This window comes from Ruminococcus sporogenes (assembly GCF_054655175.1).
In genome coordinates this window covers 1-57,671 of sequence record NZ_BAAHOA010000005.1, presented here as the reverse complement: position 1 = coordinate 57,671, position 57,671 = coordinate 1, and the positions used below count along the sequence as shown (strand labels likewise).

General features: G+C 39.4%; 54 protein-coding genes (1 of these 54 running past the window's edge). 32 read left to right on the top strand and 22 right to left on the bottom strand.

What is annotated here, in order from left to right; genetic code table 11:
* From ACYQ0N_RS14410 to ACYQ0N_RS14395, 4 genes are all read right to left on the bottom strand, one after another.
* On the bottom strand, positions 1–1,496 hold the 5' portion of the coding sequence (locus ACYQ0N_RS14410; RefSeq protein WP_177533476.1) for a cellulase family glycosylhydrolase. 223 nt of this gene lie to the left of the window's left edge; only the first 1,496 of its 1,719 coding nucleotides appear in the window; it begins with the start codon at positions 1,494–1,496; the stop codon falls past the left edge of the window.
* Positions 1,497–1,650: 154 nt separating this feature from the next.
* Positions 1,651–2,994: a penicillin-binding transpeptidase domain-containing protein gene (locus ACYQ0N_RS14405; RefSeq protein WP_460163074.1), complete on the bottom strand. Its 1,344-nt coding sequence runs from the start codon at positions 2,992–2,994 to the stop codon at positions 1,651–1,653.
* Complete coding sequence (locus ACYQ0N_RS14400; RefSeq protein ID WP_460163073.1) at positions 2,991–4,274, bottom strand: FtsW/RodA/SpoVE family cell cycle protein; 1,284 nt, start codon at positions 4,272–4,274, stop codon at positions 2,991–2,993. The genes ACYQ0N_RS14405 and ACYQ0N_RS14400 overlap by 4 nt, the downstream gene beginning before the upstream one ends.
* On the bottom strand, positions 4,267–4,731 hold the full coding sequence (locus tag ACYQ0N_RS14395) for an FHA domain-containing protein (protein ID WP_177533225.1): 465 nt from the start codon (positions 4,729–4,731) through the stop codon (positions 4,267–4,269). Before ACYQ0N_RS14395 ends, ACYQ0N_RS14400 begins: the two co-directional genes overlap by 8 nt.
* A gap of 270 nt (positions 4,732–5,001) precedes the next feature.
* Between ACYQ0N_RS14395 and lon the strand changes: the two genes are divergently transcribed.
* From lon to ACYQ0N_RS14355, 8 genes are all read left to right on the top strand, one after another.
* Positions 5,002–7,395, top strand: a complete 2,394-nt coding sequence (gene lon, locus ACYQ0N_RS14390) for an endopeptidase La (protein ID WP_460163093.1) — start codon at positions 5,002–5,004, stop codon at positions 7,393–7,395.
* A 13-nt stretch (positions 7,396–7,408) separates the two neighbouring features.
* Positions 7,409–8,014: a ribosome biogenesis GTP-binding protein YihA/YsxC gene (yihA, locus tag ACYQ0N_RS14385; protein ID WP_177533226.1), complete on the top strand. Its 606-nt coding sequence runs from the start codon at positions 7,409–7,411 to the stop codon at positions 8,012–8,014.
* Between the two features lie 19 nt (positions 8,015–8,033).
* Positions 8,034–9,332 carry a diaminopimelate decarboxylase gene (gene lysA / locus ACYQ0N_RS14380; RefSeq protein WP_177533227.1) on the top strand — a complete coding sequence of 433 codons (1,299 nt, stop codon included), beginning with the start codon at positions 8,034–8,036 and terminating at the stop codon, positions 9,330–9,332.
* A 153-nt stretch (positions 9,333–9,485) separates the two neighbouring features.
* Complete coding sequence (locus ACYQ0N_RS14375) at positions 9,486–11,306, top strand: hypothetical protein (protein WP_177533228.1); 1,821 nt, start codon at positions 9,486–9,488, stop codon at positions 11,304–11,306.
* Between the two features lie 110 nt (positions 11,307–11,416).
* A complete protein-coding gene (locus tag ACYQ0N_RS14370) occupies positions 11,417–12,727 on the top strand; it encodes an SPFH domain-containing protein (RefSeq protein WP_460163072.1) in 1,311 nt (436 codons plus the stop codon).
* 24 nt (positions 12,728–12,751) lie between these two features.
* A complete protein-coding gene (locus ACYQ0N_RS14365) occupies positions 12,752–13,825 on the top strand; it encodes a TFIIB-type zinc ribbon-containing protein (protein ID WP_460163071.1) in 1,074 nt (357 codons plus the stop codon).
* A gap of 12 nt (positions 13,826–13,837) precedes the next feature.
* The gene (locus ACYQ0N_RS14360; protein ID WP_177533231.1) at positions 13,838–14,626 is read left to right on the top strand and encodes a TPM domain-containing protein; all 789 of its coding nucleotides are present in this window, start codon (positions 13,838–13,840) and stop codon (positions 14,624–14,626) included.
* A 472-nt stretch (positions 14,627–15,098) separates the two neighbouring features.
* Positions 15,099–15,734, top strand: coding sequence for a dockerin type I repeat-containing protein (locus ACYQ0N_RS14355; RefSeq protein ID WP_460163070.1), 636 nt, complete (start codon positions 15,099–15,101; stop codon positions 15,732–15,734).
* A gap of 371 nt (positions 15,735–16,105) precedes the next feature.
* Here ACYQ0N_RS14355 and ACYQ0N_RS14350 read toward each other — a convergent pair whose 3' ends face one another.
* The 7 genes from ACYQ0N_RS14350 to ACYQ0N_RS14320 form a co-directional block, all read right to left on the bottom strand.
* A complete protein-coding gene (locus ACYQ0N_RS14350; protein ID WP_460163069.1) occupies positions 16,106–16,519 on the bottom strand; it encodes an EamA family transporter in 414 nt (137 codons plus the stop codon).
* Positions 16,520–16,735: 216 nt separating this feature from the next.
* Entirely contained in the window at positions 16,736–17,278 is a 543-nt protein-coding gene (locus ACYQ0N_RS14345; RefSeq protein ID WP_460163068.1) for a phosphatase PAP2 family protein, read from the bottom strand.
* A complete protein-coding gene (locus ACYQ0N_RS14340; protein ID WP_460163067.1) occupies positions 17,271–17,771 on the bottom strand; it encodes a hypothetical protein in 501 nt (166 codons plus the stop codon). The genes ACYQ0N_RS14345 and ACYQ0N_RS14340 overlap by 8 nt, the downstream gene beginning before the upstream one ends.
* A 67-nt stretch (positions 17,772–17,838) precedes the next feature.
* Positions 17,839–18,999, bottom strand: coding sequence for a glycosyltransferase family 4 protein (locus tag ACYQ0N_RS14335; protein WP_460163066.1), 1,161 nt, complete (start codon positions 18,997–18,999; stop codon positions 17,839–17,841).
* Positions 18,999–19,556, bottom strand: a complete 558-nt coding sequence (locus tag ACYQ0N_RS14330; protein ID WP_460163065.1) for a zinc dependent phospholipase C family protein — start codon at positions 19,554–19,556, stop codon at positions 18,999–19,001. The genes ACYQ0N_RS14335 and ACYQ0N_RS14330 overlap by 1 nt, the downstream gene beginning before the upstream one ends.
* A gap of 122 nt (positions 19,557–19,678) precedes the next feature.
* Positions 19,679–20,365: a response regulator transcription factor gene (locus tag ACYQ0N_RS14325; RefSeq protein ID WP_460163064.1), complete on the bottom strand. Its 687-nt coding sequence runs from the start codon at positions 20,363–20,365 to the stop codon at positions 19,679–19,681.
* Entirely contained in the window at positions 20,362–21,543 is a 1,182-nt protein-coding gene (locus tag ACYQ0N_RS14320; RefSeq protein WP_177533239.1) for a sensor histidine kinase, read from the bottom strand. Before ACYQ0N_RS14320 ends, ACYQ0N_RS14325 begins: the two co-directional genes overlap by 4 nt.
* Before the next feature lie 236 nt (positions 21,544–21,779).
* On the opposite strand from ACYQ0N_RS14320, the gene ACYQ0N_RS14315 reads away from it, so the two are divergent.
* From ACYQ0N_RS14315 to ACYQ0N_RS14255, 13 genes are read left to right on the top strand one after another with little or no spacing between them, the layout of a single operon-like run.
* Positions 21,780–22,874, top strand: coding sequence for a PhnD/SsuA/transferrin family substrate-binding protein (locus tag ACYQ0N_RS14315; protein WP_460163063.1), 1,095 nt, complete (start codon positions 21,780–21,782; stop codon positions 22,872–22,874).
* Positions 22,875–22,888: 14 nt separating this feature from the next.
* The gene (phnC, locus tag ACYQ0N_RS14310) at positions 22,889–23,665 is read left to right on the top strand and encodes a phosphonate ABC transporter ATP-binding protein (protein WP_177533241.1); all 777 of its coding nucleotides are present in this window, start codon (positions 22,889–22,891) and stop codon (positions 23,663–23,665) included.
* 1 nt (position 23,666) lies between these two features.
* On the top strand, positions 23,667–24,461 hold the full coding sequence (locus ACYQ0N_RS14305) for a PhnE/PtxC family ABC transporter permease (RefSeq protein WP_177533242.1): 795 nt from the start codon (positions 23,667–23,669) through the stop codon (positions 24,459–24,461).
* Positions 24,461–25,321 (top strand): PhnE/PtxC family ABC transporter permease, encoded by an 861-nt coding sequence (locus ACYQ0N_RS14300; RefSeq protein WP_177533243.1) that lies wholly within the window; start codon positions 24,461–24,463, stop codon positions 25,319–25,321. The genes ACYQ0N_RS14305 and ACYQ0N_RS14300 overlap by 1 nt, the downstream gene beginning before the upstream one ends.
* 11 nt (positions 25,322–25,332) lie before the next feature.
* On the top strand, positions 25,333–25,758 hold the full coding sequence (locus ACYQ0N_RS14295) for a phosphonate C-P lyase system protein PhnG (RefSeq protein ID WP_460163062.1): 426 nt from the start codon (positions 25,333–25,335) through the stop codon (positions 25,756–25,758).
* Positions 25,755–26,330, top strand: a complete 576-nt coding sequence (phnH, locus tag ACYQ0N_RS14290) for a phosphonate C-P lyase system protein PhnH (protein ID WP_177533245.1) — start codon at positions 25,755–25,757, stop codon at positions 26,328–26,330. Before ACYQ0N_RS14295 ends, phnH begins: the two co-directional genes overlap by 4 nt.
* On the top strand, positions 26,330–27,403 hold the full coding sequence (locus ACYQ0N_RS14285; protein WP_460163061.1) for a carbon-phosphorus lyase complex subunit PhnI: 1,074 nt from the start codon (positions 26,330–26,332) through the stop codon (positions 27,401–27,403). Before phnH ends, ACYQ0N_RS14285 begins: the two co-directional genes overlap by 1 nt.
* Positions 27,390–28,235 (top strand): alpha-D-ribose 1-methylphosphonate 5-phosphate C-P-lyase PhnJ, encoded by an 846-nt coding sequence (locus ACYQ0N_RS14280; protein WP_177533247.1) that lies wholly within the window; start codon positions 27,390–27,392, stop codon positions 28,233–28,235. Before ACYQ0N_RS14285 ends, ACYQ0N_RS14280 begins: the two co-directional genes overlap by 14 nt.
* Complete coding sequence (locus tag ACYQ0N_RS14275) at positions 28,225–29,058, top strand: ATP-binding cassette domain-containing protein (protein WP_460163060.1); 834 nt, start codon at positions 28,225–28,227, stop codon at positions 29,056–29,058. The genes ACYQ0N_RS14280 and ACYQ0N_RS14275 overlap by 11 nt, the downstream gene beginning before the upstream one ends.
* Before the next feature lie 16 nt (positions 29,059–29,074).
* Positions 29,075–30,253 carry a phosphonate metabolism protein PhnM gene (gene phnM / locus ACYQ0N_RS14270; protein WP_460163059.1) on the top strand — a complete coding sequence of 393 codons (1,179 nt, stop codon included), beginning with the start codon at positions 29,075–29,077 and terminating at the stop codon, positions 30,251–30,253.
* Positions 30,250–30,942 (top strand): phosphonate C-P lyase system protein PhnL, encoded by a 693-nt coding sequence (locus ACYQ0N_RS14265; RefSeq protein WP_177533250.1) that lies wholly within the window; start codon positions 30,250–30,252, stop codon positions 30,940–30,942. The genes phnM and ACYQ0N_RS14265 overlap by 4 nt, the downstream gene beginning before the upstream one ends.
* A complete protein-coding gene (locus tag ACYQ0N_RS14260; RefSeq protein ID WP_177533251.1) occupies positions 30,939–31,757 on the top strand; it encodes a PHP domain-containing protein in 819 nt (272 codons plus the stop codon). Before ACYQ0N_RS14265 ends, ACYQ0N_RS14260 begins: the two co-directional genes overlap by 4 nt.
* A gap of 1 nt (position 31,758) precedes the next feature.
* Positions 31,759–32,187: a GNAT family N-acetyltransferase gene (locus ACYQ0N_RS14255; RefSeq protein WP_177533252.1), complete on the top strand. Its 429-nt coding sequence runs from the start codon at positions 31,759–31,761 to the stop codon at positions 32,185–32,187.
* A 306-nt stretch (positions 32,188–32,493) separates the two neighbouring features.
* On the opposite strand, the gene ACYQ0N_RS14250 is transcribed toward ACYQ0N_RS14255, so the two are convergent.
* Positions 32,494–33,621 (bottom strand): DUF4317 domain-containing protein, encoded by a 1,128-nt coding sequence (locus ACYQ0N_RS14250; protein ID WP_177533253.1) that lies wholly within the window; start codon positions 33,619–33,621, stop codon positions 32,494–32,496.
* Between the two features lie 137 nt (positions 33,622–33,758).
* Between ACYQ0N_RS14250 and ACYQ0N_RS14245 the strand changes: the two genes are divergently transcribed.
* Genes ACYQ0N_RS14245 through ACYQ0N_RS14235 form a run of 3 tightly spaced genes read left to right on the top strand, consistent with a single transcriptional unit; the run spans position 33,759 to position 37,918 of the window.
* Positions 33,759–35,477: a DEAD/DEAH box helicase gene (locus ACYQ0N_RS14245; protein ID WP_460163058.1), complete on the top strand. Its 1,719-nt coding sequence runs from the start codon at positions 33,759–33,761 to the stop codon at positions 35,475–35,477.
* Positions 35,478–35,491: 14 nt separating this feature from the next.
* On the top strand, positions 35,492–36,166 hold the full coding sequence (locus ACYQ0N_RS14240) for a response regulator transcription factor (RefSeq protein ID WP_177533254.1): 675 nt from the start codon (positions 35,492–35,494) through the stop codon (positions 36,164–36,166).
* Positions 36,167–37,918 carry a sensor histidine kinase gene (locus tag ACYQ0N_RS14235; protein WP_177533255.1) on the top strand — a complete coding sequence of 584 codons (1,752 nt, stop codon included), beginning with the start codon at positions 36,167–36,169 and terminating at the stop codon, positions 37,916–37,918.
* Positions 37,919–37,944: 26 nt separating this feature from the next.
* Here the strand turns inward: ACYQ0N_RS14235 and ACYQ0N_RS14230 are convergent, their stop codons facing one another.
* From ACYQ0N_RS14230 to ACYQ0N_RS14210, 5 genes are read right to left on the bottom strand one after another with little or no spacing between them, the layout of a single operon-like run.
* On the bottom strand, positions 37,945–38,670 hold the full coding sequence (locus ACYQ0N_RS14230) for a GltB/FmdC/FwdC-like GXGXG domain-containing protein (RefSeq protein WP_460163057.1): 726 nt from the start codon (positions 38,668–38,670) through the stop codon (positions 37,945–37,947).
* Positions 38,670–39,899 carry an NAD(P)/FAD-dependent oxidoreductase gene (locus tag ACYQ0N_RS14225; RefSeq protein WP_460163056.1) on the bottom strand — a complete coding sequence of 410 codons (1,230 nt, stop codon included), beginning with the start codon at positions 39,897–39,899 and terminating at the stop codon, positions 38,670–38,672. The genes ACYQ0N_RS14230 and ACYQ0N_RS14225 overlap by 1 nt, the downstream gene beginning before the upstream one ends.
* A 16-nt stretch (positions 39,900–39,915) precedes the next feature.
* Positions 39,916–40,365 (bottom strand): 4Fe-4S dicluster domain-containing protein, encoded by a 450-nt coding sequence (locus ACYQ0N_RS14220; protein ID WP_177533258.1) that lies wholly within the window; start codon positions 40,363–40,365, stop codon positions 39,916–39,918.
* A 14-nt stretch (positions 40,366–40,379) separates the two neighbouring features.
* The gene (locus tag ACYQ0N_RS14215; protein ID WP_177533259.1) at positions 40,380–41,879 is read right to left on the bottom strand and encodes a glutamate synthase-related protein; all 1,500 of its coding nucleotides are present in this window, start codon (positions 41,877–41,879) and stop codon (positions 40,380–40,382) included.
* Complete coding sequence (locus ACYQ0N_RS14210) at positions 41,879–42,970, bottom strand: class II glutamine amidotransferase (RefSeq protein WP_177533260.1); 1,092 nt, start codon at positions 42,968–42,970, stop codon at positions 41,879–41,881. Before ACYQ0N_RS14210 ends, ACYQ0N_RS14215 begins: the two co-directional genes overlap by 1 nt.
* 494 nt (positions 42,971–43,464) lie before the next feature.
* Here ACYQ0N_RS14210 and ACYQ0N_RS14205 point away from each other — a divergent pair, with 494 nt between their 5' ends.
* From ACYQ0N_RS14205 to ACYQ0N_RS14185, 5 genes are all read left to right on the top strand, one after another.
* Complete coding sequence (locus ACYQ0N_RS14205; protein ID WP_177533261.1) at positions 43,465–45,204, top strand: ammonium transporter; 1,740 nt, start codon at positions 43,465–43,467, stop codon at positions 45,202–45,204.
* Positions 45,205–45,408: 204 nt separating this feature from the next.
* Positions 45,409–48,120, top strand: coding sequence for a glycoside hydrolase family 9 protein (locus ACYQ0N_RS14200; RefSeq protein WP_460163055.1), 2,712 nt, complete (start codon positions 45,409–45,411; stop codon positions 48,118–48,120).
* A 149-nt stretch (positions 48,121–48,269) separates the two neighbouring features.
* On the top strand, positions 48,270–48,686 hold the full coding sequence (locus tag ACYQ0N_RS14195; protein ID WP_177533263.1) for a Fur family transcriptional regulator: 417 nt from the start codon (positions 48,270–48,272) through the stop codon (positions 48,684–48,686).
* Positions 48,667–49,611: a metal ABC transporter substrate-binding protein gene (locus ACYQ0N_RS14190; RefSeq protein ID WP_460163054.1), complete on the top strand. Its 945-nt coding sequence runs from the start codon at positions 48,667–48,669 to the stop codon at positions 49,609–49,611. The genes ACYQ0N_RS14195 and ACYQ0N_RS14190 overlap by 20 nt, the downstream gene beginning before the upstream one ends.
* Positions 49,612–49,613: 2 nt before the next feature.
* A complete protein-coding gene (locus tag ACYQ0N_RS14185) occupies positions 49,614–50,447 on the top strand; it encodes a metal ABC transporter permease (protein WP_177533264.1) in 834 nt (277 codons plus the stop codon).
* 18 nt (positions 50,448–50,465) lie between these two features.
* Here ACYQ0N_RS14185 and ACYQ0N_RS14180 read toward each other — a convergent pair whose 3' ends face one another.
* Positions 50,466–50,639, bottom strand: coding sequence for a hypothetical protein (locus ACYQ0N_RS14180; protein ID WP_177533265.1), 174 nt, complete (start codon positions 50,637–50,639; stop codon positions 50,466–50,468).
* Between the two features lie 314 nt (positions 50,640–50,953).
* On the opposite strand from ACYQ0N_RS14180, the gene ACYQ0N_RS14175 reads away from it, so the two are divergent.
* Positions 50,954–51,271 carry a hypothetical protein gene (locus tag ACYQ0N_RS14175; protein ID WP_460163053.1) on the top strand — a complete coding sequence of 106 codons (318 nt, stop codon included), beginning with the start codon at positions 50,954–50,956 and terminating at the stop codon, positions 51,269–51,271.
* A 137-nt stretch (positions 51,272–51,408) separates the two neighbouring features.
* On the opposite strand, the gene ACYQ0N_RS14170 is transcribed toward ACYQ0N_RS14175, so the two are convergent.
* The 4 genes from ACYQ0N_RS14170 to ACYQ0N_RS14155 form a co-directional block, all read right to left on the bottom strand.
* The gene (locus tag ACYQ0N_RS14170; RefSeq protein ID WP_177533267.1) at positions 51,409–52,605 is read right to left on the bottom strand and encodes a sodium ion-translocating decarboxylase subunit beta; all 1,197 of its coding nucleotides are present in this window, start codon (positions 52,603–52,605) and stop codon (positions 51,409–51,411) included.
* A 33-nt stretch (positions 52,606–52,638) separates the two neighbouring features.
* On the bottom strand, positions 52,639–53,055 hold the full coding sequence (locus ACYQ0N_RS14165; protein ID WP_177533268.1) for an OadG family protein: 417 nt from the start codon (positions 53,053–53,055) through the stop codon (positions 52,639–52,641).
* Positions 53,056–53,190: 135 nt separating this feature from the next.
* Positions 53,191–54,084, bottom strand: coding sequence for a metallophosphoesterase (locus ACYQ0N_RS14160; protein ID WP_460163052.1), 894 nt, complete (start codon positions 54,082–54,084; stop codon positions 53,191–53,193).
* 4 nt (positions 54,085–54,088) lie between these two features.
* Complete coding sequence (locus ACYQ0N_RS14155) at positions 54,089–55,024, bottom strand: mechanosensitive ion channel family protein (protein WP_460163051.1); 936 nt, start codon at positions 55,022–55,024, stop codon at positions 54,089–54,091.
* Between the two features lie 257 nt (positions 55,025–55,281).
* Between ACYQ0N_RS14155 and ACYQ0N_RS14150 the strand changes: the two genes are divergently transcribed.
* Both ACYQ0N_RS14150 and ACYQ0N_RS14145 read left to right on the top strand, forming a co-directional pair.
* Positions 55,282–56,100, top strand: a complete 819-nt coding sequence (locus ACYQ0N_RS14150; RefSeq protein WP_460163050.1) for a helix-hairpin-helix domain-containing protein — start codon at positions 55,282–55,284, stop codon at positions 56,098–56,100.
* Positions 56,101–56,455: 355 nt separating this feature from the next.
* Positions 56,456–57,466 carry a LacI family DNA-binding transcriptional regulator gene (locus tag ACYQ0N_RS14145; RefSeq protein WP_177533272.1) on the top strand — a complete coding sequence of 337 codons (1,011 nt, stop codon included), beginning with the start codon at positions 56,456–56,458 and terminating at the stop codon, positions 57,464–57,466.
* Positions 57,467–57,671: the final 205 nt, after the last annotated feature.

Below are 57,671 nucleotides of genomic sequence, written 5' to 3'. Positions count from 1 at the left end.
ACTTCGTCAGAAGGCTTTGATGTTGCAGATGAAGCTTCGGTTACAGTTGTAGAAGCTTCAGTTTCCGCCTGTGAAGGCTCTGTTGTTTCCTCTGTCGGCTTCGGATTGACTGAACCGTCTGAATCGAGATTGCTTCCTTCAGAATCGGCGTATTTTTCGTAATATTCTGTAACAGTCATTCCGGTTCCGTTTTCGCCTAACGGTATTTTGTGATCAAGTCCTATATACTTTCCCGAAACATTTGTTTGCCAGAGAGATTTTTCAAATAGACCGTATTTTTCCTCATCCCATGTCATGAAATCATAGCTTAAAAGTCCGCCCGTATCGCCCGAATTCGGATTAAGACACCAGAATGTATGATTAATATGATTGTCTATCATGTAATCGCGCAGTAATTCCATCCATTTTTGATTTTCTGCGCCGTCCATATGACCGCCCCATTCACCGATAAGCAGCGGCGCGATATCCTGATCATTTATATATGCCCATGTGTCGTACCAGTAATCGTCAAGCAGAGACTGTGTTGTAAAATCCTTCTGAAACCATGACTGAGGCCACACCGACGGACCGTAATCGTGCGGAGAATAAACAATCTGGCTGTTTCTTTCAGCAGATCCCAATTCTATAGGATAATCCTTAACTCCTCTGAGATTGCCTCCCCACCATCCTGCATAATAAGGCGGATTTGATTCGGAATCAGGCTGTCCCCATGTAAAGCTGCTGCTTCTTAAATGCTGTTCAACGCCTTCTATTAGTATAAGCGCGTTTGGATTGACGTCGAGTATAGCATTGGCGCATTTGGTCGCCGCATATGCCCAGTTATTCTCATCAGTTGAATCGTCCCATTTTGCGGCGCTGCTTCCTTCCTGACCTTTACCGTGCGGCTCGTTCTTTAAATCATAGGCAACGATCGTATCATCGTTTTTGTATTTATCGGCAAGGTAAACAAGCGTGTCTATCCATATGTCTGTAGTTATAAGAGTACCGTCCTTTGTCTCCTTACCATACCATAAATTATAGTTATGTCCGGAATTGTCGGAATGGGGGCTGTGAATGTCAATGAGCGCTTTAATACCGTATTTTTTGCATTTCTGCATAATTATATCAAATATTTCTTCACTGTTTTTAAGAGTTTTTCCGTCCTCAAGAACAAAGTCTCTGTTTATGTCTACATACGGCGGATCATATCCTGCCTGAACACTCTGCACCGGATTCGGAGTTCCCTTCATCCATGAATAAATCAGCTCTGTGGAAATAGGAAACCGTATAATATTAATTCCTTTATCGGCAACATTAGATAAAAATTTGTCACAGTCGGCGGCGTAAAGTCCGTGGGGAACATTTTCCGAACAGTTGAATCCGAACCAGTTGGCTCCGGTCAGCCATACTTCGTTGCCGTTCATGTCATAAAGCCTGCTGCCCGACGCATGCAGCCAGTCGTCGTTGCAGTCGTCAGTTTCCGCTGAAGACGTAATGCCTGTAAAAGCGGAGGTCATGCACGACGCTGCCACAGCAAAAAGAGCTGCGCAGGAAATAAGCAACTTTTTGATTTTCAATTGTAATCCTCCTCAAATAGTTAATAAAATTCCATCAATCTTCTCTTATTATATTATACACAATTAATAAAAAAAGTCAAGTAAAATGAAAGTTTTAATCAAGATTTGATAAAATTTCGTAAACAATAGAATCGGTTGATATATCAGAGGACTGTCGGTTTTCTATTAAAACGGCAAAGGCAATCGGAAAGCTTTCATCATCTACAAAACCGGTAAGCAGCGAATTTTCTTCTTCACCGTTTTTGACCTGCGCGGTACCGCTTTTGATACCAAGATTGTAACCGGGTATGGAGCCGGTATAATTCAGTCCGTTTTCCAGCATTATTTTTTTGACTTCTGATGCGGTAGATGATGAAAATAGCTGATCTGAATATGAAACTGACGATGATTCGACTGTTCTGCCGTTTACGTTTGTTACATGGTCTATCAGATAGGGCATAGTTGATTTGCCGGATTCATTAGCGATTGCGCTTTGCCACATCATCATCTGGCAGGGACTTACAATACTCATGCCCTGACCGATACAGCTCCACTGAGTGTTGAATTCATATTTATCCGTTAGCTCCGTTGAAGCAGTCTGAGAAATTATTCCGTTAATGTCTATGGAACCTGACGCGGATCCGTTCACCGAAAATCCAAGTCTCCTGTATATTTTTTCAATATCGCTCAGATTCCAGTCGGAATCCTCTACAAGCTGTGCAAAAAACGGATTGCAGCTATTCTGAAAGGCTTCGGTTATATTTTGCGTTCCGTGACCGTAAAGGTTATGACAATTGATTACTTCTCCCGTACGGTTTGTATAGCTGCCTTCGCAGACGAATGATTTTTCGCTCAGCTTATCAATACCCATAGTTTCTACAGCGGCTATGAGAGTTGAAATTTTCTGAGTTGAACCGGGAACGGTTTTGTAAAACGCTTTGCAGAGAAGACTTCCTTCCTCAAGGTCCTCGTAGCCCTTCAGAGGATCTACGTTCGGTTTGCTGACGCATATCAATATTTCTCCGGTTTTGTAGTTATATGCTATAGCGCAGCCGTTTTTACTGCCGAACGCAGAATATACCCTCTCATTTGCTCTGTGGTCAAGCGTAGTGTAAATAGCCGCCTTTCCGCCTTTTCTTGTAATGCCTTTAGTAAAGCTGTAGTTGCTGAGTCTTTCAAGGTTGTTTGCGACTAACGTATTAGTCATCTGACCGCTGGCGTCGCCTATGAGATTGCCGACGTCTTTGAAATAACCGTCCGGATAATCTCCCTCTTGAGCTTCGTCGTCAAAAATTATGTCGCCGTTGCAGTCATAAACATAGCCAAGATCTCGTGAACCTGAATTGCTTATATAAAACGACGCCTCCATCTGAATTTTAACTATCAGCATAATTATTCCGGCAAGGAATACCAGCATCATAAATGTTATCAGATTTTTTCCTCTTTTTAAGCTTTTCATACTGCTCTCCTGTTTATTTTAGGTTGCGACGGTCTTATCGGAACAGGGAAAACCGTCGCCTGTCCGGCCTTTAGGAAACCGATCATAAAGCCGCATGCCAGCATGGAGCTTCCTCCCTGTGAAATAAACGGTATTGTTACTCCTGTAAACGGTATCATATTACATGAACCGAATATATTAAGCGCCATCTGTGCAATGAAAGCGGCGCATACTCCTACCGTCAGAGTAGTGTGGAAATATGAGCGCGGTATATTTATCAGCGCTGTTGCAAGGAGCAATATAATCATAAATACTGCCAGCAGCGCCATAAGCATTCCCCATTCCTCGCAGATAGAAGAAAAAACTATGTCAGTGTCTGCCGCCGGAACCTTGTAAAGCGCTCCGTGACCCGGTCCTTTTCCAAACCATCCGCCCTCTGCTATGGCTATAAGCGCCTGACACTGCTGCCATCCGTTGCCTGTTGGATCGCTCCATATATCAACGTTAAGTCTATCCTGAACATATGACGGAGCGAATTTTAAAGCGATTATTATTACAACAAGTCCGACGGCGCTGAGGCTTATTATAAGCTTTTTAGACAGCTTTGCCTTAGGATAGCAGATTCGCATAAGAAAGCCGCATCCGGCAACTGCGGCGAAGGTCGGCAGACTTCCGAGATCCCGGCACCACCACTGAAGAAGCATAATGATTCCTGTTAAAGCAAGAAGCGCCATATTGTCGTAAACTACTCTTACAAACAATACCTTTTTCTTTTTCTGCTGCTGTGCGATTGAAGTGGCGAATACAAGAACGAAGAAAACCTTAAGAAATTCGGAAGGCTGGATAGTTATGAATCCCAAATCTATCCACATTCCTCTGCTTCCGGTAAAAAGCAGGATAGAAACTATGAGTACGCCGCAAATTCCGTAGAATATATATTTATATTTTTCTATAAAATGATAATTTTGTGCAAGCTTGAAGCCAACCTGACAGCATATGAGAGCCAGTATGGAAAAAATGAAATGCTTTAATGCAAATCCCACGCCTCCGAAGCATGATTGGAAAATAACGCTCATATTTAAAAGAGTTATGAGAAGTATATCTAATGTGTATGTGTTTTGCTTTAGGAATTTAAGTATAAAGAAATAAAGTATATCCGAAACAAGAACGGCTGATGAAAGAATTATCGGAGAAATTATAGTTTCGTAGTCGCCCTTTACAAATACAACCGTAAGGAGGGATATGTGCGTCAGCAGGGACAGCAGCGTTATTCCTCCGTATGAAAGACCGTTTTTATACATTTTGCGGTTTTACCCTCCTTATATAAAGAGTTTTTTTCCCGATTCTTATTTCGTCGTTGTTTCTCAGCCGCTGCTGCTTTATTTTCATGCCGTTAACATAGGTTCCTGATTTTGATTCCAAATCGGTCAGCGTCCAGACGCCGTCCTCCAGACTTAAAAGAGCGTGATATCTTGAAACCGACAAATCGGGAAATCTTAGGTCAGCGGAAATATGCCTTCCCATAAGTATTTCCTGTGAATTCAGTGTGAATGTGAAACCGCCTTCCGTATCTGTTAGTATCATATGTCTGGCGGCTCTGTTCCATTGCTGCTGCACCGCTTTTTTTTCCTTTGAGCAGAAAGCGATTATAACCAGAGCGCATACATCTATCAATATAAGAGCTGACGCTGCGATAATATCTTCAAATCCGGAAAGCTTGCCTGTAAGCTCGCCGAGAAATTCAGTAAATGCATCCATTATTGTAAAGCCTTCCCTTCTATTTTCTATTTTAACATTATAATACATTTTCTGTAAATTATCAAGCGGTAATACAAAATATGAAAATTCTACAAAAAATCGGAAATAAAATATTTTTTCTAATGCTTGCAAAAAGATATAAAATAAGATATAATAAGGTGTATCATTATGTATAAAAAGAGCATTAATGATAATACGCTGTCGTAAATATATGAAAGGAGAGCATATCCATTAATCGTTTATGGATATCAGTATTACGCTATGGAAGAAATGTTGAAAGATAATGTATATATGCCGGCAGTAGCTATGAGAGGACTTGTCTGCTTTCCGAGACTTGTCATGCATTTTGATATTGCGCGGGAATTATCCGTTAAAGCGGTAGAAGAATCCCTGAAAAATGACAGATTGGTTTTTCTGACAGCGCAGAAGGACGTTTACATTGAGCGTCCCGGCGAAGAGGATTTATATAAAACCGGCGTCGTAGCCGAAATCAGGCAGACGCTGAAAACCCCTGATAATGTAATGAGAGTTCTTGTCGAGGGCGTTTACAGAGCAAGGACAGTAAAATTCAAAGAAGAAAACGGCATGATAAAATGCGCGGTAAAAAAACTTAACGATTACAGCAGGTATAAGCCTGATCCGGTTGAGCAGACCGCCATATCTCGTTCGCTCAAGGATATTTTTGAACGCTATGCCGAGTTTGTTCCAAGAATGCCTAAGGAACTGGTAGCTTCTATAATGTGTCAGGACGACATATATAAGCTTTTTGAAAATATAGCGTACAATATAAATCTTGATTTTTATGATAAGCAGGCGCTGCTTGAGGAATCGAACATAATGAAGCGTCTCGGAATGCTTTACGGCTGTCTTGTTAAGGAAGTCGAGGTTTTGGAGCTTGAAAAGGAAATACAGGACGAAGTAAAGGAAAATATAGATCAGAATCAAAGAGAATATTATTTAAGAGAGCAGATGAGGGTAATTGCAGGTCAGCTTGGAGAAGATGAGGGTCAGGACGAGGCTTACGATTACATAGACAGAATTTATGAGCTTAAACTTTCGGAGGAAAATACCGAAAAGCTTATAAAGGAAGCCGAAAGACTTTCAAAAATGCCGTCCTCGTCTCAGGAGGCGTTTGTAATCAGAAATTATCTTGACACTGTTCTTGAACTTCCGTGGAATAAGTCGACAAAAATAAAGCTGGATATTAACAAAGCAGCAAAAATACTTGACAAAGATCATTACGGTATGAAAAAGGTAAAGGAAAGAATACTTGAAAGTATAGCCGTTCACGGTCTTATGCCAGAGGTAACAGGGCAGATCATATGCCTTGTGGGTCCTCCCGGAGTCGGAAAAACATCAATTGGACGTTCCATTGCAAAAGCGCTTGGGAGAGAATATGCGCGAGTATCTTTGGGCGGCGTAAGGGACGAATCGGACATAAGGGGACACAGAAAAACCTATGTGGGCGCAATGCCGGGACGTATTATGAATGCGATGAAAATCGCCGGAACTAACAATCCTCTTATATTATTTGATGAAATAGATAAGATGGGAAACGATTTCAGGGGAGATCCGGCGTCAGCTATGCTGGAGGTACTTGACAGCGAGCAGAATAAGGAATTCAGGGATCATTATATAGAGCTTCCGTTTGACCTCAGCCGTGTTTTATTTGTTACAACGGCGAATACTACCGATACTATACCGGCTCCTTTGCTTGACAGAATGGAGCTGATAGAGCTTACAAGCTATACAAGGGAAGAGAAGTTTCATATTGCAAAGGAGCATCTTATTCCTAAGCAGATAAAAAAGCATGGTCTGAAGGGTACTCAGATAAAAATTAATGACGATGTAATTTATATGTTAATTGACTTTTATACCAAGGAGGCAGGCGTAAGAAGTCTTGAGAGAGTTATAGCTTCTCTTTGCAGAAAAGCCGCTAAGGCCGTCGTTTCAGGCGAAGTGAAAAGAATAAGCTTTACACGCAAAAATCTGAAAGCTTATCTGGGCGCGGAGAAATATCTGCCGGATGAAAAACTAAGCAGCGACGAAATAGGAGTTGTGAACGGTCTTGCCTGGACGTCAGTCGGAGGCGTTTTAATGCCGCTTGAGGTTCTTATCCTGGAAGGCAAGGGAAATATTGAAACAACCGGCTCTCTTGGCGACGTTATGAAGGAAAGCGCAAGGCTGGCGGTAAGCTATGTAAGAAGTATAGCCCGTAAATATAATATCCCTGAGGATTTTTATAAGACAAAAGATATTCATATTCACGCGCCCGAGGGCGCCGTTCCAAAGGACGGCCCTTCGGCGGGCGTAACAATGGTAACCGCACTCGTCTCAGCATTATCCGGAATACCTGTAAAATGCGATGTAGCCATGACGGGTGAAATAACCCTGCATGGTAAAGTTCTTCCGATCGGAGGTCTTCGTGAAAAAACAATGGCTGCTTTTAAGGTCGGGTTAAAGACTGTTATAGTTCCGGAAGCAAATCGCGGGGATATTGACGAAATCGACGAGGTGGTAAGAGCTTCTCTTAATTTTGTATATGCTTCAAGGCTTGAAACCGTCTTAGAAACCGCTTTGCGTTTTGAAAGCAAGGCTGACAAAAGCCTGATGATAGTCCGCGATGATTCAAATCAAGGGCAGAACGCTTCGGTTACCTCATAAGGGGGGAGAAAGTATGAATTATAATAAAGCGGAATTCAGCGCTTCATACGGAACCTTTTCTCAGATACCGCCGTGCGAACGCATAGAAATAGCCTTTGCCGGCAGATCTAACGTAGGGAAATCCACTCTTATAAATAAGGTATTTAACAGAAAAAACCTTGCAAGAGTTAGCTCTGTGCCGGGAAAGACCGCCACTATAAACTTTTATGGACTGGAAAACGTATATTTTGTTGATCTTCCCGGATACGGTTATGCAAAGGTTGCAAAGTCGGAAAAGAATCGCTGGGCCGACCTTATTGAGGGCTATCTGAATTCTGACAGGGATATAAGACTGGTTTTTCTTCTGATTGATATGCGCCATGCTCCGTCGGCCGACGATCTGCATATGATTAATTATCTTGTTGACTCGGGACTTCCGTTTGTTATTATACTTACAAAGGCGGACAAGCTTAAAAAGACTCGGAGACTTGAACGTATGAAATCATTTGAAACGGAGATTCCGTATTTTGAAGATATTCATATTATTCCGTTTTCTTCGCAGACCTTTGAAGGAGTCGATGAAGTAAGAAATATAATTGAGGAAATTTCCGGGGAGGACGAAGATACCCCTATGCAGTAAAAAGAAAGGAATGTTTTTAATGTTTGTATCCGAAAATCTCAGTGTGAATGAAAAAGGACATCTTACGGCAGGCGGAGCGGATACCGTAGAGCTTGCGGAGCGTTACGGCACTCCTCTTTATGTTATGGACGAGGCTCTTATAAGAAAACACTGTAAGAGCTTTAAGGAAAGCATTGATAAATTTTACGGCGGCGGAGGACTTGTCTGCTATGCAAGTAAGGCGTTTTGCTGTCTTGAAATGTGCAGAATCATGAAGGAAGAGGGAATAGGCTTGGACGTTGTGTCGATCGGCGAGCTTTATACGGCGGTCAAATCCGGCGCCGATTGCGAAAAAATTTGTTTCCATGGAAATAATAAAACTGATGAAGAGCTTGAATATGCCGTTGAAATGAAGGTAGGCAGGATTATTGTAGATAATGTTTATGAGCTGGAGAGACTTGATAAGATTGCAGAAAAAAAGCGTGTCAAAGCTGGTATAATGTTCAGAATAAAGCCAGGCATAGACGCTCACACCCATGATTTTATCAGAACAGGTCAGATTGACAGTAAATTCGGTTTTGCTCTGGAAACCGGAGAGGCTATGGAAGCTGTTAAAAAGGCTCTTTCCTGTGAAAATATAAATTTAAAAGGTCTGCACTGTCATATAGGCTCTCAGATATTTGATATTGATCCCTTTACAGAAGCCGCTAAGGTTATGCTTACGTTCATATCCGATATAAAAAATGAAACCGGACATGAGATTATTGAATTGAATCTCGGCGGCGGATTTGGAATAAAATATACTGAGGAAAATGATCCTGTTCCATACGAATCTTATATGGAGAAAGTATCTGAAGTCGTTAAAGATAGCTGCAAGAAGCTCGGAATAAAGCTGCCTTTTATAATTATTGAACCGGGGCGTTCGATGTCAGGTCCGGCAGGTATTACGCTCTATACATGCGGAGGAGTGAAGGATATTCCCAATGTCAGAACTTATGTTTCAATTGACGGAGGCATGACTGATAATCCAAGATATGCCCTCTATCAGTCAGAATATGAGGCGATTGTTGCCAATAAAGCCTCTGAGACTAAGGATACGATAGTGACGCTTGCAGGAAAGTGCTGTGAAAGCGGCGATTTAATCGGAGAGGGAATGCCGCTCCAGAAAGCTGAACCGGGGGATATTATTGCCGTATGCGCAACAGGAGCCTATAATTATTCCATGGCCTCAAATTATAACAGAATTCAAAAGCCGGCGGTTGTTATGGTTAATAACGGGGATTCGAGAATTATTGTTAAAAGGGAAACACTTGATGATATTATAAGAAATGATATATAAGTTTATTAATATTTGAAATTCCTTATTAATATATTATAATGCTTTAAGGCAAACTGATACCTGTAATACGGTATCAGTTTTTTTATTTATGATTGACATGATTCGACAAAAATGGTAAAATAATATTATTATACAGAAAGGGTTCGAATCATTATGAAGCAAAAAATACCGTTTATCATATTATTTTTATTATCATTTATAGGAGTTAATTCGGAATTTATAGTTTTTTCAAATGAATCCGGTAATGAACCGATTTGCGAGAACGGCGTCTATCAGATTAAAACAGCCGATGAACTGAAATGGTTTTCTGATTACGTAAACAGCGGCTTTTCAGATGCGAACGCATTTATATGCAACGATATAGACTTATCGGAGATCTGCTCGGAAAATACGGAAAGCTGGATTCCTATCGGCAGGGATTATTCTGTTTCCTTTACGGGTAGATTTGACGGCGGTAATCATACCGTATCAGGTCTTTATATCGACGGCGGCGAGCTGTTCAACGGGCTATTCGGTTATTTAAGCGGAACAGTTGAAAGGGTGTCGGTAACCGGAATTATAATAAACAACAATGATCAGGGATATTGCGGCGGTATCGCGGGCTATAATTACTGCGGTATAATACGCGGCTGCAGTTTCAACGGCGATATAAGCTTAAAATCCTTGTCCTGCGGAGGCCTGACCGCTTACTGCGATCTTGACGGCAGAGTAACAAACAGCTTTTCAGTTCTCAAAGATAAAAATGCAGCGGCATGCGGTGAAAATGTCGGTATTGTAAAGTATTGTTATTATTTATCGGATTCAAGAGAAACAAAAGGCGATTGTAAGGGGGTCACTGAGGAGGATTTTATAAGCGGTGAAATATGCAGTCTGATGAATACAAACCAAAGCGAGGATATATGGAAGCAAAAGCTTGGAATAGACAATTTTCCGGTGCTTAATGGTAACGATTTTGTATTTGAAACTCATAGATGCAGCTCTGACGACGTAATAATGTATCGTAATTATAATACTCCGGTGCATAATTTTTCAGAAAATACATGTATTGATTGCGGTATAAAGCGCGTTGAGACCATTGGGGCGAGTCTTGTTCTTGACAGAGCCGTCGGTTTGAAATATTATATAAGGCTCAATGATATGGAAATAGATAATTCCGTTATTACCCTGAAATATTACGACGGCGGCAGAAGCGGTGAAATGCAGTGTGATTATGAGGGAAATAATATTTACAGTGCGGTAATACCTAAATATTTAAATGAGCTTTATGGAAATATTATAACCAATGTTAAATGTTTATCTGATGAAACGGTAGTTTGCTGTGAACCGGAGGTTAATTATTCAGTACTGACATATATAGATTCGTTGGTTTCAGGAGATTCGGAAGAATGTCGTTCTCTGCTTTTGTCTTTACTTGAATTAAGCGGCTCCGCCGAAAAATATTCAGTCGGAAGCGATAATCTTTCGGAAATTCTGTCACAAAGTCCTTGGTCTGATTATTTTAAGCTTTACAAGCCTGAAAAGTATAATGCACGGTATCAGGATTTATCTGGATATAAAAACAGCGTTGAATCTCCGTCAGCTAAAATTACGCATGCTTACATATCCGTTGATACTCAGATAAATATGAATTTTTATATTGAAACGTCGGAAACCGATCTTTATCTTAATTATAAAAATATTCAGAAGAATGAAGAATCATCTGTACCGCTTATCTGGGATAATGAAAAGCAGAAATATAAGGCGGCGATAGACGGCATAGACGCTGAAAATCTAAAGGACGATTACGTGTTGAAAATAACTGATAAGTACGGTAATGATAAAAGCGATACTATAGGATATAATCTTGAAAAATATATTTATACGGTTTTAAACACAGGAGCAGACTATGACGCGGAAACTATATCGGTTTGCGAGGCGCTGATGAATTATGCTTATTATGCAGAAATTTACGCTGATAGCTCAAGAAATCAGTAATTAAGTATTGCAATTGCGAAAATCTAATGATATAATTATATAAATAAAAATGCTAATATTATTTTTTATATAATTTACGCTGCTTCAACAGCGGCAGAATGGAGTTCTATATGGGTCTTATAAAAGCTGCAATCAGTTCTGTTGGCGGAACCTTTGCCGATCAATGGAAAGAATTTATTTACTGCGATTCTATTCCTAATGATGTTTTGGCTGTCAGAGGACGAAAAAAGACCTCCGGGCGTTCTTCAAATACCAAAGGCAATGATAATATAATAACCAGCGGGAGCGGTATAGCGGTAGCTGACGGACAGTGCATGATAATTGTTGAACAGGGACGTATAGCCGAAATATGCGCCGAACCGGGAGAGTTTACCTTTGACGCTTCAACGGAACCCAGTCTTTTCTGCGGAAGTCTCGGAAAAGGATTGCTGAATACATTCCGAACTATAGGTAAAAGATTTACATACGGCGGAGACGCCGGTAAGGATCAGCGCGTATACTACTTTAATACAAAAGAGCTTGTTGATAATAAATTCGGTACGCCGAATCCTGTTCCTTTCAGGGTGGTAGACGCCAATATAGGACTTGATGTGGATATATCCGTCCGCTGTAACGGCGTATATTCTTATAAAATAATCGATCCCCTGTTGTTCTATACTAACGTATGCGGAAACGTTCAGCAGGAATATACTCGTGAAAATATAGACCGTCAGCTTAAAACTGAATTTCTTAACGCTCTTCAGCCGGCGTTTGCCAGAATATCCGGTTTGGGAATAAGGTACAGCGCTTTGCCGGGTCATACTGCCGAGCTATGCGAGGCTATGAATAATGAGCTGAATGCAAAATGGCAGAAGCTAAGGGGCCTTGAAATTGTTTCAATAGGTATAAATTCAATTAATGCTCCTAAAGAAGACGAGGATATGATAAAAGAGCTTCAGAGGACTGCCGTATTCAGAAATCCAAATATGGCGGGAGCTGCGATGGTAGGCGCTCAGGCAGACGCAATGAAGGCGGCAGCGTCTAATTCAGGCGGCGTTATGGCTGGATTTATGGGCGTAAATATGGCACAGCAGGCAGGGGGGCTTAATGCTCAGAATTTGTTTGCTATGGGACAGCAATCCGCTCAGAACGCTTCTGATAAAAGCTTAAATAAAAATGAGTGGAAATGCGTATGCGGAGCGGTCAATAATGGAAAATTCTGTGCAGAATGCGGTACGGCAAAGCCTTCTGAAAGCGGATGGACATGTGCATGCGGAAATGTAAACAAGGGTAAGTTCTGCGAAGAATGCGGTAAACCAAAGCCTGTAGGAGCTTTGCTTTATAAATGCGATAAATGCGGCTGGGAGCCTGAGAATCCTGAAAATCCACCTAAATTCTGCCCCGAATGCGGGGATAAATTTGATGAAAACGACGCGCGTTAATAAAATTGCTGTAGAGGTGAAATAATGTCAACCCTATTAGAATATAAATGTCCCAAATGCGGAGGAGCTATTGAATTTGACAGCGCTTCGCAGCAGATGAAATGCCCTTACTGCGATTCGTTATTCGACGTGGAAACAATGAAATCCTATGATGAAGCTATAAAAAACGAACCTGATAAAATGCAGTGGGAAAAAACGTCGGGCAATTCGTGGGCTGAGGACGAATTAAAGGGTATGTCCGTCTATACCTGCGAGTCCTGCGGCGGCGAGATTATATGCGGCGCTGATACGTCGGCAGCATTATGTCCGTATTGTGACAATCCGGTTGTTATGAAGGGTAATTTTTCCGGCGCTTTGCGTCCTGATTGTATTATTCCATTCAAGCTTGATAAAAAATCCGCCAAGGAATCGCTTTATAACCATATAAAAGGAAAAAAGCTACTGCCTAAGATATTTAAAGATGAAAATCATATAGATGAAATAAAAGGCGTTTATGTACCGTTTTGGCTTTTTGACTGCGATACGGATTCCAAGGTTAATTATAATGCTCAGCGGTTAAGGCATTGGAGCGACGGCAAATATGATTATACTGAAACAAGCTATTATTTAGTCAGGAAAGAAGGATTAATGTCCTTTGACCGCATTCCGGTGGACGGTTCGTCTCAGATGCCGGATGATCTCATGGAGTCAATCGAGCCTTATGATTTTAGAGAAGCCGTTGACTTTCAGACCGCTTATCTTGCGGGTTATCTTGCCGATAAATATGACGTAACTTCCGAGCAAAGCATTGAGCGGGCGAATCAGAGGGTAAAAATAAGCGTTGAAGAAGGATTTAAAAGATTTATGCAGGGGTACAGCAGTATTACTGTTAAAAATTCAAGTATAAATCTTATTAAGAGTAACGTACGATACGCTTTATATCCGGTATGGATTCTTAATACTTCTTGGAATGATAAAAAGTATACGTTCGCGATGAACGGTCAGACAGGTAAATTTGTCGGTGATCTTCCTATGGATAAAAGATTATTCTGGAAATGGTTTGGAGCTGTCTTTGCCGTTACGTCGTTAATATCGCTTGCAATCGGATTTTTATTATAGGGTGGTAAGCTGATGAAAAGATTATTTGGAATTTTTCTGACTGTTTTTGTTTGTTTTTCAATTTTTTCTGTTGCGGCTGCGGCAGATAGAGATAATTATGTTATAGATGAAGCCGGACTTCTTGAAGATAAGGAGATAGAGAAACTATCGGAAAATATTGAGGATCTGTCGGATAAATACAATATGGATATAGTTCTATTGACCGTTGATTCTCTAAACGGCAAAACTCCTAATGAATTTGCGGATGATTTTTATGATTATAATGGGTATGCTGAGGACGGTATTCTTTTTCTTATAAGTATGGAGGCAAGAGACTGGGCAATATCCACGAAAGGCTACGGTATAGAAGTCTTTACCGATTACGGTCAGGAATTTATAATTGACAGTATGAAAGACGACCTTGCCGACAATGATTTTTACGGCGCTTTTACGACCTTTATAAAACAGTGCGGTAAGTTTATTAAACAAGCAGACGGCGGAGAACCGTTTGACGTATATAACAAGATTAAAACGCCTTCGTATTATATAAAGATCGCGGTTATAGCAGCTATTGCGGGACTGATTTTGGCTATTGCAGTTACATTTATATTGAAAGGTCAGTTAAAAAGCGTCAGACCGCAGCATAATGCAAATTCATATGTAAGAAACGGTTCTGTGAGAATAACGGGCGGACGAGAAATTTTTCTGTATAAAAGTATCAGTAAGGTTAAAAAAGAAACAGTTTCTTCAGACGGCGGAGGAAGCAGTACCCATTCAAGCTCTTCCGGTTCTACTCACGGAGGAAGCTCCGGCAAATTTTAAAATATATGAAAATAAAAAAAGATATTTATATTTTTATATTAATGCCGAAAAGTGTGCTTAAATAGTATAAATAATTCATCTGACATTAATATAGCATTTTAGAAATACGTTTCTGCGCAGTTTGGATATTAATTTATTGTAATTAAGCATAGTAAAACAATTAATAAATTTACAGACAAAAAAGCGGAAACTATCATTTTAGTGATATTAAGTAATAGGTTAAAGGGCGTTAGGGTTTACTCTTATGTTCGTAATAGTGTTAAAGGAATTCGTTATTTATAGCGGCTTTCGTTTTTTGCTTGTGTCAATATCAGATAGTAATTGTAAACATTTTGTAAACAATTTACAAAAATGTTGAATTATACCAAAATATGTTATATAATAATATTGATCATGATCGATTTTTATTTCCTTCAGAGAGAGGAACTGTTTCTTTAGCAAAATCCAATAACATGATGTAAAGGAATAAAATATGAAAAAATATAAAAAAATTTTGACCTCATTAATTTGCACCGCAGTTACTGCCGCATCAGTATGTTCGTTATTTATTGCAGATGCAGCTTCCAACCTAAATAAAACATACAGATATTACTTTGATGTAATTGCCGGTTCAGGAGTTTCAAGTATGGACGCTCAGTTTAGATATAATTTTAATGAAACTGATGTAAAAAAGGTTTATATTGGAAATTTAGGCGGAACTCATGGTTTTTCCGTACTTGATACAGGAATAGATATATCATATAATAAGACACCGGCTCCAAGCTCAGCCGGAACATTAATGGTCGTTTCTTTTGACGCTTTAAATAACGTAACCAATATAAACGATATTGTATCGGTTGACATTACAAGCGTAAAAAATACAAACGGTTCTAATATTTCAAAATCAAAAGTTTCTTGCACATCTATACTTGTAGGAGATATAAATATGGACGGAGAAGTTTTGTCTAACGATTTGTTAATACTTTCAAAATATTTAAAAGGTCAAATTTCACTTTCTGAATCACAGTTAAAAGCAGCAGATGTAGACGGAAGTTTTGGCGCTCCAACTCAAAATGACAGTGATTTATTAACTAATTATTTACTTGGTATTGCGAATTTGCCAAAATAATACTTACGAATAATATGCAGATAATAAAGCGGCAAGGATCACTCCCTGTCGCTTTATTTATTTAATTTTTAAGCAAAAACGTTCTTTTACAGTTTCGTTATCTATTTCCATGTAGCAAGTACCGTAAAGAGTGCGAATTCCGTTTACTTCATAGTAAATGGGATTCTGAATTTCAGTTATACCGTATGTAATAGGAATCTGAACGGAAGGGATAAAGAAAAAGAGTAAAACAAACTTTATTGTTTGTTTTACTCTTTTAAATTTTTTGTAACAGTTTTATAATCTCTGCTTATTTAAATTAAGAGAAATCCAATAAAACATGAAATGCTCATCGGAGTATATGGGCATTTCATATTCTAATATTATTACGCTTAAATCACCATAATAATTGTTCCGATTGTAATCAACGTTGCCCCAATTGCAGATTTCACAGTAAACTGCTCATGAAGAAAAACAAATGCAAGAATGAGCGTGATTACAACGCTTAGTTTATCAATAGGCACTACTTTAGACGCGTCGCCCATTTGCAGCGCTTTGTAATAGCAAAGCCATGAAGCACCTGTAGCCAGTCCTGAAAGTATTAGAAAAATCCAGCTTTTTCTGCTTATTTCAGTAATGCCATTATGCGTACCGGTTATAAAAACCATTCCCCATGCCATAGCTAATACTACAAACGTCCTCAAAGCGGTTGCAAGATTAGAATTTACACCTTCAATTCCCACTTTGGCAAGTATAGATGTAAGAGCCGCAAATACGGCAGATAAAAGAGCAAATACAAACCACATATCTAAACCTTCTTAAATTCAGTATTTATTGATTATACCATGTTTATAATTGAAATTCAATGCATTGGTACAGAATTTACAAGCTTGTAAAAATTCCGTTACAATGATTCGAGAATAACAAGAGCTACTGAGATGGCAAATCATATGATGTATATTATTTTCTGTTTTATGCATAACCGTTCCATAATTTCTTGTATTTTATGTTCATATAGCAGATTATGATTTGATTATTTTCCTGATATGCGGTTCTGCAAGACGGCAAATTACATTTGCAGCAACGCTGACAATCAGACCAAGGAGTATGCCTGCCAGCACGTCTGTTGGATAATGGACATACAGATACAGTCTGGAAAAGGCAATCAGCGAAGCAAGAATCATAGACGGAATCCACAGCTTGTTTTTGACGAAAAGCAGTGCAAAGGCTGCCGCAAAAGAAGCCGCCGTATGTCCCGATGGAAAAGAAAAATCCTTCGGAGCGTTTATCAGAAGCTCCACGCCTGTATTTACGGTAAACGGACGCATTCTGCCGACAAGAGGTTTCAGCATAACATTGCATAACAAAACGTCAAGCGCAAGCGCTGTCAGCATTGTAACGCCGGCTTTTCGGTATTTCGGGAAAACGCAAAGCAACCCCGATAAAACAAGCCATATTATGCCGCCGTTCCCCAGCTTTGAAATCAGCGGCATAACAAAATCTCCGAATGATGTCCGAAATTGATTCTGAATAAAATCCAGAATTGAAAATTCAACGTCAAGCATTTTGATTTACACCTCTTGCCGACTGTACTATATCCTTGGCGATAAGGAAAAGAATTACGGCAAAAATATTTCCAGCAAGTCCGAGAAGTCCCCAAAGAATTCCGGTCATTGACGCGTTGGAAGCAGATTTATAGAGCCAAGCCGAAACCAAAATCCAATAAGTAACGCCGATAATTCCGCAGATTACGCCGAATAATCCTATGCTGATTTTCGCAAACATTGACGGCTTTGTGATGTCGGCAGATTCAAGAAAATGTTCCTTATCATGTTCTTTGCTGGCCGCGTAAATTTCTTCACGATTTTCAGTTTCCGATTTTTCATGTTCGTTTTCATAGGTCTGGTGATAGGAAATAACTTCCCCGATCTGTGTTTTCAGCGAGAGCGCTGAAACCGCTCCGCCGACCAAAAATGCAATCAGTGAAAAAATAACAAAGAACCTCGCAGTTTTTTTGTAGTCGGCGTTCATAATTATGTTTTTAACCTTTTCAATCATTTTGACGACCTCCTTGATTTAATGTATATATTATATTTCGGCTTGTTAAACCTAATTTAAATTAAAATTAAACAGCGGATAAATTATTTGTAATTGCTTCTGTGTAAACCTTTTCCGCCCGTTCCGCAAATATCTCGCAACCGAATTTTCGGCTTGATTTAAGAGCATTGCGGCTCATACGTCCGACGTATTCCGGATTCATAGCAAGCTCTTTAATTGTTTCGCAATACTCGTTCGGATTTGCGTACTGAAATCCATTTATAACATCGTCTATAACTCCGTCGAGACATCGGTCTTTTCGGCAGATTACGGGAAGTCCGCTTGCCAGAGCCTCTATATAAGTAAGTCCCTGCGTTTCGCTGGTAGAGGCGCTTACGAAAACATTTCCGCATTTGTAATATACGGGGACGTCTTTAGGAGGAATCATTCCAGTAAAAATAACTCTGTCTGAAATACCATATTCATCTGTGATTTTTTTCAATTCCTTACTCTGCGGACCATCGCCAACGATAAGAAGCTTAACATTAGTATTGTCAATATCTGTTTGCATTTTTATAAGTTCATCAATATTTTTTTCCTTAGCAAGTCTGCCGATATAAATACATACAAAATCATTTTCCGAAATACCGAGTTTTTCTTTCATAATTTTATTGGACTGTAAATCGTCTGCATAAAATTTTTCAAGGTCTATGCCTGTTGGAATAACATTTACCGGAGGTTTTATACGATATTCTGAAAGCATTTCGCTTACCTTTTCTGTAGGAGCGATTATACTGCTGCATGAATCTGCAATCCATTTAGAGAATTTTGATACGGCTTTTCTGCCCCATTTTTTATTCGGAGAAAAATAATGCGTGTAATCCTCATAAACGGTATGATAGGTATGAACAATTGGGATATTAAGAGTCTTTGCGATTTTTTTCGCGGCCAGAAACGTACTGAATTCACACTGGGAATGAATAATATCCGGATTCCATTTGATCAGCCTTGAAATAATCAGATGGCTGTGAAGCGGAATTTTTATCCTTGCGTCAGGATAAACAGCTCCCGCACTGAACGAGCCGACATAGTAAACATTTTCCGATATATAGGAATGAGGGCCGCGTGCAAGAGTAAGAATTTTGACCTCATGTCCCTTTTTTCTGAGTTCTCTTTCAAGATTCAAAACAGAAGTAACTACACCGTTGATAACAGGAGCATACCAATCTGTTGTTATAAGAACTTTCATTATAACGTCCCCCTTTGATATTTTATAAATACAGTGTTCATTGTAATCTGCACAGCCCTGTAGATATGTTCTATATCCCATAAATACGTTCCTGCTCTTGGCAGATACTCTGCATGAAGTCTTGCAATTTTTTCAAATAGACTTAATTTCTCAGGTAAGTAATTATAAATAATCAGCGCTGATTTACTGAATGCCGTGTGTAATTTTTCCTCATACTCCATATGCTTTTTCAGATTTTTTCCAAAGCAATCATTATGCGGAAAAGTAAAGGCGTCGGTAATGTAATGAACAAGTTCGCCGAGTTTGAAGTATCCCAAAAAACTGAACCGATTTTTATTACGGATTTTTTGAGTCAGCTTTCTGATACATTTTTCGGAGCTTTCATAATTATGTCCTCTTACTTTTCCTCTTGAAACTACGCCTCGTAAATAGGTGAAGAAATTTATATCGGGAAAAATATTCCCTAAAATGAACGCCTTTTTACTCAAAACAGAACATGACTTCATATATTTATCCGATAATGCTTTTCCTAAAAATAAATGGTCAGCAGTTTTCATTTTTTTCCTCCCTTGTCGTTTTGATAGGTTTATTATAAAAGGCGTTTTTAAACCATAGTTAATCAAAAGATAAACTACAGGTAAAAAAACCGGATACAAATCCGGCTTTCTACGATATTAAATTATGCTTTAAATCTGTAGCCCGCGCCCCAAACGGTCTGTATATAGCGAGGCTTTGACGGGTTTTTTTCAAGCTTTTCGCGCAGTCTGTTTATGTGTACCGCTACCGTTGCGTTATCTCCGAGAGCTTCCATGCCCCAGATTTTTTCGTATAGCGTTTCACGGTCAAATACTAAATCTACATTTATCATAAGGAATTTCAGCAGCTCATATTCCTTGTTTTTCAGTTCAATTTCCTTTTCGTCAACATAAACACGATGCGTGCCGGTATTAAGACTGATACTTCCTATTGTGATGACGGAAGAATTTTTTCTTTTTTTGATAATTCTTTCATACTGCGCAAGATTGGCTTTTACCCTTGCCACAAGAACCGCGGGAGAAAACGGCTTTTCAATATAGTCGTCGGCGCCCAGTCCAAGACCTTTGATTTTGTCAATATCCTCTTGTCTTGCCGTTACCATTAGAATCGGAATATCAAGCTTTTCACGCAGTCTGCGGCAGACGGTAAATCCGTCCATTTTCGGAAGCATCAAATCAAGAAGTATCAGGCTGTAGTTTCCATCAAGTCCTATTTTCAGACCTGTTTCACCGTCATAAACAATATCGGCTTCATAGCCGCAGTTCTCAAGATAATCCTTTTCTATTTCCGCGATTGCTTCATCATCTTCTATAATCAGTATTTTATTCATTGTTGTTCAGACTCCTTCGGAAATTTTATCATAATATCAAGACCGTTATTCGACGCATTGCGCGCCGAGGCGGAAGCGTTCATTTTTGCAGCGGCATTTGCAACAATGGCTAGTCCAAGTCCGCTGCCTTTATCAGGATGATTACGTGATAAATCGCTGCGGAAGAATACGTCAAACAGTTTATCCATCGACTGCTTGTCCACGCCCTGACCGTTATCGGCAAAATGCAGTATATATGAAGCGTCGTCTGTTTCTGAATAAATATTTATTTCCGGCTCATGATTATGATTGTATTTCAGACTGTTTGATAAAAGATTATTGCAGATACGGCTTAATAAGTCTGCATCCAGCAGAATGTCGCAGCTTTCGGCATTCAGATTGATGATAAGTCCATTTTGCGCATATTCGTCCGTTAATGGTCGGATTATTTTTTCAAGCTCAGTTTTAATGTTACATATGACAAGATTCAACGGATAATCGTCAAGCTCCATTTTTGAGAATGTAAAAATCTGTGAAACCATATTTGAAATACTTTCGGATTTCTGTTTTATTGTAAGCAGATATTTTTTCCGCTTTTCCGGAGTATCGGCGATGCCGTCAATAAGTCCCTCCACATAAGCCTGAATCGAGGTCAGCGGGGAGCGTATATCATGAGAAATACCTGCAAGAAGCTCCTTGCGGCTCTGTTCGTTTTTCATTGTCTGCTCAACGGATTCTTTCAGACGCACAGCCATTTCGTTAAAGGCGTCGCACACAGGGAGAAATTCGGTATCATCGTTATAATTTATTCTATGATTAAGATTACCGTCACGGATTTGTGCTACTCCTTCTTCGAGGAGCTCAAGAGGCTGCTCGATCTTTTTGAATACAAAATTCGTTAAAAAGCGGTTAGTGAAATAAACGGAAAGAATTACAGTTAAAATAAAAATCAAGAAAATGATCACAGCAGAAACCTTCATTGTCACAGACAGCGGCTCGTATGATTCTGCCGCCTCTTCTGTTTGTTCGACCAATTCCAGTACATTGGCAAAATGAGTCTCCACAATCCATGAAACCAATCCAAGACCGATTGCTCCGATTATCAGGCAAATTGCGACTGGAATTGCAATCATAAGTATATTGGAGATCACAAGACGCTTTTTAATGCTCAGTCTTAATTCCTTTATTTTTTTGAGCATACTATCACCTCTATAACATTATATCATATTTTTAGCTGTAATGTATATAAACTGAAGATAAAATGTTTTTTAAGAGCGGTAAATTTTTTTGTTAAATTAAATTAATTCGAAACGTTTAAAATTTTTCATACACTTAACTTTAAAATGACAGCAGACTTTACATTCGACCAGTATAATAAACGTGAAATCCATCCAAAAGTGATTTCAGAAATTATCATTTAAAAAGGAGCTTTACTATGAACAGAAAGCACAAATGGTCGGCATTCCTTGCAATTGCAATGATTTGCGGCAGTATTACAGGCTGTGCTGGTACGGAAAATAATTCGAGGGAAACTGTGCAAAGTTCGTCTTCTATTAAGGAAGAATCCCAAAAATCAGATGATAAGTATTCTGATACCATTACGCTTGTATGGTATCCTAATGAATCCGCAGAGGATTATCAAGGGGCAAGAGACGAGATCGGAAGATTGATAGAACAGGCTACCGGCAAAAAAGTAGATCAGAAGCTGACTACAGACTACGCAATTGCCATAGAATCTCTTTCCAACGGTACTGCACAAATCGGATGCGTCATGGGAGCTGAAGGCTATATTCAGGCTAAAAGCGCCAATAATGCTGTGAATCCGTTGTTTGTACAGTCCGGAGAATCTGGTACGCTGGACGACGCGCTGTATTATAGCTTTTTTGCTGTCAACAGCGCTGACGCAGATAATTACAAAAACGGCGGATCATATTCTATTGACAATATTAAGGGCAGTAAAATATCCTTTGTTTCCAACAGCTCAACTTCAGGATTTAAGGTTCCTACGAATAATATCATTTCTCATTTCTCTTCCGACGATCTCATTGTTGACGATCTGCTTGAAGGAGGAAGCGACGCGTTTTTCTCTGAAGTGCTGTTCGGCGGTTCTCATCAAGGCTCAGCGTTTAATCTGCTGTCCGGTAAATGCGATGTTGCTGCTTTTTGCGATATTGAGCTTGCTCCCTATGCAGACCATGTAAGCGGAAATGAACACGAAACAGGCAGCGTTTACGCGATCAAGAGTAACGCTTCCGCTCCGTTTGATACTGTAACAGGTGCAGAATATACGGTAATTCAATCTATCCCTGTTTTGAACGGTCCGTTTGCTTATAACGGAGACGTTATCAGTCCGGAAGATGTAAAAGCAATACAAGAACTGTTTACTTCCGACGCGGTAAGCGGCAATCCGCTTATATTTTATACCGATGATTCCGGAGAACTCGGACTTTATGAAAAGAAATCCGAAGAAATGTGCTTTCTGACTGTGGAGGATTCCTGGTATGATCCGATCCGCAATATGGAATCATGAGATGAGGTGGAAAAATGCCTATTCTGGAGTTTCAGCATGTAAACAAGGTATATAATAATTCCACAAAAGCTTTGGATGATGTTTCATTTTCTGTTGAAAAAGGCGAATTTGTATCAATTATAGGACCGTCGGGCGCAGGAAAATCCACAATACTGCGCTGTATAAATCGTTTGATTGATGCGACAGACGGAAATATAATTTATGACGGAGATGATATTCTCAGCCTTGGAAAAAGAGATCTAAGAAGAGTCCGTACTAAAACAGGCATGATTTTTCAGCATTATAATTTAGTTGACCGGCTCAGCGTTATTGAGAATGTACTGCACGGCAGACTTGGACAAAAATCTGCAATCAGCGGTATGTTAGGAAGCTATAGTGAAACAGAAAAAGAAAAGGCTTTCTCCATATTGAACGAGCTTGGACTGGCTGAACAAGCATATAAACGCTGCGACGCACTTTCCGGAGGACAGAAACAGCGTGTAGGTATTGCCCGCGCTATTATGCAGGAACCGAAACTGATTCTTTGTGACGAGCCGATAGCTTCTCTCGATCCAAAAGCTTCAAAAACGATTATGGATCATCTTTCACAGATAAATCAAAAGCAGAAAATCACATGTATTGTGAATCTCCATCAGGTAGAGGTCGCAATGAAATACTCGCAGCGCATTCTGGGCGTTTCGTCGGGGAAAATTGTATTTGACGGAACGCCCGAAGAACTGACGAAGAAAAAGATTCACGAGATTTATCAATCCTCCGACAGCGATTTGATAATGGATTCACAGGGAGCTTAATATGGACGGACAGATTAAAAAAGTTTTTTTAAAACGCAAGCTTACATATACGGCTGTCATTATTGTTTTTCTGCTTCTTTACTTCGGCTCGTCATTTGTTACGCAGTTTCACTTAGCACAGGGGGTATCCTCCTTTCCCCAAGCTTTTGCATGGATTGCCGAAAATCTGATGCCCGATGAACTTGCTATGAAACGTCTGCCTAAAATTGTTGATAAATTGATTGAAACGGCGTTATTGTCGGCTGCGGTTACAGTAATCGCAGCGGTCTGCGCATTCTTTTTCAGTTTATTCGGTTCAAAGGCGACTGGATTCAATGGTATAATCAACAGAACTGTGAGAATTATTGCGGCATTTTTTCGGAATGTCCCCGATGTAGTATGGGCAATGCTGTTAATGTTTTCATTTGGACAAAATATTTTAACAGGATTTTTTGCGTTGTTTTTCACAACATTCGGAATGCTGACAAGAGCATTTATAGAAACCATTGACGAGGTAAGTTCCTCTTGCATTGAGGCGCTGCAAGCCTCGGGAGCGGGTTTTATTCAAATCGTATTTCAGGGAATTATTCCTTCCTCCATAACAGGAATTGTGACATGGGTTCTGTACATGATTGAAACAAATATTAGAAGTTCCACACTTATCGGAATGCTGACCGCAACGGGAATCGGCTATCTGTTTGATATGTATTACAAGCGTCTGGACTTCAGTTCCGCAAGTCTTGTAGTGCTGCTGATTATTGTTATGGTAATTGCAATTGAAACATTTTCAAATCTGATAAGGAGAGTGATTATGTAATGGAAAATTCGGTTTTTCTTACAGAAAGAAGTATTTGGAATTCACATGCAAAGCGACATAGAAACGGCAAAATAAAAGTCGGCATACAGAGCAAAAGCGGCATTGCAATGAAAATTCTGGGAGTATCGCTGATATTGCTCACAATATATGCTTTTATGACCTTTGATTATAAGGATATTGATTTTTTTGACGCCGTATCTGCAACTTTTCACAATATCAAAGCAGTGTTTTTACAGCCGAAGCTTTCAAGAGATTCCGTGAGTTCTATTTTATATCAGCTGCTGATTACATTTTGCCTTGGCGTTTTGTCCACGGTATTCGGCGCGGTTCTTGCTTTTTTCTGCTCGCTTCTCTGCGCGAAGAATATTTCTTCGTCTGTAACTGCAAATATTATAAAAAGCATTGTCGCATTGGTCAGAGCAGTTCCGACTGTTTTATGGGTACTGATTTTTGCAGTATCGGCAGGTCTTGGAAGCGTTGCAGCTGTTGTTGGTCTGACATTTCACAGCTTTGCCTATCTCACAAAGGTTTATGCGGAGTCCATTGAGGAAATTGACAACGGTACAATAGAAGCTCTGCGTGCAAGCGGCGCAAGCTTCTGGCAAATCGTATTTCAGGCGATTATTCCGGCTTCTGTCAGCAGAATGGTGGCGTGGACGTTTATGCGTTTTGAAATCAATTTCACAAATGCTGTAGCAGTCGGCGCAGCGGCAGGCGCAGGAGGAATCGGTTTTAATCTGTTTATGGCAGGCAGCTTTTATTTTGACCTGCATGAAATGGGATTTCTGACCTATATTGTGGTAATCACCGTTATTATTCTCGAAACGGTATCAACTAAAATTAAAGCAAAAGTAAAATAAGGAGAATCAACATGGAAAAAAAACGACTCTTCCGTATCCTTTCCGGTGCGGAGCGTTCTGATGTAATTGCGATGGGAAACTCTATTCAGGAGAGTCACAGAATTACAATTATAAAAAAGCCTGAAAAATCGCTCGCTATGATTCAGATGCGAGAGCCTGTTAAAAACAGTCTTTTCTACATTGGCGAAACAATTGTCTGTGAGGCTGTCGTTTCCCTCGACGACGTCGTAGGAACGGCTGTAACAATTGGCGATGATTTTGATAAGGTTCTGAATATGGCGGTCATTGACGCAGCCTGCAATAAAGGAGTTTTTACAGAATACGATATTCTCATTGAGTGGGAAAAAGAACAAGTTCTCAAAAAGGAACGTGAAAACGCTATGTTCCAAAAGACGAAAGTCGACTTTCACGCAATGGATTCGGAGGTTAATGAATGAATACACTTCATAGTTTCGACGAGGTTTTTGATACACAAGCTGTATTCAGAAAGGTACTTGAAGCAATGTCAAATCCTGCGAGAACAGTGTCGATTGCAGAGCAAAAGAGCAGACTCTTTGGCGAATATAAGGAATTTATTGCCCTTGCTGTGACTTTGCTCGATAATGAAGTAACCTTTTCGGGATGCGGTAATGAAGAGCTTGAAAGAGATATTCAGCTTGTAACGCTCTCTGAACAAGCGGATATTTCCAATGCTGATTTTATCTTTGTTTCAGATTTAAAAATGCTTCCGGATATTTTTGAGAAGGCAAAATGCGGAACGCTTACCGATCCTCATAAAAGCGCGGTGTTAATAATTAAAAATAACAAAAATCACGATAATATCATGGAACTTTACGGTCCCGGAATTGACGGTACATTAAAATTTTCATGTTCGGATATTATATATAATTCCATTAGTCTCCGTGATAAATGCGAGTATGAGTATCCGACAGGCATTGATATGATTTTTGTAACGGAAAGCGGGGAAGTTGCCTGCATTCCACGTCTTGTAAAAAGGAGGAGTTCCTGATGGCATATTCAGCGGTTTCCGGCGGTGAAGAGGCAATTGAAGCAAGCATTCAGCTTCTTGATTACTACCGCAGCGGCACAGATAAAGATATTGAATTGGAGTCGGTTACTGAAAAATTCGGTTTGCTGATCGACAAGGTAATGAGCGAAGCCGGGCTTTATGCAAAGTCCTATGCCGCCCTAGCCTTAAAACAATGCGAAGGCTCTACAGAAGAAGCGGTTTTTCTGCTTCGTGCATACCGTTCTACATTGAAACGCAGTCATTACACAGCGCCTGTAAATACTGACAATATGCGAATTATCAGACGTATTTCAGCGGCCTTCAAGGATATTCCCGGCGGGCAGCTTTTAGGTGCAACCTATGATTACACGCATAGGCTGATACATTTTGAAAGTGAAAACGAAAATTCATCTGAGCTGAGCGAAAGATTTAAACAAATTTTAGCGGAGCAGGCTCCTGAAAAAATAAAACTCTATGATAGAGTTTCTTCGCTGCTTAAAAAGGAAGGACTGATAGATACTTATGACGAGGATAATACGCCGCCATGTGATGTAACAGAGAAACTGCTTGAATTTCCGGCTGCAAGAAGTGCAAGACTGCAAACCATGACAAGAGCCGATACGGGTTTTCTTTCAGGGCTTTCCTATTCGGTTCTGAGAGGTTTCGGTCAGGTTCATCCCACTGTTGGAGAGCTTCGCAGCGGTTATGTGGAACTTGAAATACCATATCCTTATAAGAAAGAAGAAACTATTTCTCTTGGCGAAATACTGCTGACAGAAGCGGAAACTTTTCATTCGGCAAGCGATGAAAAACAATTAAAGCTTGCCTGCGGTTACGGCGCTGTTTTCGGCAGAAATGAAAATAAAGCGATTGCAATGGCCGTGATTGACAGAGAACTGGAACAGGGTGGAGATTATCCGGCTCAGGACGAGGAATTTGTGCTGACTCATGGCGATTGTCTTGAAATGAACGGTTTTATTTCACACCTGAAGCTGCCTCATTATGTCACATTCCAGTCAAAGCTTGATGCAGTGAGAAAAACACGGGGGAATCAAAGTAATGAAGAGAAATGAACAGTATAACTACGCTTTTTTAGACGAAGGCTCAAAGCGTGAAATACGCCGCTGTATCCTGAAAGCTGTGGCAATTCCGGGATATCAGGTGCCTTTTGGCTCAAGAGAACTGCCTATTGGCAGAGGCTGGGGAACGGGCGGCATTCAGCTTACTCTTTCGTTAATAGGTCCTTCGGATATATTAAAAGTTATTGACCAAGGCAGCGACGACAGCGTAAATGCCGTAAATATCAAGAAATTTGTAAAGCTGTGTACCGATGCGGAAACTACAGAAAGCGCCCGCGAAGCAACGCTTATACAATCACGTCACCGCATTCCTGAAACTCCTCTGAGAAACGACCAGATTCTTGTATTTCAGGTTCCAATTCCGGAACCGCTGCGTATCGTAGAGCCGAAAGAAGAAGTCACAAAAAAAATGCACGCTGAAATGGATTATGCACCTATTTGGCTACAACTGTACGAAAGTATCGTGAAATACGGTAAAGTAACAATTCCTACGGAATATCCATGTACCGTTGAAAACAGATATATTATGAATCCCAGTCCTATTCCGAAATTTGATAACCCAAAGCTTCATCAGTCGGAGTGCCTATATTTGTTTGGCGCAGGCAGAGAGAAAAAAATATATGCCATACCGCCGTATACAAATGTGGAATCCCTTGCATTTGATGACGTACCTTTTGAACGTGAAAATTTCAAAGGCAAATGCTGCCGGTTCTGCGGCAGTACGAATACATATCTTGATGAGATGTTCGATGAAAAAACAGGTGAAAAAGTTTATCAGTGTTCAGATACAGCTTATTGCAGGGAGGTACGTTCTCATGACAATTGATGAAAAGCCGGTCCTAAGCGTTAATAATCTTACAGTTCGCTATGGCCGCGTCTGTGAAAAATGCCGGACGCATCTTGAAAAAAACAGATGTACTGTCTGCGGTACGGTCTGGGCGGCAAATAATATTTCACTTGACGTTTATCCCGGAGAAGTACTTGGAATTGTCGGTGAAAGCGGTTCCGGCAAGTCTACGCTTATGCAAAGCTTATATTTTGATATTGAGCCAACCTCCGGAGAAGCATTTCTTGACGGATATAAAAATGGTTCTGAAAGTATATGGACCGCAAGCGCTGCGGAAAAACGTCATATCAAAAACAGTGTGATGGGAATGGTGTATCAGAATCCTATTCGTGGACTGCGAATGGAATATTCAGCGGCGTCAAATATTGCGGAAAAATTAATTTCTGCCGGCAATCGCAATGCGCATTACATGACAAAGCGCGCTGAAGAACTGCTTTCAGCCGTGGAAATTCTTACATCACGTATGAGTGAAGCTCCTAAAAATTTTTCAGGAGGAATGCAGCAGCGTGTTCAGATTTCAAAAGCGCTCGCCAATAACCCGTCTGTTTTGCTTCTTGATGAAGTTACTACAGGTCTTGATTTATCTGTTCAGGCGAGAGTTCTTGATTTGATACGGAAAATAAAAGCGGAGTATGGAATTTCGATTCTTCTTGTATCTCACGATCTTGCGGTTATCAGAATGCTTGCTGACAGAACGGTTGTTATGCTTGACGGAAAGATTATTGAAAGCGGTCTTACGGATCAGATTTTAGAAGATCCTCAGCAAGCTTATACGCAGCAGCTTGTACATTCATTGTTATAAAGGAGAAAGTCATTTTATGATTGCAATTAAAAACGGAAGAATTATTACGCCTGATGAAGTGATAGACAGCAAGACGCTGCTGATTGAAAATGATAGGATTATCAGTATTACCGGCGAAAAGGTTTCGGCGGACAAGGTTATAAACGCACACGGAAGATATGTCATGCCGGGATTTATAGACGTTCACTCGGATAAAATAGAGCAATTTATCTATCCGCGCCCCACTGCAAAGTTTCCTTTTGAGCTTGCGCTGAAGGAATGTGAAAAGGAATTGTTACAGCTTGGCATTACGACGATATATCATTCTTTTTCTTTGTATAAAGACGAACTTCTAGGCAAAAGTCCTCTGCGCAATAAAGAAAGCGTTTTAAAAATGGTAAATCTGATTGCAGATATCCAGAGCCGTTTTCATCTTATTCATCATCGTTTTCATCTGCGCCTTGAAATTGATAATGTTGACGGGTATGATATTGCAAAGGATATGATTAAAAGACATCTGATTCATGAGATTTCTTTCATGGATCATACGCCCGGACAAGGACAGTACCGTAATCTGGAGGTTTATCGTGATACGGTGGATAAATATAACGGAATGGAAAACGAAGGAAAAACCTTTGACGAGGTTATGGAGTATCATAAAACAAAAGACACGCTTTCCTTTGAACAGCTTAAGGAATTAGCAGAGATGGCGCAGGAAAATGGCATTACAGTTGCCTCTCATGATGATGATACAGAAGAAAAACTGAAGCTGAATAAGAAGCTTGGCGTAAATATCAGCGAATTTCCCATTACTGAAGAAACAGCCAAAACAGCCCATGAAATGGGATTCTATACCGTTGCGGGAGCGCCTAATATTCTTCTGGGCGGCTCTCATTCCGGTAACATGTCCGCGGCAAATGCAATCGAAAATAATAGCGTGGATATTCTTTGTTCCGACTATTTTCCGCAGGCGCTGCTGCACAGTCTTTTTGTAATGTGTGAAAAATACGGACAGAAGCTTCCCGATATGGTCAACAAGGTATCGCTGAATCCGGCGAAAGCAATGGGAATTGATAAAGATTACGGCTCGCTTGAAGCCGGAAAAAAAGCAGATATTGTTATTGCCGATATTTTGGACGGCTATCCTGTTGTAACGCACGTTCTTGTTGATGGAAAAACCACTTCGCGGGTGGAATACAGGAGGCAGTCATTATGAGTATACTTACAATCAGCAATCTTGGGAAACAGTTCTGTATGCATCATGCAAACCGCATGATCCGTTCCTGCGAAAATATAAGTTTTACGCTTGAACAGGGTGATTTTATTGGCATTGTCGGCAGATCAGGCGCGGGAAAATCCACTATACTGAAATGTATTAACCGCACCTATATTCCTTCATGGGGCGATATTATTTACGACAGCACAGCTTTTGGAAAAATCAATCTTTCTGAGGCTCCGGAACGTAAAATTATCTATATCAGAAATCATGAAATAGGATATGTATCACAGTTTCTGAGTGTTATGCCGAGAACTACCGCAAAAGAACACGTCATGCAGGCGCTTCTGGAGATCGGAGAAAATAAGCTTGATTCGGAAAAAAGAGCAGAGGAAATGCTTTGTTATTTTCGTCTGCCGGAAAATCTTTGGGACATCTACCCGAATACTTTTTCCGGGGGCGAAAGGCTTCGCTTAAATCTTGCACATACTATGGTAAAAAAACCTCGTTTGATGCTTCTTGATGAACCGACTGCTTCTCTTGACAATGAGTCGAAAATTCCCGTTAAGGAAATGCTTATGAAGCTGAAAAAAGAGGGAACAAGTATGATCGGTATTTTTCACGATTTAGAATTTATGGACGGACTCTGCGATAAGGTCTATAATATATCAGAAGGAGCATTTGCATGATAAAAGCAGATTTGCATATGCATTCTACAGTGTCAGACGGAAGTTTTACCATTCCGGAGCTGATAGAATTTGCAAAGAAAAAGGGACTTGATGCGATTGCAGTCACTGATCATGATACAGTATCGCATTTTCAGCAGATTCCGAAAATTGAGCATGGAGTTAAAGTAATACCGGGAATTGAAATATCCGCTTATGATTATGAAAATAATTTCAAGGTACATATGCTTGGCTATGGTATAAGATATCCTGAAATTGTTGAAAAAGTTGTACAGCCAACCCTTTTGGCAAGACATGAAAATTCCCTGAAACAGATAAGAATTCTAAATGAGAACGGTTATGATATCAATACGGAAGAACTGCGCGTGGCAGACGGAAAATATATCTATAAGCAGCACATTATGGAATATCTGCTCAGACGCGGAAAAGTTTCGGAGATGTTTGGTGATTTTTATTACAGCGTTTTTAAAAACAACGGAATCTGCAACTTTGATATTCAGTATATTTCTCCTATCGAAGCGCTGAATACAATTAAAGAAGCTGGCGGTCTTGCCGTTCTTGCTCACAGCGGACAGCAGCAGAATTTTTGTCTTATTCCTGAACTTTCAAAGAACGGTCTGGACGGTCTGGAAGTGAATCATCATTCCAACAGTGAAAGCGATAAAATCATAATCCGCCGATATGCAGAGAAATATGGGTTGTTTCTGACTGGCGGAAGCGACTTTCATGGAGAATTTGAAAATGTAAATGTGGAAATTGGAGATTTTTTATCTGAATTAAGCGGCGTAGAGGCAGTTTTGAAAATGGAGGAGGAATGAAATGATTTATCGCGCTTCAGTTGCTGACTTCCAGAGTATTTATAGTTTGGTGTGTGACCTCGAAAAAACTACGTTTATATTTGAAGCGTTCAAAAGGTATTATGAAGGCATTATGTCAAACCCGGGCCATGTGATTCTTGTGTATAAAAAACATGGCAGAATTATAGGAATGCTTCATATCAGAATGGAAATGCAGCTTCATCACTGTGGAAAAATTGCAGAAATTATGGAACTGATTATCGAAAAAAATTATCGTTCGCAAGGAATCGGAAAAAAACTTATTCATGAGGCTGAGATTGTAGCAAAACAGAATCATTGCATTCAGATTGAAGTGGCAAGTAATATGGAGCGTACTGATGCGCACCGATTTTATCAGCGTGAAGGTATGCAAATTACACATTATAAATTAACGAAAGAATTAACGCAGTAATAATTTTTATATTGCGTATTTTCTGTTTATTGCAAGCTCTTTTTCTGTCGGCAATCTTTTCTTAATAGAATCTGAGCTTACTCGGCAATAAGCTGCTGTTTTTAATTTTGGCATTACAATTTCCTCCTTTTTTATATAAAAGATAGAATAAAAATAACGAGGGTTCAACTTACAGGATTTGAACTCTCGTTTTTATTTCTGTTTTTTGTGGTTTTGCATAACAGCCAAAACTGCTCCTGTATAATGGCGAACAACCTCATCAATTTGCTTTGACATCTTCAGATATTTAAGAAGCGACTTTTTCTATTATACAATATTTATATTTACTCCGTTAACCTCCACATTATCGTCAGCACGAATCATTATGTATTTAACTCCGTCTATAATACGAGTTTTTACAAGGTCCTTACGTTCAGGATTTACTTTAATTGTTATATCTGGTGTGCATACTTCAAATTTCTTTACGTCAATGATATTTTTAGGACTTAATTCAGTATTTTCGCCGAATTCGTTATCAAATTTTTTATCAAATTCGTCTATATGCGGTTCAGCTACACCGCAATAGGAAAGAACGTCCTTTACCGTATTTTTTGATATTACGAGCGGAGCTTCCTCCTTGCGTTCCTTATGCTCTGTAATCATAGATGAAAGCTGTTCATGTACCGTTTGCAGCACCTCGTAGCTGCAATCCTCCGAAACGGTTTCCTCAAGAATAGAATTGAATATTTCTTTTTGAGCCGCCGCAGGCATTGGTATTTCAGTTTTGAATATAGCTTCGACAAGCTCTTCGTGATTTTCAGCGGGGCTTTTGGAATAGTATAACGCGTTATAAATATTTGATTGCCGATCGTCAAAAGCAGGAAACATAAAACCAAGCTCTGGAGTATTTATAATCCAGTCAACAGAGATATTGCGAAATTGATTTTCATTTACATAATAGCTTAGCGCGGGTTTTGTCATTTTTACCGGACACACTGCACAGACTAAATATGAAAATACTTCAGAGGAGTCTTCAATTTTTATATCGTCCTTTGAATAGGACGGAACGTCGTATTTGTCAAAGGTCAGAAGTATCAAATATTTTCCTTCCAGCATAAGAGAACGAATTATACCGGCAAAGAGTTCGGCAACCGCTTCATCATCGTTTAATGCCGAATCCCTGAGTCGCATAAGCAGTTTGTGTTCGTCGCTGTCAATAACCTGCTGATTGGAAAATTCAATGTCAATAAGGTTTTTCCCTATTGTTCCGGATAATGTTTTTTTTATAATAGTAAGCAGCTCCTCGGCCTCATTTCTTGGTATAGTACCGAAAAATTGATTGAAATCAGAAATTATTTCTTTATTTTCATTGACGTAACATCCTCTTATACAGGATATATTTGTTTTATCTATATTAAATCTGCGGCGGATTTCAGATATTTCTTTTTCAGTCATTTTTATATTTTCCTCCCGTTTTCAATTAAAAATATTGTATCATTTCTTTTTGTAAAAGTCAATCGGCATCACTTGATTGACTTATTACGGTAGTTGTGATATAATAAATAAATTAAAGAGATGAAAGGAATTGTTAAATGCAGTTTAATGAAATTCAGCTATCAGGTGAAATGCTGAAAGCAATAGATCAGATCGGCTATACGGATATGACAGAGATTCAGGAAAAAAGCATACCTGTGATATTATCCGGAAGGGACATTATCGGACGTTCAAATACAGGAACTGGAAAAACTGCCGCTTTCGGTATACCTGCAGTTGAAAATATCTGCCGTGAAAACAATGGTAAAGTTCAGACGCTCATATTATGTCCTACGCGGGAGCTTGCCGTTCAGGCGGCTGAGGAAATAAAAAAATACTCCCGGTTTATGCCTTGGGTTAAGGTATCAGCCGTTTACGGCGGCTCAAGCATGGATCGTCAGATTCATGAATTAAAAAGGGGGGCTAACATAGTTGTAGGAACGCCGGGCCGCGTTATGGATCATATCAGGCGCCGAACTTTGAAGCTTGCCGATTTACAATCGATTATACTCGATGAGGCGGACGAAATGTTGAATATGGGCTTCAGGGAGGATATTGAGGAAATTTTGGGATATGTTCCTGAAAAACGTCAGACAATTCTTTTTTCCGCTACAATGCCTCCGGAAATAATGGCAATAACAGAAAATTTTCAGAATGATCCGGTGGTTATAAAAACTCTATCGAAAAGCCGTACTGTTGAGGCTATAGATCAGTCCTATTATGTTGTAAATTCTGATAAAAAGGCTGACGCTTTATATGTTTTATGGCTTTATAACGCTCCGAAATCATCAATGATTTTCTGTAACACTAAAAAAATGGTGGATGAGCTTACAGAGTATTTAGCTGAAAAGGGAATCAGGGCGGAAGGGATTCACGGCGATATGAAGCAGATGCAGAGAACGAGCGTAATGAAATCCTTTAAAAGCGGCAGAATAAGCGTTCTTGTGGCGACCGACGTAGCTGCCAGAGGAATAGATGTCAGCGGCGTTGACGCCGTTTTCAATTATGATCTTCCGCAGGATAACGAATATTATATACACCGTATCGGGCGAACGGGAAGAGCAGGTAAATCAGGTAAGGCCTACACCTTGCTTTCTGGAAGAAAACAGGTTTATTCAATGAAGGCTGTTGCAAAATATACTAAGTCTGATATAGCAGAGGGTAAGCTTCCGACGAGAAGCGAGGTCGCGGAGGCTAAGCTTGCCGATTTTGCCGAGAAAATATCAGCCGCATGTAAGAAGGAAGTTTTACCTGAGACGGAACGTTTAATTGAGATTCTTAAAGAAAAAAATATATCTGTTGAAGATATAGCAAGGGCGCTTTGCAGCAAAAGAATAGGGAAGGATCTTAATAATATTCCCGATGTTCAGTCTGTAGTCTACAAGACTGAAAGAAGTATCAGAAGAAACGGAAACGGTAAAATCGTTAAGGTTAATATCAATGTCGGAAGAAAACATAAAATAGCTCCTAATTTTATTTTAGGCGCTCTTGTTGACGCTACCGGTATGTCCGGAAAGAATTTCGGAAAAATTGATATTCATGATAAATATACTACTGTTGAGGTTCCTGATGCCGAAAGCGGTTTTATCATAGATTCTATGAATAACAGTCGCATAAACGGGAATAAAGTTACAGTTAAGCTTTATGAGGGAAAGAGCTATTCTGATAAAAACAGAAATTACGGAAGAAAAAATAATTCGGATTATAGAGGAAAAAATTCATTCGGCGGTGGTAATAAATATAGGCGCGGCAGCGGCTCACAAAAGAAAAGATATTGATTTCGGAGGAAATTATGAGGATTCTTGTTGTTGAAGACGAGGAAGCTATAGCTGAGGCTCTTGCTCATATCCTTACAAAAAATAAATATCTGGTGGATACCTGTTATAATGGTGAAAACGGTTATGATAACGCTGTTTCAGGAATCTACGATATTATAATTCTGGATATCATGCTTCCCGGCATGAACGGTTTGGAAATACTTCGCAGACTAAGGCTTGAAGGGATAGCTTGTCCTGTTCTGCTTTTGACGGCAAAGGACGAGATTTCAGATAAAGTGAAGGGTCTTGATTTGGGAGCGGACGATTATCTTACAAAGCCCTTCGCTATGGAGGAGCTTCTTGCAAGAATAAGATCCCTTTCAAGAAGAGTGGACAGTTCGCTGAATGATAACAGCTTGAAATTTTCTGATATTTCTCTTAATCTTCAGACTTATGAGCTGTCTGGAAGAGACGGTTCTCTCAGTCTTGGTCTGAAGGAATTCAGCATAATGGAATATCTTCTTAATAATCCCAATAAGGTAATCAGTAAAGAGCTGCTGATTGAAAAAATATGGGGATATGATTCGGACGCTGAATATAATAATGTTGAAGTTTATATTTCTTTTTTAAGAAAAAAGCTTAGACATATTCATTCTGCAACTTCTATAAAGACTGTTAGGGGAGTAGGGTATCGTCTGGAGGAATCTTGAATGATAAAAAAACTCAGGCGAAGATTTATTATTGTTAATATGAGCATACTTACCTGCGTGCTTTTTGGTGTGCTTACGGGAATATTTGCGTATATGTACAGCTCGGAGGTCAGAATTTCTTATGAATTGATTGAATCAATATTAAACGAGAAGGATATAAATTTTAATAAGCCTGATAAAATTATGGAATCAGCCGAAAATGAAACGGTTACTGAAAACGGCGGATTTTTAGCTCAGATGAGTTATATCAGTCAGAACAATAATCAAAAGAATGAAGGCGGAGATTTCAATTGGGACAGAAACGAGCAGTATACGCCGTTCCCGGAAGATCCGTTTGTTCCTGATCCGTATCCTGAGAAGAAGCCTGATCCCACGTCCCCTGAAAAGCCGGATAATTCGAATCCTGATAAAGAAGATCCTGATTCATCGGAAAATGATTTTGAAGATGATGAGGAAAATAATGAATCAGAAAACGATGATAGCAGCAGCCGGACAGATAATGCTGTAAATATCAATCCGCATTTACCTGCTGAAGACAGCGTAAAGGAAGGAAACAACGATAGTTTTCAGCAGGAATCGGCAGTTACTCAATCTACGTACACTACTTCCGCCGATAAAGCTTCTTCTGAAAGTAGAACGACAGTAATAGTTACTACTGAAAAAAAAGAATCTCAGCCTCCAAAATTAGAATTTCCCGATCCTTACAGAGGAAATGTCAAACGCGCCTATATAATGGTTCAGTTTAATCAAAACGATGATATTGATAGGATAGTCTATCAGTATTTAGATGACGCGGACGAGGAGGACATAGAGGAAGCGGCAATAAGAATTTATAATGATAAAAGCGACAGAGGAAAGCTTACTATAGGGGATTATAAGCTTAGATACATGAAAAAGGATAATCCCAGAATGATAGGCGGCGGATGCAGGATAGTCTTTCTTGACAGAACGCTTGAAATTTCTACAATAAACAGAATGTTATTCATTTTTATTATAATAGGAAGCGTCGGAGTCATTATAATTTTCGGAATAAGCGTTTTATTGGCTAATTGGACTATTAAACCTGTCGATAAGGCATGGCAGCAGCAGAAGCAGTTTGTTGCGGACGCGTCACATGAATTAAAAACTCCGCTTACTGTTATTTCAGCAAACACCGATGTTATTTTGTCCAATGAAAACGAAACGGTTAAAAGCCAGTCTAAATGGCTTAATTATATAAAGGAAGAAACTAAGCGTATGACGAAGCTGGTAAACAGTATGCTTTATATCGCCAAGTATGATTCAAATGAAATGAAGCTTGCCGCGGATCGTTTCAGCTTAAGCGAGGTTATGTCGAGCATATGCTTGCAGTTTGAGTCAATTATTTATGAAAGCGGTAAATTACTTGAAACGGATATTGAAGATAATATTTATTTTAAAGGCGATGAAGATAAAATAAAGCAGCTTGTAAATATACTTCTTGATAACGCTCATAAATATTCTACCGAAAACGGCAGAATTACCGCTCGCTTATCTGAAGATCAAAAAACTGGTAAGATAAGTCTTTCTGTTGCAAATACCAGTAATTATATAGAACCCGATAAAATGAATAAGCTTTTTGACAGGTTTTATCGGCTGGATTGTTCAAGAAACAGAAAAACCGGAGGCTCAGGACTTGGTCTTAATATTGCCAAATCAATAGTAGAGGCTCATGGAGGTTCAATTAAGGCTTTTCATGAAAATGGAATAACATGCTTTACTGTAATATTGTAAAAGCTCCCGCAAAAGCGGGAGTTTTTTTAGTTATTTGTATAAAGTCTTTTATATGGATTCTGGCTGTTAGGAGTTAGTACATAAAAGCTTTTATTAATAATATTAGAAATGTCATAATCAAAATTACCGCAATATTCCTTTAGCAGATCCTTTATTTCGTAAATATCATCGGAGGTCGCCTTTTTCGCAGAAACCTGTGCCGGAAGGTTTAGAGGCAGCTTTTCTGTACATATATAAATTTTGCCTCCGTGCATTCCGGTTCCACAGAAATGTCCGACAGGGGGAGTATTTTTATCGCAGTTGATCCCCAGAACTATTATAATGCCTCCAGCCTGATATTCTCCGAGAAAACTGCCCGCTTTTCCTCCGATAACAAGCACAGGAATCTTTTCCTCATAGGCCTTCATATGTATTCCCGCCCTGTAGCCGGCGTTGTCACGGACAAATATTTTTCCGCCTCTCATTGCATAGCCGGTAGCGTCTCCTGAAGAGCCGTGGATAATAATTGAACCGTCGTTCATAGTATCTCCGGTTGCGTCCTGCGCGTTTCCGTTTACAATTATATCTGCTCCGTTTAAGTAAGAACCGAGAGCGTTACCGGGAGTTCCGTTGATTATTACCTCTTTATGTGACAGTCCGCTTGCGATATAACGCTGGCCAATGCAATTGTCAATATATATATGATTTTCAGGGGAGCTACGTACCTGTTCGTTTAATTCTTTAAAATGCATAAGTCCGGCAGTAATTCTCATTATCTGACACCTCCAAGCTGTTCTTTTCTTTCAGAAATTGAAAAAGCCATAAGCTGCGGCTTTTCCTTGATAAGCTCAAAGTCAATTTTATCCAGCGGAATTTGTTCGCGTATAAGCTTTGTATAAATACCTGCTCTTGAAATATCCCCTATCATAATATATCCTTTTAAAAGATTGTTTTTGGTAACAAGCATCTTATAATTTTCTCCGTTTTGGTAAAGGCTTTTTTCACCGTCATAGCTGCCGGCAGTTATCATATGATAATCAAAAAAGCCTATTGCGTTCATGGGTATAGCTTTATCATAGGGCTTATCAGTACCAGTCATATGAAGACCGGCAGTTTCCCCCTGCATATATGCGTTTGGAAGAAGAGCTAATATTCTGTCTGTATCGGTTGTAATGTCGCGGCTTTCAGTACAGTCTCCGGCAGCGTAAATTTCCGGAAGAGAGGTACGGCATAAGCTATCTGTAACTATACCTTTATTCACATTTCCCCCCGCATCTTTAATAAGCTCCGTATTAGGTCTTACTCCCACAGCGATAACCAGTGCGTCGAATTCTATAGTTTCGCCATTAGTCAATATTGCCTTGTTTTCATTAAATTCAGAAACCGATGCTCCGAGGATAAAATTTACGCCCTTATCCTCAATTGATTTCCGGACGAGTTCAGCTCCTGTTTCGTCCAATATAGAAGGCAGAATTCTATCGGCGAGATCAACAACAGTCAGTCTGCCTATTTTACTAAGTATTCCTTCCGCGCATTTAAGACCGATAAGTCCGGCGCCTATTATCAGTACTCTTGAATCCTTGTTAAGATTACTGTTTAGCTTTTCGGCGTCGTCAAGCGTCATAAAAGTATATTTGTTTTTTACCTTTTCCAATCCTTTTACGGGAGGTATAAATGGTCTTGAACCTGTCGCCACAAGCAGTTTATCATAAGAGATTGATTTTCCGTCGTCAAGAACGACGTTTTTGTTTTCAGGATCAATCCGGACTGCTTTTTTTCCGAGAATAGCGGTTACATTGTTATCTTTATAAAAACTGTCGGGACGGAATTTCATTCTTTCTTTGTCTGTTTTACCGTATAGAAGATAAGAAATAAGCGGACGTGAATAAGTATGATGCTTTTCTTCGGAAATAACGGTAATTTTATTTTCCTTATCATTTTTTCGTATTCCTTCAATGCAGCCGACTGCCGCAGCGGAATTTCCGATAATTACATAATTCATCTTATCACTCCTCTTATCATCTTTCTTCATAGACAATGGCGTTATTGGGACATCCGGCGACACAAGCCGGTGCGCCGCATGAGTTTTTAGTGCAAAGTTCGCATTTCTGAGCAACATGCCCGTTATCGGCAGGCATTATAGCTCCGTAGGGACATGAGAGAATACAGGTATAGCAGCCGACGCATTTGTCCTGATCTAATTCAATCAGACCGTCGTTTAAGGTTAAGGCTCCGGAGATACAGCTCTTTACGCATAGCGGCTCGGTACAATGGCGGCAGGAAACCGCAAAATAGATTCCATCGTTTTCCTCAACCTGAATTTTCGGATAGATTTTTTTGCCCTTTAATGCCTTAGCCATTTCATTTGCCTTTGATTTTCCGGCGGAAGCTGTATTTGCAAAAGCGCAGTTGTATTCGCATAGATGACAGCCAAGACACCATTCTTCATTAACGTAAATTCTTTTCATGGGTCAAGTCCTCCTTATTCGCCTGCATGCTTTATTCCAAGAATTTCAAGCTCTTTTTCATTCAAACCAACGCCTCTGAGCATGAGCCTGTTGCCCTTGAGACTTTCTATTGAGTTGATTCCCATACCGCCCATCATTTCCTTTATTTCATGATCCCATGCCGAAACAAGATTCACAAGGCGTCTGGAGCCGATATCGGGATTAAGTCGTTTTACGAGATCCGGACGCTGGGTTGCAATACCCCAGTTACATTTTGCTTCGTGACATGCTCTGCATTGGTGGCAGCCCAGAGCGATACATGCCGCAGTGCCAATGTAAACTGCGTCTGCTCCAAGAGCGATTGCTTTTACGATATCAGCGGAATTTCTGATGCTTCCGCCCACTACTATAGATACGTTTCCTCTGATTCCTTCCTGCCTTAAACGTTCGTCAACGCTGGCAAGAGCAAGCTCTATGGGAATACCTACATTATCTCTGATTCTTGTAGGAGCCGCTCCTGTTCCGCCTCTAAAGCCGTCGATGGCTATAATATCGGCGCCGCTTCTGGCTATTCCCGAGGCAATTGCGGCAACGTTATGTACTGCCGCTATTTTAACAATTACAGGCTTTTTATATTCTGTAGCTTCTTTTAAAGAGAATACAAGCTGTCTGAGATCCTCGATTGAATATATATCATGATGAGGAGCCGGAGAAATTGCGTCGGAGCCTTCCGGGATCATTCTTGTTCTTGAAACTTCTCCTACAGTCTTAGTACCCGGCAGATGTCCGCCTATGCCCGGTTTTGCGCCCTGCCCCATTTTTATTTCAATTGCCGCGCCAGCTTCAAGATATTCCTTGTGAACTCCGAAACGTCCTGACGCTACCTGAACTATTGTGTTCGGTCCGTATTGATAAAAGTCCTTATGAAGACCGCCCTCGCCGGTATTGTAGTATGTACCGAGCTCCGCTGCTGCCCTTGCAAGACTTTCATGGGCGTTTTTACTTATGGAACCGAAAGACATAGCGGAGAACATAATAGGCACTTCAAGCTTAAGCTGGCTAGTTAAATTATTGATGATATTACCATTTTCATCTCTAACCACCGACGAAGGCTTCTGGCCCAGAAATGTTTTAGTTTCCATAGGCTCTCTCAGCGGATCTATAGACGGGTTAGTTACCTGAGACGCATTGATGAGAATTTTATCCCAATAAACGGGAAGCGGTTTAGGATTGCCCATGGACGAAAGAAGTACGCCGCCTGATTCCGCCTGTTTATATATTTCTTTTATATTTTCCATAGTCCAGTTAGCGTTTTCTCTGAAGGTGTTGTCGGATTTTATAATCTTCAAAGCCCTTGTCGGACAAATGGTAACGCATCTCTGACAGTTTACGCATTTTGAATCGTCGCACATCATTTTGCCTAAGTCCGCGTCATAGTAATGAACTTCGTTTGCACACTGCCTTTCACATGCCCGGCAGCCGATGCATCTGTCAGCATTGCGTACAACTTCGAATTCCGGATACTGATAATCCATTATTGGAGTCCCTCCTCTAAAGTAACAATAACAGGCTCTCCGCCTCTTGGAGACCAAATTTTATCAAGCTCTGGCTCTATAACTCTTATAGCGCATTCCTCGCTGGCAATATAGACCATATCGTCCTTTTCTCCCACCACCATGGAGCGCAGCTTTAATCTATCGTTTAAAGCCATTAGACCGCCGTCGAATCCTACCATTATAGAAAACGGTCCGGTTATAAGCATACTGGAGAAAGCGTTTCTGAAATACGTCAGTCTTTCTCTGTCCTCAGGCTTCATCGATTCGATTGTATCCCAAAACGGTGCGGCGATAATTTCAGAAACCTCTTTGAATGAAAAACCGAGCCGTCTGTGAAGATAATCAATAATATATGTAATAACCTCAGTGTCCGTAAGCAGGGTGCATTTATATCCGAACATTTCAATAAATCTTCTGTTAGCGTCATAAGAGGATATTTCGCCGTTATGAACTATGGACAAATCGAGCATCGCAAACGGGTGAGCGCCGCCCCACCAGCCTGGGGTGTTTGTAGGATATCTTCCGTGAGCAGTCCAGCAGTAGCCTTCATATTCGTCTAATCTGTAAAATTCTCCGACATCCTCAGGATAACCGACGGCTTTGAAAATTCCCATATTCTTTCCGCTGGAAAACACATATGCTCCGTTTATGGTAGTGTTTATCTTAATAACACATTTTACCGTAAATTCATTTTCGTCAAGCTGAGATTCCTTTAGCCTGTTCGGAAGCGGCTTTACAAAATATCTCATAATAATCGGCTCGTTCATTATAGCCGCAATTTTTTTTGTTGGTATTTTAGAAAGGTTGATAACGTCAAAATGCTTATCTATAAATTTTTCACATGCAAGCTTAGCGCTTGTGTTGTCATAAAATATATGAAACGCATACGCGTCCTTATATTGAGGATAAATTCCGTAACCCGCAAAGCCGCCGCCAAGACCGTTTGAACGGTCGTGCATTGTTGCTATGGATTCAATAATTGAACGGCCGTTGAGCGTTTTGCCTTTTTTAGAAAAGATACCGGAAATAGCGCATCCGGAAGGAATCCTAACTTCCCCTTCTCTTAACATAAAACTGTTCCTCCTTGAATGAAACTGTATTTTTAACAGAAATGTCTGCAAAACAAAAAAAGGCGCTCATAAGCACCGCAGACAATATCCGCAATACTGATGAACACCTTTGTTCTCTCTGTCATATATAATACACTTTTTTTTTATTATTGTCAAGTACTTTTCTCAAAAAAATTAAGAATAAATTACAGGAACTTTTTATCTTTTATTTTTAAAGCTGAAATTTCAATAAAAAATTTCTTATGAATATAATGTGTCTTTACGGAATGAAGAAAGAAATTGAAAATTTTTTGTAAAAAAGTTCTTGACAAGACAATAATTTTGGTATATACTAAAGCTACAGACAGCAAAGGTGCTGTGGGCATGAGATCGTGCTCACAGCACCTTTTTTGTTTATTAAAGGCTTTTCGGCTGATTAGGTACCGATCATGACCGATTGTGCCGCTTAAAACCGTTTACGGTTTTCCGATGATAATATGGGAAGGATGATTTTTATGGAATTTTCATCAGTAAATACCATTTGGGTACTGTTAGGAGCCGCGTTGGTTTTCTTTATGCAGGCAGGCTTTGCAATGGTAGAAACAGGTTTTACAAGGGCAAAGAACGCCGGAAATATAATTATGAAAAATCTTATGGATTTTTGTTTGGGTACTCCTATTTTCTGGATACTCGGCTTCGGATTGATGTTCGGCGCAGGCTCCTTTATAGGAGGATATCATGGTATTGCGTCTGAAGCTAATTATGGAAACGGCATGCTTCCGGACGGAGTTCCGTTTTTTGCATTTTTTATATTTCAAACTGTTTTCTGTGCTACTGCCGCGACAATCGTTTCAGGCGCTATGGCGGAAAGAACTAAGTTTGCCGCTTATCTTGTATACAGCGCAGTTATCAGTGCGATTGTTTACCCGATTGAAGCTCATTGGATCTGGGGCGGCGGCTGGCTTTCCGAAATGGGATTCCACGATTTTGCCGGTTCAACGGCAGTACATATGACCGGCGGTGTGGCCGCTCTTGTGGGCGCTGCAATATTGGGACCGCGTATCGGCAAGTACGGTAAGGACGGCAAACCGAAGGCTATTCCGGGACATTCCTTGACATTGGGCGCATTGGGATGCTTTATTTTATGGTTCTGCTGGTTCGGCTTTAACGGAGCTTCCACGGTTTCAATGGAAGGCGACAGCATTGCTCTTGCCGGAAAAGTATTCGTAAACACGAATTTGGCTGCCGCTATAGCCACTTGCGTAACTATGGCGTTTACATGGATAAAATACGGTAAACCGGATGTATCAATGTCCTTGAACGGTTCTCTGGCAGGATTGGTGGCTATTACGGCTGGATGCGACGCAGTAAGTCCGATAGGAGCGGCAATTATAGGCGCCGTTGCCGGCATTCTTATTGTTCTCGGAGTAGAATTTATTGATAAGGTTCTTAAAATAGACGATCCTGTCGGAGCTGTCGGAGTACATTGCGTAAACGGCGCCTTCGGTACTCTTGCAGTAGGTCTTTTAGCCGACGGTTCTACAACTGACAAAGGCTTGTTCTACGGCGGCGGGTTAAAGCTTTTAGGCACTCAGGCGCTTGGCGTTGTCTGTGTTGCCGCATGGGTTGCAGTTACCATGATCGTTACATTTACAGTTATCAAGAAAACAATGGGTCTCAGAGCTTCCGCAGAGGAGGAGATTCTCGGAATGGACGCAACCGAGCATAATCTTCCGTCAAGCTATGCCGACTTTATGCCGTCGGCGGCAAGTATTAAGGAAATTCAGAAGCAGGGAGCTAAAGCAGGAGTAGATGTAACCGGGTCAGTTCCTATGTCTAAGGCGGTTCCTGTTTCAATAAAATCCGGTTCGTCTGCCGGTGAAAACAGCAAGCTTACAAAGCTCTCGATTATATGTAAGCCGGAAAAGCTTGAATCTCTTAAGAACGCTCTGAATGCGATTGATGTCAGGGGCATTACGATTACTAACGTAATGGGATACGGCACGCAGAAGGGTCAGAAGTCATATTACCGTGGAGTTGAACGCGACGATGTGCAGCTTCTGCCTAAGGTTAAAGCCGAGGTGGTTGTATCTAAGGTGCCGGTTGAAACAGTCGTAAACGCGGCTAAGGCGGCTTTATATACCGGTAATATCGGCGACGGCAAGATATTCATTTTTGACGTTGAAAATGTTGTTAAAATCAGAACCGGTGAGGTAGGATATGACGCTCTTCAGGGTGAAGATGATATTAAATAAATTAATATAGAAACTGAAAAATTTTCTGATTTTTGCCTAACTCTCCCTATTTACTATAAAAAGGGAGAGTTTTTTGTGCATTAATACCTATGTTCATAAATTGTTCATAGTTTGTTCATAATTTATCCAAAAATAGCTTTTATATATTTTGTATAATTAAATAGTACGTTTATAATATAATATTTTTATAGGAGAGATTATTAAATGATAGGTTCAAAGCTTTTAAAAAGGTTCAAAGCGGCGGCTACTTGTGCAGCCGTTGCCGTTACCGCTTTAGCGGCGCCTATGTCTGCTGAAAACGATCATGCTGACGCCGCATACAACGTTAATTACGCTAAGGCGCTGCAATATTCTTTGTATTTATATGATGCAAATATGTGCGGTTCTGAAGTAGGGGAAACCTCACAGTTCAGTTGGCGAGACGACTGTCATACCTATGACTCAAGCGTTTCTACTCCTTACGGCACGATGGATTTAAGCGGAGGCTTTCATGATGCGGGCGATCACGTAAAGTTCGGTTTACCGGCTGCCTATTCTGCAACAATGTTAGGCTGGGGATATTATGAATTTAAGGACGCGTATACCAGAACTGGTCAGGCGTCGCATCTTCAGACGATAACTGATTATTTTTGCGATTATTTCAAGAGATGTACGGTTATGAACGGTTCAAGCGTTCAAGCCTTCTGCTATCAGGTAGGAGACGGAGATACCGATCATGCTATATGGGAATCTCCTGAAAATCAGACTATTGCAAGACCTGCATATTTTGCTACTGCAAGTAATCCTTGCACTGACGTAGTAGCTGAAACGGCCGCCGCTCTTGCTATGAATTATATTAACTTTAAAAACAGCGAGGATCTTACATATGCTAAGGCGCTTTATGAATTTGCAAAAAATAATAATAAGGCAAATCATCAGTCCCAGTCATATTATCAAGGAACAAGCTATCTGGACGATCTTGCATTAGCTTCTGTAATTCTTTATAAGGCTACAAACAATTCTTCATATAAATCGGATTGTGCAGACTATATCAGTCAGTCAAACTGGGCTTATACGACAAATTATCCGCTTTGCTGGGACAGCGTATGGCCGGCGGTAAACGCGATTTATGCAAACGAATGGGACAGGGTTGCTGCTAATGTAAATGAATTGAAAAACGGTTATAATACGTCTCAGGGTTATGCTTGCCGCGATAACTGGGGATCGGCAAGATACAATACGGCACAGCAGCTTGTCGGTCTTGTTTACGATAAGTACAATAATACTTCAACATATAAAACATGGGCGAATAGCCAGATGGAATATCTTTTCGGCGGTAATAATTCAGGAAACTGCTATATGGTAGGCTATAGCAATAATTCTGTTTCTCATCCTCATCACAGAGCTTCCTCCGGATTAAATACATATTTGAAGGAAAATGATTCAAGAGAGCATAAATATATTCTTGCCGGAGCTTTAGTTGGAGGACCGGATCAGAGCGATAATTTTTCAGATTATACTGACGCTTATAAATATACAGAGGTAGCCCTTGACTATAACGCGGCTTTTGTAGGAGCGCTTGCAGGTCTTTATCTTGAGTATGGTTCCGGACAGTCTGTTGATTCGGTTGTACCGGGCACTGAATCAACTGTCAATCCTACCACTACAGCGCCTGTAACGACTGTTACTACTTCCGCAACAACGATTTTGACAACAACTGAAGCTACTACCACTACCACCGTTTCAACCTCGGTTGTACCGGATCCTACTTCCGGCACAAAAGTAGTGGATGTCAATAAGAAACTTGATTATTCAAGCGATACTGAAAATATACTTCAGATTAAGATTTCTGATCTGCTGCCATCGGGAGCAAAAGCGGAGAAATTCATCGTTAAGCTCTCAGCCAGCGGAAATATAGGCAGTCCTTCAATAAGCGGTGGAATCAATGTTACAAATAATGATGATTATTGGCTCGACCTTGACGGAACGCAAAAAATTTCCGGTTCAACAGGAACAATAGAATTTGATGTTAAATCTATTCAGGATTATATCCAAGAGAACGGAGTTTTTCAGATTGGTTATTGGTGGGGAGAGCAGAATACGGTCAATATAGAATCTGTAACGTGTATTTATACTGATGATTCGGCTGTTGTAACAACAGCGGTCACGACTAAAGCGACAACAACTTCAACAATAACTACAACAGAAACCGCTACCGTAGAAACAACTATAACAACAACTACTACAATTCCGTCATCTTCTGATAAAACTGTTACTGTTAATAAATTACTTGATTACACAAGCGATACGGAAAAAATTTTGCAGGTAGAAATTTCAGACTTACTCCCTTCTGGCTCAAAAGCTGAAAAATTTATTGTAAAAATATCTGCGTCGGGTAATATAGGAACACCTTCAATCGGCGGAGGCATATCGGTTACGAATAACAATGATAACTGGCTTGATCTTAACGGCAAGCAGAGCGTCTCCGGTTCGTCCGGAACAATTGAGTTTGACGTTAAGTCTGTTCAGGATTATATTCAGGAGGACGGCGTATTTCAGATTGGCTATTGGTGGGGAGAGCAGAATAAACTTACTGTTGATTCAATTACATGCGTTTACAGCAGTACGCAGTCCGCTGTAACAAGCGTTACTACGATGCCTGTAACTACTTCTGTTTCAACGCAGGAAAAACCTGATACCACCGTACCGTCGGTAAGCCCAACTATATACGGAGATGTAAACGTAGACGGTTTTATTAATGTTTCGGACGTTGTCGCGCTTAATATGTATATTTTAAGCAGCGGGGAAAATAAGCTAAGCGACGTTGGAATAGCTAATGCTGATTGTGTTAAGGACGGGGTAATAAATACTTCAGACAGTCTTTTGATTATGAATTATGTTGCGATGATTGTAGGGGAATCGCAGCTTGGAAAATAGTATTTAATGATTAATATAAAAGCGGTACCGAATTTATATTCGGTACCGCTTTTTAAAAATTATCTGAAATACTTGACAAATCAGTATGGCAGTGTTAAAATTGAAAATGGTTATTAATTTATATTTGGATTGGAAGTGAAAATGAAAATATGCGTCCATCGGATTATAAAACAAAACAAAAGGAAAAGATTTTAAAATTCTTGAATGATAATAAGGATAGACACGTTACTGCCTCTGAAATAATTGCATATCTTAGCTGCGGTGAAAATTCAGTTGGCTCTGCCACCATTTATAGATATTTGGACAAGCTTGTCAGCGGAAATATAATTAGAAAATTCTATCTTGATGAAAAAACCGGAGCCTGTTATCAGATGGCCGAAGATAACGCTGAATGTCATGAGCATTTTCATCTGAAATGTATTAATTGCGGAAAGCTTTATCATATTGATTGTTCTTATATGAAGTCTTTGAATAGTCATATTTTTGAACATCACGGATTTAAAGTTGATAATTCAAAAACTGTTTTATACGGAAAGTGTGAGGAATGTGAAAGCAAAAATAAATAAAATAATTACAGCAGTTTTAATTGCCGTATTTTCAGTGGTTTGTATATCCTGCGGAAAATCAGGAAATGAAGGAAAAGAAAAGTTAAAAATTGTAACAACGTTGTTTCCGCAGTACGACTTTGCTAAGCAGATTGCAGGTGATAATGCTGAAATAACGCTTCTTTTGACTCCTGGATCAGAAAGTCATACATATGAACCGACTCCCAAGGATGTGTCTAAAATACAGCAGGCTGATATATTTCTGTATATAGGGGGAGAATCAGAAGTATGGGCCGACGATGTTCTTAGGTCTGTAAAAAACGAAAAAATCAAAGCTGTAAGGCTTATGGATTATATAACGCCTGTTGAAGAAATCCATGACACATCGGAGGGTGAAGAACACGGTCATGATGAAACAGAATTTGACGAGCATATTTTTACTTCATTAAAAAATGCGGAAATTCTTCTTGATGAGATAAGTTCTGTTATATGTGAGGCCGATAAAGCTAACTCGGAAATATATAAAAAGAATGCTTCTGAATATTTGGCAAAAATTAAGGAGCTTGACGAGCAGTTTACCGAATTGATTAATAACGCAGAAAGGAAAACGGTTGTTTTCGGTGATCGTTTCCCATTCAGATATTTCGCGGAGGATTATGGTCTTGAGTATCATGCGGCATTTTCAGGCTGCAGCTCGGAAACTGAAGCAAGCTCTGCTACTATGTCCTATTTGATTGATATTGTAAAAAAAGAAAATATACCGGTAGTTTTTTATATTGAATTTTCAGCAAAAACTATAGCTGATAAAATCGCTGATGCCACGGGAACAAAAACGTCTTTGTTACATTCGTGTCATAATATATCCAAGGAGGATTTACAGAATAACGTAACCTATGTGGATTTGATGACAAATAATTATAAAAATCTTTCGGAGGCTATTAACTGACAATGTTTAACGACTTTATATCTATGCTGACTCCGGAATTTTTAAGCTATATTCTTATACCGGCGTTGATAGGCGGAATAGCTGTGACTCTTTGCTCTGCGTTGTTGGGCGTAAGCCTTGTGCTCAAACGATATTCCATGATAGGGGACGGTCTTTCTCATGTGGGCTACGGAGCATTATCGGTTGCAGCAGTAATGAACATTGCTCCGCTGAAATTTGCCCTTCCTGTTGTTATAGCAGCGGCTTTTCTGTTACTGAGAATGAATGGCAGCAGTAAGCTTAAAGGTGATTCTGCAATTGCCGTTTTTTCAACAACAGCGCTTGCAGTCGGTATACTTGTATCATCAAAATCAGGTCTTACGAATGATGTAAGTCATTATATGTTTGGTAGTATACTTGCTATGGATCATGACGATGTTATTTTAAGCGTTGTTTTATCCGTTCTTGTTTTGGCTATGTTTATTTTATTTTATAATAAGATTTTTGCCGTCACCTTTGATGAAAATTTTTCAAGGGCTACAGGTATCAAGGTTGATTTCTATAAAATGCTTATAGCGCTGCTTACTGCCGTAACAGTAGTATTAGGTATGATGATGATGGGCGCATTGTTAATTTCAAGCTTGATAATTTTTCCGGCTATAACATCAATGAGAGTTTTCAAAAGCTTTAAGGGAGTAGTAATATCTTCTGCTATAGTTTCTGTTTTAAGCTTTTTAATAGGATTTTTTATTTCTCTTCTTTTAGATACGGCTCCAGGCGCAAGCGTCGTTGTTGTAAATGTAATAATATTTGCGTTGTTCTCGGCGTTGGGGTGGATACGAAACCATAAAAGCTAAAGCTATGTATCGGCGGAATTACCGCCGTTTTACATTTTCTGATTCAGTTTTAATAGTTTCATGGGCCGGCATGTAATGTAATTCAGTTACAGTATCGTTTTCAGAGGCCGACCTGTATGAAATTATCTGAGGGTTAACTGTTTTAGGAATGTAAATTTTAGTCTTTTTTCCGCAGTGAACTCGTCTTGTCATAGTCATATTGCTCCTTATGAAAAATTATTACATTAATATTATGATAAGATATGTCGATTTTATTTCATGTAAAAAATGAAAATTTTTCGGAGGTTATGTTGAAAAATATAAGTCTGCTATCAATTGTTCTGAAAGGAATCGGATATTTGATTTTTTCAGAAATTCTTTGTCTTTTTATAAATCTTACTTTGGCTTTTTCCAGCAGTATATTTTTGAAAATAATTACTGTTTTGTGTACGTCAATTATTTTTATCGGATTAATATGTAATTTTGCGTATAATACTGCTAAAAATGATCTTATTATTCAGAGGAGAATGAATATAAAATTTTCATTTTCAAGAAAGTTTACCGTTGCTGCATCGTTAAGTATGCCGTATATTTTATTATGGTTGATTTTATTGATTTCTAAAAAAGGGCTTATAGGAAATTTTTATGGAGCTTATAAGCTTTTAAACGGTCAGTTTTTACAGCTTTATAACATGATAAATTCAGGCACAGAGTTAAGCAGCGTATCAAAATTTCAGCTTATAATTATGTTTGTTCTAACGCTAATTCCTTTTGTTTCATTTATAATAACATATAAATTATATTATTCCGGTATTGATTTGAATAAAATCCAATATAAGGATTAATTAAAAAACAGGAGCTGACTGCTCCTGTTTTTTAATATTGTTAAACTTATATAATAAGATACCAAGCATAATAAACGCAAAATAAATTAATATATAATAAAAAAATTGGCTTAATTAAGCCAATTTTTTTATAAAGTTTAGATTATACTTAACAATATACCTGCGGCTACTGCGGAACCGATAACTCCGGCAACATTAGGTCCCATAGCGTTCATTAATAGGAAGTTAGTCGGATCAGTTTGCGCTCCGACCTTCTGAGAAACTCTGGCCGCCATAGGAACGGCTGAAACTCCGGCTGAACCGATAAGCGGATTAACCTTGCCTTTAGTGGCTTTGCACATGATCTTACCGAATAATACGCCGGCAGCAGTACCAACTGCAAAAGCGATAACTCCGAGAATAATTACCTTAGCGAATTCTGTATTCAGAATCTTGTCTGCCTGGGTAGTAGCTCCTACTGAAACACCGAGGAAAATTGTGATTATGTTCATTAAAGCATTCTGAGCTGTATCAACAAGTCTGCTGCATACGCCGCTTTCCTTGAGAAGATTGCCTAACATAAGCATACCTACAAGGGGACCTGCCGACGGCACAAGCAAAGCTACGATAAATGTAACTGCAATTGGGAATATAATTTTTTCGGTTTTGGAAACGTTTCGCAGCATAGGCATTTTTATAGCTCGTTCTTTTTTTGTGGTTAAAAGCTTCATAATAGGCGGCTGAATAACCGGAACAAGCGCCATATAAGTATAAGCGGCAAGAGCAATAGTACCGGTGCTTATCTTAAAGTTTCCACCGTCCAGTAATCTGCTTGAAACATATATTGCAGTAGGACCGTCCGCACCGCCGATAATAGAGATAGCGCCGCATTCAGCAGCGGAAAATCCGAGTATCGCCGCTCCGATAAACGTTAAGAAAATACCTGCCTGAGCGGCTGCTCCGAGCAGAAAGCTCTTAGGATTGGCAATAAGCGGACCAAAGTCGGTCATAGTACCGATACCAAGGAAAATAAGCGGCGGATAAATCTGAAGCTTAACGCCTAAATACAGAATATCCAAAAGCCCTCCTTCATGCAGGACCTGTCCGAAATCAATATTTGACGTATTTTCCCATAAATACGGATGATACATGCCGACTTCCGGCAAATTGGTTAAAAACATACCAAAAGCAATCGGAAGCAGCAAAAGCGGTTCAAATTGCTTAACAATTGCAAGATACATAAAAATAAAGGAAATCAGGATCATAACCGCATCTTTCCAGCTCATATTCGCAATACCGCTGGAAATAGCGAGATCTTTTATCGTATCTGCAAAGATACTGAAAACTTCACTCATGTGATATTATCCTTTCTTAATTTACTGTTAATTTCAGAATGGGTTTGTGTCATTCTGAATACCCGCAAGCGACCATGCGGATCTCGACGGCTTATTTTTAACGGTTCTGACAGATCTGAGCTTATATGTTTTTCCGTCAGAAGCGCCCATAGCGGCGACAGCAGCAGAAATAACAGCGATTATTTCGTCCTGATTATCGTCTGTCTTTGGTATCGAAACCGGCGCGGCAGCCGGCTTTGCCGTTTCAACAGGCTTTTCCTGGACAGCAGGCTTCTTTTTTCTTGAGAAAATCTTGCCGAATGCCCATACGAATAAGATAAGGATGATAAGACCGAGAAATACGACAGTCAAACCGGTAATAACAACTGCGGTTACATAGCTTAAGGTCATATCCTCAGCCATAGGAGTTAATGTTTTGCCGATAAGGCTGCACGTAGTCATTAAATCCATGTTTACAGCACTCTCCTATATTAAAATTTTATAATACATATCTTATATTATACACTAATTTTTTCATTTTTGCAAGAAAAATTTCCAAATAAATTAAAAAAACGGATAAGGTATTAGTTTAAAGTCGGATAAACATTATTCCGGAGAAATGGTTAAAACAGCTATTTCGGGACGGTTATTGAATCTAGCCGCAATATTGTAGTCTCCGATGTAATTTCCGATTCCTGAGGTTATAAATAAATATCCTCCGTCATATTTGAAAAGACCTTTATCAAATATTTTATTTTTATCTTCGTAAAGCTCCGGTACGAATTTACCATTATAATATGCGGGACCAAGAAACGGTATCTGTATTATGCCGCCGTGAGTATCGCCGCATAAGGTCAAATCCGCTCCGAATTTTTCATAATCGCTGTACATCGGTATATGGGCAAGAAGTATATTATATGTACTTTTATCTATATCAAACTCATTCGTCAGATCAAAGCTGGGTGAAAAAAAAGCGTTGCTGATTCCGTAAAATGTAAGATCGGTATCGCCAATTGTAATTTTTTCAGCTTCTCCGTCCAGCACATGTATTTTGTTTTTTTCCATTTTATCTACATAGGCGTTTGTTCTGTCGTCATGCTCGCCTAAAACAAAATAAAGCTTATAGCCTTCGTCAATTATACCAGTCATAAGATCCATTGAAATTTGTTTTTCAGTTTCGTCAGCGTTGTTGGAGTGCATATCTCCTAATACGCAGACGGCATCAGGATCAATCCTTTTTATTTTTTTTACGATAGTTTTATTATCAATGGAAAATATTCCGTCATACGCATGTAAATCGCTTAAAACCGCAAGTTTTACATCATTATTTACCTTATCCGAGCTAATATGCTTTTCGTTAATTTTTAAGGTATAATTGTTGAACCACCAGATGAAAAATAAGATAAGTATTACCTTTGCCATGCGGGATATGCAGGAGCCCTTTTTCTTTTTAGGCAATTCGCTTTCGGCCGGCGTATCCCGTAGAATCTGTTCTTCCATTAATTTATTGCTGCTCCTTTATTATATGTACGTCAATCTGTCTGAACGGTATAGTGACGTTATTGTCAATAAAAGCCTGATTTACCTGTTCTGTCAAATCAAATTTTACCTGCCAGTAATTTTCAGTTTCCGTCCATAGACGGACGGTTATCTGAAGACTGTCCTCCGCCTGAAGTCCGAGTCTTGCAAACGGCTCAGGCTCTTCTAATACCATTGGGTGCTCAGACGCAAGCTTTAATATTATTGATTTAGCTTTTTCAATATCGTCAGAATAGCTTATGCCGAATTCAAAATCGACTCTCCTGGTGTTTTGTTCGCTGAAATTAACTATTGTAGAATCTGTTATTTTTCCGTTTGGGATATAAACAGTTTTATTATCCGCTGTAAGTATTCTTGTGTAAAGTATTCCGATACTTTCCACCGTTCCGGAAGCGGCGTTTGTTTCAACATAGTCGCCGGACTTAAACGGCTTTGAAAATAAAATTATAAAACCTCCCGCAAGATTTGACAGGCTGTTTTGGAGAGCCAGTCCGATAGCGAGTCCGGCAGCGCTTATAACCGCTATAATCGAGGTCATCGGGATATTGAGAATGGAAAGAGTTATTATAAAATCTATAGTATAAAGCAGAACCTTTAATAAGGAGCGGAGAAAGCCTACGGCTGTAATATCAACATTTGCACGGTTAAGGCATCTTGTAAAAATTCTAAGTATGATTTTTGAAAGAGCCAGTCCGATTAAAAAAATTATAACAGCGAAAATAAGCGAGGGCAAAGCCTCCTTGATTTTATCAGCAATGCCGGAGATAAGCTTACTAAGCCGTCCGGTTTCTTTGGCGGTTGTGCTTACGGCATTGGCGATTATCCCTTCTATTGCATTGGTTACTTCCGTTTGCGTCTCGGTTGAGGCTTCCAACGCGGATATCAAAGAAGTTGTTATCATTTTTTGAATCCTCTCTTCTTATATTATAATTTAGGCACGTCCTATTGTATTTATACTTATTATATTATTATAATGAAAATTTATAAAAAGTCAATCGTAATAGGGCGTCTTATAGAAAGCATGAATGAAATAAATTAATTAAATATGTCGAAAAATGTGAAAAATACTTGAAAAACTACAAAGGATAATGTATATTATAAATATATATATAAATTTAATTTCCATAATTTAACATAACATAATATTGTGAGAAAAATATGAATCGTAAAATTTTAATTTATCTATGTTCCTTTGGAACGGTTATTGCGGCGGTCTGTATGTATTTTATTTCCAGAGAAAATACGGAAAAAGCCGTTATAACCGGCGAGTACGATATTTGGGAAACCGACGGAAGCATTGTTACTGAAACTGAAGCTAACATTATAACTGCTTCCGCAACCGTCGGCGCTGAAATTTATACCTCCGAAATGTTTACGGAAGACTTGTCTGAAAGTATGGCGGAAACCGATCGTACTGAATTTCTATATATAGATATTAACAGCGCCGGAATGGAACAATTAATGCTGCTTGACGGCATAGGAGAAGTAACGGCAGAAAAAATAATAAATTACAGAATAATAAACGGAGGGTTTAAAAATATTGAGGAAATAATGAATGTGAACGGAATAGGCGAAAAGACATTTTTTAATATCAAGGATCATATATATGTAGAAAATCCTGTTTACCCTGCCGATATCGATCCCTATGTGCCGGAACAGAATTATCAGGATCCTGTTTTTAATAATGAACCTGTAGTTCAGACTGCGGAGCCTTCCCAGGATAACACACAGGAAAATCTTTTATCTACTGAAAACGAAACCAGAGAGCTTCTATTTAATCTTAACACAGTTACACGCGAAGAGCTTCTGCTGATACCTGATATGGACGAAAAAACAGCTGACAGTATTATTTCCCTGCGGACAAGCATAAAATATTTCAGCAATACGTATGAGCTTCTTTATGCAGAGGAAATGAGCGAAGCAAAGCTTAAAAAAATTATCAGTTATTTTTATGTTGATAATAATCAAATAAATTAGACTATTTATTTGTGAAAAACATTAATAACCTTAAAGGAAAACTTGAATATGATGTATAAAACAGACAAAAAAGGATAATTTTAATCAAAATCAAACTGATTTTTATTTTTACCGTTTTGTAATAATATGAATTTTAAACAGAAAAATCTTAAATATTGAACAAAAATATTGAATAAAAATTGTTTAAAATGCTAAAAAAATATTAAGGATTGGTATTAAGCATTGACTTTTTGTTTTTAGTATTGTATATTATTGTTACGAAACATTTGAATATTTTTTTGGATTTTTAGTCAGACAGCTTAAAATTAAAAATGTGCATAATGCGTGTAATTTATGTGAAAGGCGCGATGGTAAAGTGGTTTCGATTAAAACTATCGCAGAGGAGTGCGGTGTATCAATTGCTACTGTCAGCAAAGCTCTTAATAATCACAGCGATGTAAGCAGTGCAACAAAGAAGCTTGTTTGCGATACTGCAAAAAGGCTTGGATATTTTCCGAATTCACAGGCTCGCGCACTGAAGACCAATAAAACCTATAACGTCGGGGTTCTTCTTCAGGATAAAGCGCATAGCGGTTTGACTCATAGTTATTTTTCCGCTGTTTTGGACAGTTTCAGGGTAGAGGTTGAGAAAAACGGATATGATATAACTTTTATCTGCGGAAAAATAGGCGGAAGCGTAATGTCTTATTACGAACATTGCATGTATAGATCTGTGGACGGCGTTCTTGCCGCCTGTGTGGATTTTTATGACAATGAGATAACGGAGCTTTTTAAAAGCAGTTTGCCGCTTGTAACTATAGATTATCGGTCTGACGCCGTTTGTTCGGTTTCCTCTGATAATGTTACAGGAATAAGAAAAATTGTTGAATACGCTTATAGCTGCGGGCACAGAAAAATAGCTTACATATATGGAGAAAGCTCGCAGGTTACTACAATTCGTTTAAATTCATATCTTGACACAATGAAAAGGCTCGGCATGCAAGTGCAGCCTGATTATTTGCGTCAGGGCAAATATCACGATGCGGAATATATATATAAATTGACGTCCGATATGCTGAAGCTTTATGACAGACCTTCGTTTATTATTATTCCGGATGATTTTTCTTCAATCGGCGCGATTAACGCAGCTGAAGAGGCAGGTATATCTATTCCGGAGGATTTATCAATTGCCGGTTATGACGGTATTAAGATGACTCAGATTATGAAGCCGTCGCTGACAACCTTTGAACAGAATACAGCTCAGATCGGTAAGTCGGCAGCAGAGCTGCTTCTTAAAATAATAAGAAAAGAAGAAATTTCACCGGAAGACAGGCAGATTATTATAGACGGAAAATTTATTAAGGGAGCTACTGTCAAAGTAATTTGACAGTTCCATATATAAACATGCTTTATTATATTTTATTTTTTTAAAATATAATATAATCATTAAGGAGGAAAACTACCAATGAACAAACTTAAAAGAACATTAGCATTGGTTGCAACTCTTGCAATCTCTGCAACAGCATTTGTAGGATGCGGTGATGATAATAACTCATCTTCATCATCGAAGGAAGACAGCTCTTCATCTGCAG

Excerpts from the sequence above, each read along its gene's own strand:
- ACYQ0N_RS14210 (WP_177533260.1), bottom strand. The coding sequence starts at position 42,970 with ATGTTAAGAGAAGGGGAAGTTAGGATTCCTTCCGGATGCGCTATTTCC.
- ACYQ0N_RS14255 (WP_177533252.1), top strand. The coding sequence starts at position 31,759 with ATGATTTATCGCGCTTCAGTTGCTGACTTCCAGAGTATTTATAGTTTG.
- ACYQ0N_RS14285 (WP_460163061.1), top strand. The coding sequence starts at position 26,330 with ATGGCATATTCAGCGGTTTCCGGCGGTGAAGAGGCAATTGAAGCAAGC.
- ACYQ0N_RS14230 (WP_460163057.1), bottom strand. The coding sequence starts at position 38,670 with ATGAGAATTACTGCCGGACTTATGCATTTTAAAGAATTAAACGAACAG.
- ACYQ0N_RS14335 (WP_460163066.1), bottom strand. The coding sequence starts at position 18,999 with ATGAAAGTTCTTATAACAACAGATTGGTATGCTCCTGTTATCAACGGT.
- ACYQ0N_RS14225 (WP_460163056.1), bottom strand. The coding sequence starts at position 39,899 with ATGAATTATGTAATTATCGGAAATTCCGCTGCGGCAGTCGGCTGCATT.
- ACYQ0N_RS14280 (WP_177533247.1), top strand. The coding sequence starts at position 27,390 with ATGAAGAGAAATGAACAGTATAACTACGCTTTTTTAGACGAAGGCTCA.
- ACYQ0N_RS14315 (WP_460163063.1), top strand. The coding sequence starts at position 21,780 with ATGAACAGAAAGCACAAATGGTCGGCATTCCTTGCAATTGCAATGATT.
- phnH (WP_177533245.1), top strand. The coding sequence starts at position 25,755 with ATGAATACACTTCATAGTTTCGACGAGGTTTTTGATACACAAGCTGTA.
- ACYQ0N_RS14295 (WP_460163062.1), top strand. The coding sequence starts at position 25,333 with ATGGAAAAAAAACGACTCTTCCGTATCCTTTCCGGTGCGGAGCGTTCT.
- ACYQ0N_RS14350 (WP_460163069.1), bottom strand. The coding sequence starts at position 16,519 with ATGTGGTTTGTATTTGCTCTTTTATCTGCCGTATTTGCGGCTCTTACA.
- ACYQ0N_RS14395 (WP_177533225.1), bottom strand. The coding sequence starts at position 4,731 with ATGGATGCATTTACTGAATTTCTCGGCGAGCTTACAGGCAAGCTTTCC.
- ACYQ0N_RS14300 (WP_177533243.1), top strand. The coding sequence starts at position 24,461 with ATGGAAAATTCGGTTTTTCTTACAGAAAGAAGTATTTGGAATTCACAT.
- yihA (WP_177533226.1), top strand. The coding sequence starts at position 7,409 with ATGAATTATAATAAAGCGGAATTCAGCGCTTCATACGGAACCTTTTCT.
- ACYQ0N_RS14235 (WP_177533255.1), top strand. The coding sequence starts at position 36,167 with ATGATAAAAAAACTCAGGCGAAGATTTATTATTGTTAATATGAGCATA.
- ACYQ0N_RS14265 (WP_177533250.1), top strand. The coding sequence starts at position 30,250 with ATGAGTATACTTACAATCAGCAATCTTGGGAAACAGTTCTGTATGCAT.
- ACYQ0N_RS14275 (WP_460163060.1), top strand. The coding sequence starts at position 28,225 with ATGACAATTGATGAAAAGCCGGTCCTAAGCGTTAATAATCTTACAGTT.
- ACYQ0N_RS14240 (WP_177533254.1), top strand. The coding sequence starts at position 35,492 with ATGAGGATTCTTGTTGTTGAAGACGAGGAAGCTATAGCTGAGGCTCTT.
- ACYQ0N_RS14180 (WP_177533265.1), bottom strand. The coding sequence starts at position 50,639 with ATGACAAGACGAGTTCACTGCGGAAAAAAGACTAAAATTTACATTCCT.
- ACYQ0N_RS14340 (WP_460163067.1), bottom strand. The coding sequence starts at position 17,771 with ATGATTGAAAAGGTTAAAAACATAATTATGAACGCCGACTACAAAAAA.
- ACYQ0N_RS14330 (WP_460163065.1), bottom strand. The coding sequence starts at position 19,556 with ATGAAAACTGCTGACCATTTATTTTTAGGAAAAGCATTATCGGATAAA.
- ACYQ0N_RS14245 (WP_460163058.1), top strand. The coding sequence starts at position 33,759 with ATGCAGTTTAATGAAATTCAGCTATCAGGTGAAATGCTGAAAGCAATA.
- ACYQ0N_RS14175 (WP_460163053.1), top strand. The coding sequence starts at position 50,954 with ATGAATATAAAATTTTCATTTTCAAGAAAGTTTACCGTTGCTGCATCG.
- ACYQ0N_RS14170 (WP_177533267.1), bottom strand. The coding sequence starts at position 52,605 with ATGAGTGAAGTTTTCAGTATCTTTGCAGATACGATAAAAGATCTCGCT.
- ACYQ0N_RS14320 (WP_177533239.1), bottom strand. The coding sequence starts at position 21,543 with ATGCTCAAAAAAATAAAGGAATTAAGACTGAGCATTAAAAAGCGTCTT.
- phnM (WP_460163059.1), top strand. The coding sequence starts at position 29,075 with ATGATTGCAATTAAAAACGGAAGAATTATTACGCCTGATGAAGTGATA.
- ACYQ0N_RS14260 (WP_177533251.1), top strand. The coding sequence starts at position 30,939 with ATGATAAAAGCAGATTTGCATATGCATTCTACAGTGTCAGACGGAAGT.
- ACYQ0N_RS14155 (WP_460163051.1), bottom strand. The coding sequence starts at position 55,024 with ATGATAACAACTTCTTTGATATCCGCGTTGGAAGCCTCAACCGAGACG.
- ACYQ0N_RS14160 (WP_460163052.1), bottom strand. The coding sequence starts at position 54,084 with ATGGAAGAACAGATTCTACGGGATACGCCGGCCGAAAGCGAATTGCCT.
- ACYQ0N_RS14250 (WP_177533253.1), bottom strand. The coding sequence starts at position 33,621 with ATGACTGAAAAAGAAATATCTGAAATCCGCCGCAGATTTAATATAGAT.
- ACYQ0N_RS14365 (WP_460163071.1), top strand. The coding sequence starts at position 12,752 with ATGTCAACCCTATTAGAATATAAATGTCCCAAATGCGGAGGAGCTATT.
- phnC (WP_177533241.1), top strand. The coding sequence starts at position 22,889 with ATGCCTATTCTGGAGTTTCAGCATGTAAACAAGGTATATAATAATTCC.
- ACYQ0N_RS14375 (WP_177533228.1), top strand. The coding sequence starts at position 9,486 with ATGAAGCAAAAAATACCGTTTATCATATTATTTTTATTATCATTTATA.
- ACYQ0N_RS14200 (WP_460163055.1), top strand. The coding sequence starts at position 45,409 with ATGATAGGTTCAAAGCTTTTAAAAAGGTTCAAAGCGGCGGCTACTTGT.
- ACYQ0N_RS14195 (WP_177533263.1), top strand. The coding sequence starts at position 48,270 with ATGCGTCCATCGGATTATAAAACAAAACAAAAGGAAAAGATTTTAAAA.
- ACYQ0N_RS14150 (WP_460163050.1), top strand. The coding sequence starts at position 55,282 with ATGAATCGTAAAATTTTAATTTATCTATGTTCCTTTGGAACGGTTATT.
- ACYQ0N_RS14325 (WP_460163064.1), bottom strand. The coding sequence starts at position 20,365 with ATGAATAAAATACTGATTATAGAAGATGATGAAGCAATCGCGGAAATA.
- ACYQ0N_RS14355 (WP_460163070.1), top strand. The coding sequence starts at position 15,099 with ATGAAAAAATATAAAAAAATTTTGACCTCATTAATTTGCACCGCAGTT.
- ACYQ0N_RS14205 (WP_177533261.1), top strand. The coding sequence starts at position 43,465 with ATGGAATTTTCATCAGTAAATACCATTTGGGTACTGTTAGGAGCCGCG.
- ACYQ0N_RS14165 (WP_177533268.1), bottom strand. The coding sequence starts at position 53,055 with ATGGATTTAATGACTACGTGCAGCCTTATCGGCAAAACATTAACTCCT.
- ACYQ0N_RS14405 (WP_460163074.1), bottom strand. The coding sequence starts at position 2,994 with ATGAAAAGCTTAAAAAGAGGAAAAAATCTGATAACATTTATGATGCTG.
- ACYQ0N_RS14305 (WP_177533242.1), top strand. The coding sequence starts at position 23,667 with ATGGACGGACAGATTAAAAAAGTTTTTTTAAAACGCAAGCTTACATAT.
- ACYQ0N_RS14220 (WP_177533258.1), bottom strand. The coding sequence starts at position 40,365 with ATGAAAAGAATTTACGTTAATGAAGAATGGTGTCTTGGCTGTCATCTA.
- ACYQ0N_RS14345 (WP_460163068.1), bottom strand. The coding sequence starts at position 17,278 with ATGCTTGACGTTGAATTTTCAATTCTGGATTTTATTCAGAATCAATTT.
- ACYQ0N_RS14360 (WP_177533231.1), top strand. The coding sequence starts at position 13,838 with ATGAAAAGATTATTTGGAATTTTTCTGACTGTTTTTGTTTGTTTTTCA.
- ACYQ0N_RS14215 (WP_177533259.1), bottom strand. The coding sequence starts at position 41,879 with ATGGATTATCAGTATCCGGAATTCGAAGTTGTACGCAATGCTGACAGA.
- ACYQ0N_RS14185 (WP_177533264.1), top strand. The coding sequence starts at position 49,614 with ATGTTTAACGACTTTATATCTATGCTGACTCCGGAATTTTTAAGCTAT.
- lon (WP_460163093.1), top strand. The coding sequence starts at position 5,002 with ATGTTGAAAGATAATGTATATATGCCGGCAGTAGCTATGAGAGGACTT.
- lysA (WP_177533227.1), top strand. The coding sequence starts at position 8,034 with ATGTTTGTATCCGAAAATCTCAGTGTGAATGAAAAAGGACATCTTACG.
- ACYQ0N_RS14370 (WP_460163072.1), top strand. The coding sequence starts at position 11,417 with ATGGGTCTTATAAAAGCTGCAATCAGTTCTGTTGGCGGAACCTTTGCC.
- ACYQ0N_RS14400 (WP_460163073.1), bottom strand. The coding sequence starts at position 4,274 with ATGTATAAAAACGGTCTTTCATACGGAGGAATAACGCTGCTGTCCCTG.